The organism is Levilactobacillus parabrevis (assembly GCF_044051715.1).
Taxonomy (GTDB): domain Bacteria; phylum Bacillota; class Bacilli; order Lactobacillales; family Lactobacillaceae; genus Levilactobacillus; species Levilactobacillus parabrevis.
Genome location: NZ_CP168688.1, coordinates 115344 through 173014, shown reverse-complemented (window position 1 = coordinate 173014; position 57671 = coordinate 115344). Strand labels below are relative to the sequence as shown.

General features: G+C 45.9%; 45 protein-coding genes and 1 tRNA gene (2 of these 46 cut by a window edge). 13 read left to right on the top strand and 33 right to left on the bottom strand.

Translation table 11 applies throughout. The features are described 5' to 3' along the window. Both ACEPSU_RS00865 and ACEPSU_RS00860 read right to left on the bottom strand, forming a co-directional pair. On the bottom strand, positions 1 to 549 hold the 5' portion of the coding sequence (locus ACEPSU_RS00865) for an aldo/keto reductase (RefSeq protein ID WP_125700300.1). It extends 294 nt beyond the left edge of the window; 549 of the gene's 843 nt are visible here — the first part of the coding sequence; it begins with the start codon at positions 547 to 549; its stop codon lies off the left edge, out of view. A gap of 344 nt (positions 550 to 893) precedes the next feature. Further along, complete coding sequence (locus ACEPSU_RS00860) at positions 894 to 1496, bottom strand: NADPH-dependent F420 reductase (protein ID WP_395322177.1); 603 nt, start codon at positions 1494 to 1496, stop codon at positions 894 to 896. Between the two features lie 175 nt (positions 1497 to 1671). Between ACEPSU_RS00860 and ACEPSU_RS00855 the strand changes: the two genes are divergently transcribed. After that, complete coding sequence (locus tag ACEPSU_RS00855) at positions 1672 to 2238, top strand: hypothetical protein (RefSeq protein WP_020090168.1); 567 nt, start codon at positions 1672 to 1674, stop codon at positions 2236 to 2238. Between the two features lie 191 nt (positions 2239 to 2429). Beyond that, the gene (locus ACEPSU_RS00850; protein ID WP_395323467.1) at positions 2430 to 4523 is read left to right on the top strand and encodes a DUF262 domain-containing protein; all 2094 of its coding nucleotides are present in this window, start codon (positions 2430 to 2432) and stop codon (positions 4521 to 4523) included. A gap of 121 nt (positions 4524 to 4644) precedes the next feature. On the opposite strand, the gene ACEPSU_RS00845 is transcribed toward ACEPSU_RS00850, so the two are convergent. Beyond that, positions 4645 to 7224 (bottom strand): MucBP domain-containing protein, encoded by a 2580-nt coding sequence (locus ACEPSU_RS00845; protein WP_395322170.1) that lies wholly within the window; start codon positions 7222 to 7224, stop codon positions 4645 to 4647. Positions 7225 to 8044: 820 nt separating this feature from the next. Further along, on the bottom strand, positions 8045 to 8527 hold the full coding sequence (locus tag ACEPSU_RS00840) for a hypothetical protein (RefSeq protein ID WP_020090172.1): 483 nt from the start codon (positions 8525 to 8527) through the stop codon (positions 8045 to 8047). A 238-nt stretch (positions 8528 to 8765) separates the two neighbouring features. On the opposite strand from ACEPSU_RS00840, the gene ACEPSU_RS00835 reads away from it, so the two are divergent. Next, entirely contained in the window at positions 8766 to 9932 is a 1167-nt protein-coding gene (locus ACEPSU_RS00835) for a DUF2075 domain-containing protein (protein WP_395322168.1), read from the top strand. 259 nt (positions 9933 to 10191) lie between these two features. Beyond that, the gene (locus ACEPSU_RS00830) at positions 10192 to 11529 is read left to right on the top strand and encodes a gluconate:H+ symporter (RefSeq protein ID WP_020090174.1); all 1338 of its coding nucleotides are present in this window, start codon (positions 10192 to 10194) and stop codon (positions 11527 to 11529) included. Positions 11530 to 11890: 361 nt separating this feature from the next. Here ACEPSU_RS00830 and ACEPSU_RS00825 read toward each other — a convergent pair whose 3' ends face one another. The 9 genes from ACEPSU_RS00825 to ACEPSU_RS00785 all read right to left on the bottom strand — a co-directional run bounded on the left by ACEPSU_RS00825 (position 11891) and on the right by ACEPSU_RS00785 (position 24640). Further along, a complete protein-coding gene (locus tag ACEPSU_RS00825; RefSeq protein WP_395322166.1) occupies positions 11891 to 13210 on the bottom strand; it encodes a replication-associated recombination protein A in 1320 nt (439 codons plus the stop codon). 226 nt (positions 13211 to 13436) lie between these two features. Continuing rightward, positions 13437 to 15266 (bottom strand): DUF5776 domain-containing protein, encoded by a 1830-nt coding sequence (locus ACEPSU_RS00820; RefSeq protein ID WP_395322164.1) that lies wholly within the window; start codon positions 15264 to 15266, stop codon positions 13437 to 13439. Between the two features lie 227 nt (positions 15267 to 15493). Further along, entirely contained in the window at positions 15494 to 16180 is a 687-nt protein-coding gene (locus ACEPSU_RS00815; protein ID WP_395322162.1) for a class A sortase, read from the bottom strand. Next, complete coding sequence (locus tag ACEPSU_RS00810; RefSeq protein ID WP_395322160.1) at positions 16181 to 16966, bottom strand: class C sortase; 786 nt, start codon at positions 16964 to 16966, stop codon at positions 16181 to 16183. Positions 16967 to 17008: 42 nt separating this feature from the next. Next, complete coding sequence (locus ACEPSU_RS00805) at positions 17009 to 18502, bottom strand: SpaA isopeptide-forming pilin-related protein (protein WP_395322158.1); 1494 nt, start codon at positions 18500 to 18502, stop codon at positions 17009 to 17011. A gap of 3 nt (positions 18503 to 18505) precedes the next feature. After that, positions 18506 to 21403 (bottom strand): collagen binding domain-containing protein, encoded by a 2898-nt coding sequence (locus tag ACEPSU_RS00800; protein ID WP_395322156.1) that lies wholly within the window; start codon positions 21401 to 21403, stop codon positions 18506 to 18508. 270 nt (positions 21404 to 21673) lie between these two features. After that, positions 21674 to 22528 (bottom strand): hypothetical protein, encoded by an 855-nt coding sequence (locus tag ACEPSU_RS00795; RefSeq protein ID WP_395322154.1) that lies wholly within the window; start codon positions 22526 to 22528, stop codon positions 21674 to 21676. Positions 22529 to 22718: 190 nt separating this feature from the next. Continuing rightward, the gene (locus tag ACEPSU_RS00790) at positions 22719 to 23393 is read right to left on the bottom strand and encodes an SDR family NAD(P)-dependent oxidoreductase (RefSeq protein WP_395361576.1); all 675 of its coding nucleotides are present in this window, start codon (positions 23391 to 23393) and stop codon (positions 22719 to 22721) included. 71 nt (positions 23394 to 23464) lie between these two features. After that, positions 23465 to 24640: an IS256-like element IS1310 family transposase gene (locus ACEPSU_RS00785; RefSeq protein ID WP_003561746.1), complete on the bottom strand. Its 1176-nt coding sequence runs from the start codon at positions 24638 to 24640 to the stop codon at positions 23465 to 23467. Positions 24641 to 24862: 222 nt separating this feature from the next. Here ACEPSU_RS00785 and ACEPSU_RS00780 point away from each other — a divergent pair, with 222 nt between their 5' ends. Next, entirely contained in the window at positions 24863 to 25243 is a 381-nt protein-coding gene (locus ACEPSU_RS00780) for a MerR family transcriptional regulator (RefSeq protein WP_395322150.1), read from the top strand. Positions 25244 to 26313: 1070 nt separating this feature from the next. Here the strand turns inward: ACEPSU_RS00780 and ACEPSU_RS00775 are convergent. Together ACEPSU_RS00775 and ACEPSU_RS00770 are read right to left on the bottom strand one after the other, a co-directional pair. After that, complete coding sequence (locus ACEPSU_RS00775; protein WP_395322148.1) at positions 26314 to 27717, bottom strand: Eco57I restriction-modification methylase domain-containing protein; 1404 nt, start codon at positions 27715 to 27717, stop codon at positions 26314 to 26316. Positions 27718 to 27720: 3 nt separating this feature from the next. Then, a complete protein-coding gene (locus ACEPSU_RS00770) occupies positions 27721 to 28554 on the bottom strand; it encodes a XamI family restriction endonuclease (RefSeq protein WP_395322146.1) in 834 nt (277 codons plus the stop codon). 231 nt (positions 28555 to 28785) lie between these two features. On the opposite strand from ACEPSU_RS00770, the gene ACEPSU_RS00765 reads away from it, so the two are divergent. After that, entirely contained in the window at positions 28786 to 29958 is a 1173-nt protein-coding gene (locus ACEPSU_RS00765) for an IS256 family transposase (RefSeq protein ID WP_057879063.1), read from the top strand. Between the two features lie 691 nt (positions 29959 to 30649). Here the strand turns inward: ACEPSU_RS00765 and ACEPSU_RS00760 are convergent. The 9 genes from ACEPSU_RS00760 to yycF all read right to left on the bottom strand — a co-directional run bounded on the left by ACEPSU_RS00760 (position 30650) and on the right by yycF (position 41591). Then, positions 30650 to 32119: a hypothetical protein gene (locus tag ACEPSU_RS00760; protein ID WP_395322144.1), complete on the bottom strand. Its 1470-nt coding sequence runs from the start codon at positions 32117 to 32119 to the stop codon at positions 30650 to 30652. Then, positions 32109 to 33134, bottom strand: coding sequence for a hypothetical protein (locus ACEPSU_RS00755; RefSeq protein WP_395322142.1), 1026 nt, complete (start codon positions 33132 to 33134; stop codon positions 32109 to 32111). Before ACEPSU_RS00755 ends, ACEPSU_RS00760 begins: the two co-directional genes overlap by 11 nt. 108 nt (positions 33135 to 33242) lie before the next feature. Then, positions 33243 to 33722 (bottom strand): 23S rRNA (pseudouridine(1915)-N(3))-methyltransferase RlmH, encoded by a 480-nt coding sequence (gene rlmH / locus ACEPSU_RS00750; protein WP_020090078.1) that lies wholly within the window; start codon positions 33720 to 33722, stop codon positions 33243 to 33245. Between the two features lie 535 nt (positions 33723 to 34257). Then, positions 34258 to 35610, bottom strand: a complete 1353-nt coding sequence (locus tag ACEPSU_RS00745; protein WP_395323116.1) for a S1C family serine protease — start codon at positions 35608 to 35610, stop codon at positions 34258 to 34260. Positions 35611 to 35759: 149 nt separating this feature from the next. Then, positions 35760 to 36587, bottom strand: coding sequence for an MBL fold metallo-hydrolase (locus ACEPSU_RS00740; protein WP_020090076.1), 828 nt, complete (start codon positions 36585 to 36587; stop codon positions 35760 to 35762). Positions 36588 to 36798: 211 nt separating this feature from the next. After that, the gene (locus ACEPSU_RS00735; RefSeq protein ID WP_020090075.1) at positions 36799 to 37656 is read right to left on the bottom strand and encodes a two-component system regulatory protein YycI; all 858 of its coding nucleotides are present in this window, start codon (positions 37654 to 37656) and stop codon (positions 36799 to 36801) included. 26 nt (positions 37657 to 37682) lie between these two features. Further along, a complete protein-coding gene (locus ACEPSU_RS00730) occupies positions 37683 to 38984 on the bottom strand; it encodes a YycH family regulatory protein (protein ID WP_020090074.1) in 1302 nt (433 codons plus the stop codon). After that, positions 38971 to 40827: a cell wall metabolism sensor histidine kinase WalK gene (walK, locus tag ACEPSU_RS00725; protein ID WP_020090073.1), complete on the bottom strand. Its 1857-nt coding sequence runs from the start codon at positions 40825 to 40827 to the stop codon at positions 38971 to 38973. The genes ACEPSU_RS00730 and walK overlap by 14 nt, the downstream gene beginning before the upstream one ends. Before the next feature lie 47 nt (positions 40828 to 40874). Next, a complete protein-coding gene (gene yycF, locus ACEPSU_RS00720; RefSeq protein WP_020090072.1) occupies positions 40875 to 41591 on the bottom strand; it encodes a response regulator YycF in 717 nt (238 codons plus the stop codon). Between the two features lie 620 nt (positions 41592 to 42211). Here yycF and ACEPSU_RS00715 point away from each other — a divergent pair. The 4 genes from ACEPSU_RS00715 (at position 42212) to ACEPSU_RS00700 (ending at position 44808) form a co-directional block, all read left to right on the top strand. Next, positions 42212 to 42284, top strand: a tRNA-Lys gene (locus ACEPSU_RS00715). Between the two features lie 220 nt (positions 42285 to 42504). Then, positions 42505 to 42816 carry a hypothetical protein gene (locus tag ACEPSU_RS00710; protein WP_395322138.1) on the top strand — a complete coding sequence of 104 codons (312 nt, stop codon included), beginning with the start codon at positions 42505 to 42507 and terminating at the stop codon, positions 42814 to 42816. A 225-nt stretch (positions 42817 to 43041) separates the two neighbouring features. After that, complete coding sequence (locus ACEPSU_RS00705; protein WP_395322136.1) at positions 43042 to 44043, top strand: matrixin family metalloprotease; 1002 nt, start codon at positions 43042 to 43044, stop codon at positions 44041 to 44043. A gap of 162 nt (positions 44044 to 44205) precedes the next feature. Then, on the top strand, positions 44206 to 44808 hold the full coding sequence (locus tag ACEPSU_RS00700; protein ID WP_395322134.1) for a hypothetical protein: 603 nt from the start codon (positions 44206 to 44208) through the stop codon (positions 44806 to 44808). Between the two features lie 39 nt (positions 44809 to 44847). On the opposite strand, the gene ACEPSU_RS00695 is transcribed toward ACEPSU_RS00700, so the two are convergent. The 4 genes from ACEPSU_RS00695 to ACEPSU_RS00680 form a co-directional block, all read right to left on the bottom strand. Further along, a complete protein-coding gene (locus ACEPSU_RS00695) occupies positions 44848 to 45084 on the bottom strand; it encodes a hypothetical protein (RefSeq protein ID WP_260338362.1) in 237 nt (78 codons plus the stop codon). A 317-nt stretch (positions 45085 to 45401) separates the two neighbouring features. Continuing rightward, complete coding sequence (locus ACEPSU_RS00690; RefSeq protein WP_395323115.1) at positions 45402 to 47012, bottom strand: peptide ABC transporter substrate-binding protein; 1611 nt, start codon at positions 47010 to 47012, stop codon at positions 45402 to 45404. Between the two features lie 466 nt (positions 47013 to 47478). Continuing rightward, positions 47479 to 47760: a hypothetical protein gene (locus tag ACEPSU_RS00685; RefSeq protein ID WP_027826024.1), complete on the bottom strand. Its 282-nt coding sequence runs from the start codon at positions 47758 to 47760 to the stop codon at positions 47479 to 47481. Between the two features lie 70 nt (positions 47761 to 47830). Next, positions 47831 to 49009 carry an MFS transporter gene (locus ACEPSU_RS00680; protein ID WP_020090064.1) on the bottom strand — a complete coding sequence of 393 codons (1179 nt, stop codon included), beginning with the start codon at positions 49007 to 49009 and terminating at the stop codon, positions 47831 to 47833. Positions 49010 to 49154: 145 nt separating this feature from the next. On the opposite strand from ACEPSU_RS00680, the gene ACEPSU_RS00675 reads away from it, so the two are divergent. After that, entirely contained in the window at positions 49155 to 49691 is a 537-nt protein-coding gene (locus ACEPSU_RS00675; protein ID WP_395322131.1) for a flavodoxin family protein, read from the top strand. Positions 49692 to 50171: 480 nt separating this feature from the next. Here ACEPSU_RS00675 and dnaB read toward each other — a convergent pair whose 3' ends face one another. From dnaB to ACEPSU_RS00655, 4 genes are all read right to left on the bottom strand, one after another. Further along, on the bottom strand, positions 50172 to 51575 hold the full coding sequence (gene dnaB / locus ACEPSU_RS00670; RefSeq protein WP_395322129.1) for a replicative DNA helicase: 1404 nt from the start codon (positions 51573 to 51575) through the stop codon (positions 50172 to 50174). 122 nt (positions 51576 to 51697) lie between these two features. After that, a complete protein-coding gene (locus tag ACEPSU_RS00665; RefSeq protein WP_395322127.1) occupies positions 51698 to 52054 on the bottom strand; it encodes a hypothetical protein in 357 nt (118 codons plus the stop codon). Positions 52055 to 52231: 177 nt separating this feature from the next. Further along, the gene (gene rplI, locus ACEPSU_RS00660) at positions 52232 to 52690 is read right to left on the bottom strand and encodes a 50S ribosomal protein L9 (RefSeq protein ID WP_020090061.1); all 459 of its coding nucleotides are present in this window, start codon (positions 52688 to 52690) and stop codon (positions 52232 to 52234) included. A gap of 74 nt (positions 52691 to 52764) precedes the next feature. Then, positions 52765 to 54780 (bottom strand): DHH family phosphoesterase, encoded by a 2016-nt coding sequence (locus tag ACEPSU_RS00655; RefSeq protein ID WP_020090060.1) that lies wholly within the window; start codon positions 54778 to 54780, stop codon positions 52765 to 52767. 296 nt (positions 54781 to 55076) lie between these two features. Between ACEPSU_RS00655 and ACEPSU_RS00650 the strand changes: the two genes are divergently transcribed. Further along, positions 55077 to 55838 (top strand): MerR family transcriptional regulator, encoded by a 762-nt coding sequence (locus ACEPSU_RS00650; protein WP_395322125.1) that lies wholly within the window; start codon positions 55077 to 55079, stop codon positions 55836 to 55838. A 197-nt stretch (positions 55839 to 56035) separates the two neighbouring features. Further along, positions 56036 to 56257: a hypothetical protein gene (locus tag ACEPSU_RS00645; protein ID WP_395361575.1), complete on the top strand. Its 222-nt coding sequence runs from the start codon at positions 56036 to 56038 to the stop codon at positions 56255 to 56257. Between the two features lie 240 nt (positions 56258 to 56497). On the opposite strand, the gene ACEPSU_RS00640 is transcribed toward ACEPSU_RS00645, so the two are convergent. Continuing rightward, a protein-coding gene (locus ACEPSU_RS00640; protein ID WP_395322121.1) for an RNA-guided endonuclease InsQ/TnpB family protein crosses the window boundary here: on the bottom strand, positions 56498 to 57671 show its 3' portion. Its footprint extends 80 nt past the window's final position; 1174 of the gene's 1254 nt are visible here — the last part of the coding sequence; the start codon falls outside the window, past its right edge; the stop codon is at positions 56498 to 56500.

Below are 57671 nucleotides of genomic sequence, written 5' to 3'. Positions count from 1 at the left end.
CAGAATTCCCCGTTCGCGATTGGCGGTGACCATGCGCTCCTGGTTCCAGTAAGGATGAACCTCGATCTGGTTAACGGAAGGCGTCACCCCGGTCTCTTGAATGATTCGGTCGAGATGTTCCGGTTCGAAATTGGACACACCAATTGACCGAATGAGGCCTCGCTTTTGGGCATCGATCATGGCTTGCCAGGCTTCCACGTATAGGTCCTGTTTTGGCAATGGCCAGTGAATCAAGAAGAGGTCAAAATAATCCAAACCCATCCGATACAGCGATTCCTGAATTGCCGTCGTTGCATCGGCATACCGATGATATTTACCTGGTAATTTCGAAGTCACCACTAGCTCAGCACGCGGTACCCCGGAGCGGCGAATGGCCTCACCGACGGCACCTTCGTTATCGTAACTCGTGGAACTATCGATACTTCGATAACCGTCATTAATGGCGATCTGAAATTGGTTAACGGCTGCCCCACCACGAACACGAGCGGTCCCTAAGGTAATTGCTGGTAACTCCCAGCCATCATTCAATGTGAAACTTGGAATTGTCATAATCTGCCTCCTACATTGTCAGAAAGTTTGCGTTGAATGAATAAACGCGTTGCCGTGAAGCGCTTACATAGTTTACCACTTTTATTGCCTGATTACGCTAAAATTGTCCCTAACATTTGTTTCTCTGTGAAATAATCCAGTCGGGAAATTATCTTTCTTCAATATTGGTGTGACCCAGCGGTATGGGTCACAAGATCCATCTCTCTGGGACAAACTGGTAGTGACAAGGCGATTACTGCTATCCCGCCTCATGCGCTTAGATGGCAATTTTACGCCACTCACTCTATCAAAAAAATACCCGCAAGTGATGTTTCACATGAAACATGGCTTGCGGGTATTCGCGTCTATTCAAATTTTTCATCCAGTTGGACAAAGGCCGTATGCCCCAGTCCACCGCCAACTTGCATAACACTGCCACCATGACGTAGTTTTCCGAGGTTAACCGGGCGGAAATTGAGCGGCTTAACCAGTGCCGCAAAGGTCTTCTTGGCGTCCTTGTCATCCCCAGCATAGAACAGCACGCGCCGGCCAGAGCCATCAACTTTACCCGTCATTAACTCATGCGGTAAGGTGTTAAAGGCCTTGATGACGCGCGCATTGTTGGCAGCAGCCGCAATCACTTCACTACCGGTCAGTGGCCGGGTGTCGATTTTCTTAAAGTCAGCGGTAAATTGATTGGTCACGTCGACGACGATCCGCTGCTGATAATCCGTGACCTGGCGGAGCACATCGGGGGCAATGCCAAATGGTACGGCAACAATCACAAGCGGCTGCTGAAGGGCGTCGGCCACCTCGCCAAAGGCAACGTTAGCCCCAAACTCGTCACGTCGAGGCGTGAGACTAGCCGCACCACGGGAATGGCTAAGAATAATTTCATTATCCCCTCGACTAAACGTCTGCGTCAGAATCGTGCCGACCGTTCCAGATCCCACAACACCAATTTTCATATGATTCACCCTTTCGAAAGACTTATAGCATAAGTGTACGCGACCCGTGGCGGAATGCGAAGTTATTTGCCTATCAGTACGCTTTCGGTTACTCACAAGGTAGAACGCCTGGCAATCCACACTTGAGTCGCCAGTCAGCTTTCGTATACTAAAATTAATAAGGAGGGGAATACCTATGAAACACAGACAAATTAAAATTTTTATCACACTGCTATCTGTTTCCGCTGGCTTATTAGGACTTGCGAACACCTCTGCTAGTGCTAAGACGGTTTGGATATTCGGCAACCATGATAAATCCATCCAGACCGCGCCAAAAGCTTTACGCGGCACCTGGTACGGCTATCAATACCGTTATGACAGTCATCCTAGCAAGCTGGTGATTAACAAGAAATCCTTCACAGTCACTACATCCAACAATAAGAAACATACACTAAAATTCATGCACTCTTGGCGAGAGGACTACCAGAAGAAAAGATTTCCCAGCATTGACTTACGTAAATCTAGCCACGGCTGGACCTACTTTGCAGTCAATCTCAAACCCAACTGGGAACTAAGTAATTCTCAATTTTACTTCGGTCAAGTCTTGCCCGTTAAGTACGGTAAGCAACGTGCCTTAGCTTACGTCCAAGGCGTTAACGAGAGCAAAACAAAAGTCGAATTGTTGACGAAGAAAAAGATCAATCATCCTGTTTTCAAGTCAACGAAACATATGACGGTTATTAATTACCACGGCGGTAAGTAATCACATGAATTGGCATTACACCTATACTTTGCAAAAATGAGGTTCTCTAAAATAAAATTATCCTCCCCAAACCGAAAGTTTCTGTCGTTTGGGGAAGATAATTTTGTTTTTTCACCACATCACAAATGAATCCTCAAACCATTTATCTGTCATAATCTAGAAAAATACCTTAAAATGAGCATTATAAGGAGATGTTCACCTTGCAGGGTAGTCCAGAACTCATTGTTTCTGAAGTTATACAAAACACTCAAAAAATTTATATTCCAATTTATCAACGACGCTATAGCTGGGGAAAAGAACAGCTTCAGCGTTTGGTCGACGATATGCAAACAGCTCGTGATCACGACCTGAAGCAGTACTTCATTGGGAGCCTAATCTTAGACACGTCGCAAACTGGCATTTCAGAAGTCGCCGTTATTGACGGGCAACAACGCCTAACAACCATTTCATTATTTCTAATCGCGTTACGTGATATTATGGTTAATACCAATCCCGAGACGAGCCGCATGATTACAGAGCGATACTTAATTGACAGCTACGATCACTCCTCCCTACACCATAACCGTCTAAAACCCGTCCCTGGCGATGAAGAACAATACATAGATGTCCTCATACACGGAGAATCAGCACAGCCATCCTTATTTGCATCCAATTATCAATTTTTTAGAGATCTCATTAATACGAGCAGTTTGACCGCAAGTACTTGGTTTAACTTGCTACGGACCCAGCTTCAAACGATGGTCATTACTGTTCAACCCGGTGACGATGCGCAATTAATTTTCGAAAGTCTGAACTCCACTGGCTTAAGTTTAACGGAATCCGATAAAATTAGAAATTACCTACTAATGAGCCTATCCAGTGAAGAACAATCGAAAGCTTTTGAGACCTGGCAAGAAATCGAAAGAATCGTCCATCCTGAAAACATTTCTACTTTTTATCGTCACTATTTGACCTCACTGGCCAGATCCTCCAAGCCCGTTAAAAAGGGTAGAATCTACATTGATTATCGTCAATACATTGGCTTAAAACCAGGGTTTGATCGCTATGCAGAATTACAAATAGAAAAAGATGTCGCGCTAATTTACGCACAAATTCAATTTCCTAATGATTACGATTTCAGTGATCCCCGTACCAAGCAACTATTGGATCGATTGTCCGAATTGAAATTGGATGTGATGATGCCTTATCTTCTACAAGTGTTTAACAAGTACCAAGAACAAAAGATTACCCTTAATTCTTTAAATGAAGTCTTGGCCGTATTACTATCCTACCTCGCTCGCCGCCTATTCGTTGGTATGCCTAGTACGGGACTCAACAATTTCTTCTCATCCTTGGATCGACAGGTCACCCGCCTAAGCCAAAATCGAAATATTTCCTATGACACTGCTTTAAAAGTTGTTCTTACCCATACCGTTAAGGAAAATAAGATTTTCCCCAATAATCAGGTTGTTCACCAAGCGCTAGTCACCAAAGATTATTATCATATTCGTACTGAATCCTTTTGGTTCATTATGAATGAATTGAATAATCTTCATGGCGAGCCTCAAGATCTCTTCAAAAAATCCGAAAATGGTAGCTATTCCATCGAACATATCATGCCCCAAACGTTAAGCAATGCCTGGCAGAAAAGTCTAGGAGAAAATTGGCATGATATCCAGATGACTTGGCTCAACCGATTGGCTAATTTAACCTTAACCGGTTTCAATTCACAGATGAGTAATCATCTATTTTTAGAAAAAAGGGACGCCCCTAACGGGTATCGTATGTCCGGCATTAAGCTTAACCAAGATCTAGCCAACGTCTCATCCTGGAACACGGCTGCCCTAGAACAGCGCCAAGAAGACTTGTACAGCCGAATTCTAGAAGTCTGGCCTATTCCTCAAGTTCCAGATTTAGCGATTAAAAATACTGACTGGATTAGCCTGGAAGACACCGACCCCAAAGGGAAAAAACCGCTTGCTTTTAAATTTCACCAGCAATCCAGCCAACCAATCAAAAGCTGGAAAGAGCTCTATTTCGATGTCGCTAATCTTCTCTGGTTAAATAACCCAGCCGCTTTCTTCCAAATGGCTAATAACGATAGCGAGTGGCTAGTCAAATACACTTCAGAAGTTGATTCACCAGATTATCGAGAATTGTCTGGCCCCAATGATGGCCAGCCTATCAGTCTCTTTGCTGGCAACTCATCAGCCACTGAACGTAAAAAATATATGCAACGGCTGCTCAGCGCTAGCGGTGACTCACTGGACAATGTTGAAATTAGATTAAACCAACCACATGCCTAACTTATCAATTGTTTTGTAACACTTCAGAACAAATTTTCTTCCTAAAGAAACATCCGCCCAACGATTACAGTCGTTGAACGGATGTTTTTGATTATCAGAGTTCTCGATATCTTAACCCCAATTATCTTTTTCTCCAATTCTTAATTTGTGCGAACCCAAATAACGTCCCCACCATGGCAAGTAGTGCGCCTCCCCACCAAGCAGAGGTTTGATGCTCACTGGTCTGCGGCAATTGGGGCGTTGATGCTGGCTTCACGCTATTTGACTTATTTACAGTAGTTACTCGCGCCGCTTGAGTACCACTCTTGGACACTTGTTGAGGGGCTTTTTGTCCCGTCCTGCGCGACTTAATCCGTGCATCTTGTGTCCCTTTTTCATTCCCTACAGACGGCTTATTAGGTGCCACAGTTGCCGGTTTCACACCAACGTCCACCTTAGATGTCGTAGCTTGATACGTGTAGTAGACATCCTGACTAGTTGCCGTATAGACACCAACAGCGTTACCTGACGTTGTGACTAACTGATAATTTTTAAAGTCTTTTGCCTGTGTTGCATAGGCCTGTCCAAGTGCTCCAGTGAGGACGTCATCTGCCGCTAATTTTTCACCCGTTTGAGTCTGATAGTGGACCGTTACTGTCCCATTCGAGACAGGCGTTCCTGGATCAACGGGTTTCACAGGTGGTGTAACGGGTGGCGTGACCGGTTTCCCCGTAGACTTGTAGTAAACATAAATATCATTGTTAACATCTTGAATCGTTCCACATAATTTTTGATCTGTGACCGTACCACCATCGACACGGTCATACACATACCCATCAATCACAGGTAAATCAACACTCCAAGGCGTCTTAGTTTTCCCAGATTTCTTAATCAACTTTTTCCCAATGGCAGTACCGTCTTCATCGACTAAGTAGATTTTCTGTAATGGATTAAACAGTAATTTAATGCTCTGCGCATCACCGTTGTAAGTTACTTTCGAATCCTCAGTCGTTTTCGTCAGCTCTTGATTATATTTCACCGGCTTTTCGTATGTAAATCCGCGATCTTCCAGCTCAGCAATCACCTGCTGCACGGACGTATCGTTAAGAACGTCCATACTGGTTCCAGATTGACCACTTAAAATTACAAACGGCGCAATCTTAACCCCACCGTCCAGTTGAAAAGCAACCGTTACGGCACCTATTCCAGCTTGTAAAGTGTATGGCACCGTAATCTTTCCATCAAACTGCACCCCATTTGGCTCAGCCGGTCTTGTAAGATCATTATGCCGGCTAATATCCCAAACTAAGTTCAGACTGCCAGCTGATCCCTTCAGGTCATGCCAAATGGACCAGTTGGCTGCTCCCCAAATCTCACTTACTCCTGTTGATTGTGGATCTCCCTGCATGAATTCATTAAAATCATGCAGATTATCGTAAGCGAAGGACCATGTCGATAACGATGTAGTATTCGGATTCAAGGCTACCTGATTCAACGTCCAAGTCTGGCCCGATGCTGAGATTAGATATCTTATTGGCTCTCCCTCTATGAAGGGTTTCCAATTAAGTCCTAATAGCGGTGTAATATCAAAGATATGGTTGTGCCCAACATTTAGAAAACTCGGTGTCGCTGTGATATTTCGTAGCGGTGATAGATCAGAAATATTGTTATTTCCAAATGAGAATTGGCTTAACTTAACCAGCTTGGCTAACGGCTTTAAACTCGTGATTTTATACTGACTTTCCGCAGCTTGGGTGAGGTTAATATTGGTAAGATTGGTCAAATTGGCCATGAACGACAAATCCGTTATATTGTTGTAGCTTAGATCAAGCATTTTGAGAGCCGTTAACCCCGCGAAGGCTCCCGTATCATTATCTGATATCTGATTACGCCTCAACTTCACAGTAACCAGTTGAGTTAATCCTCGGAGGGCTGACACATCTTTTAGTTGTCCACGTTGCGTCGAATCTTGCCATTTTTTACTAGCATCCAAATTAAGTGTAATCGTCAGTTCTGTTAAATTCGTCGCATATTGTAACCCAGCCAACGATTTTACATTTCTAACGGCATCATAAATGTTTCTATGAGTAATTTGGTCCTTTGAGAGTGCATCTATGCTCTTTAACTCTTTCAACATGTCAACGGTAATCTGTGATGCACTGGTAAGCTCAGAATGTGTTTTTTTAAGATTAAACAAAATTATTGTTTGCAAATCCTTATCGGGAATAAGCTCATCGACGGTCTGGGGCTTAGGTGTAGGGGCCTCTTCTACCTGAACATTTTGAGTCGTTGCTGCCTGGCTGGCCGTCGCAGCGCCTTCAGACGGCTTGGATCCATCAGGGACTACGTTATCCTTTGGTTTAGTCCCCTGACTGACTGGTTTGGTTTCCATTTGATTGTTACTAGTGGGTGTCGACTGAGTTTTTTCAGAAGCGGAAACATCCCGGACCCCTGAATCATCGGTATTCCGGAGTTTATTCTCCTTCTCAGAACTAACAGTCTTTTCCGGCTGGGTTTCCACGGCTGGCACCGTATCTTGATCACCTGGCTCCTTGTCCTGAATCTGACTATCCAAACTTTGATTCGTTAAATCAGCTGCACCAACTGGTTCCGCTGCATGTGCGACCTCAGTTGCCATCCCAAATGTACCTAATGTTAAAGCCACTACGCTCATAAGTAACCAACGATTCCTTTTGCCAGTTCTTACCCGATATATAGTCATTTCAGAACTCTCCCATCATCCTGACAATTTCCTACCGCCATCAACAAATTCCGTGAAAATAGTTCTAATTCTTAATTCAATTTACCACGAGATGCAGGCATGGTCAATACTGTAAAATATTTATTAATTAATACTATTTAATCTATATCTTTCAACCGTTTTACCCCTATTTGTCGCTCAGCAAATTGACCTGTAGACAGTCATCTTAGGTAATCAATCGGTCCCTGTTTTCTTTGATACGTAACGAACTCGGATGTCCTGATACTCTCAGTGTCTCTGTTGAGCCTATACTGAGCGCAATCATACCCAAGAAGGTGGCAACAATGAAATATGCCTATCATATGTCCAACGCTCCCCTAGCCGGTTTAGAATCTACCCAAGCTTTCAAATATCTTTCCCTATATCTAAAGTCACTACCAGCGTTCATCATCCTAATCTTGTTAAATTGCCAGTTTATCGTAGGCAGATTTATCTTTACCTGGAATTTCACCTCATGGTACCTAACCGTCTGCTATCTGATATTCCCTTTGATTCACGTCCCTCTCGCAAGGTTTAAGAATAGTCTGGTTAAACATACTTCTGGAGCCAATTCATCTGTTCCCAAGGCCATGATTTACGCGGCTGGTTGGCCGCTGATGCCTATCCATGACTACACAGGACGCGAGTCACGGATCATTCCGGATTTGCTTGAACTTTTACTGGAGTTTGTATTGGCACCTTTAATTCTGGCTGTTTTACCCTTATTACAGCACCCTTGATCACTTCGACAAATAAAAGCATCAAAAAAGTCTGATTCATTTACGAATCAGGCTTTACTCGGTTATTTCCGATAAAGGTAAGCGATATGCTTTCCGACGATTGGATATGAAGCGATGGCCTTCTTGCCATTGTGACGAACTGGTTTCAGATACAGGATCGACGCGTAGGCGCGCTTACTCATCGCCGCGCCAGTTGGATAGATTTCATACTGCTTCGTCTTGTAGCGGTAGTCAATGTCCTGGACCTCCTTCTTTAGGAAATGAATCGTCTTGGTTTTCCTTTTTCCTTGGAAGTCAATCTTCATGGTATAAGAGTTCTTCTTAAACGTGTAAATTGACCGTACCTTTTTCTTACTGAGACTGCTGTACTCCGTGTAGCCCTTAGTCTGCCACGTTCCCCGCAGTACTTTAGGAATCGCCTTATACGTTTTGTAGTACTTAGAATTATTCGTAGCTGCACTCGCTGGCTGGGCAGTCGCCGTAATGGCACCCGCCAACCCTAAGCTTAACGCAATTGCTAGAATAATATGGTTTATACTTTTCATATTTTCCCCCGCCTAATATGTATTTGATTCTTCCGTTTACTTCATGAGTATAGCACTAGGTTAACAATCAATTAAGAAAATCATGCATTCTCCAGCAAACTCATCAGCCAATTCTAAACCATAATTTCCAAGAATATCCAGCGACCCCCAGCTAAACTGCTATAATAACAATAGCTTTTTCCGCGGGCGTCAACACTAGCGCCCACGCGAAACCAATTAATGCATAAGGAGTTCCAGAATGAATAAAATTCTAAAAGCACAATTCTTCGTCGATGATCTTTCAGACGATCAAAAGACGGTCATCACCAATATTAACGACTATATTAAGCAAGGCCTCACCGGCGACACTTCCTCAGTCGCCATCATCCAAGGCGCTGCCGGAACCGGTAAGTCCGTTGTTCTGATGGAGCTCGTGCGTCAGTACATGACCGACAGCCGCTACAAGACTTCACTGGTGGTCAACCATCCCGAACTGTATAAAGCTTACCAGGACCTCGCAGAATCCATTCCCAACATGAAGGTCAAGTCGATTCGCCGGCCAACCTCACTGATCAACTACGCACAAAAAAATCATAAAAAATACGATATCATTTTCGTTGATGAAGCCCACCTGCTCTACTCCAAGTCAGAACCCTACGCGCACTACCGCGGGCAGAACCAACTCACCGATCTGATGAATTTAGCCAAAGTTGTTGTCGTCGTCTATGACTTCGACCAAGTCTTCCAGTCCAAGATGTACTGGGACAAGGACCTCCTCTTCAAGACGATTGGCTCGCACCCATATAAAATGTTTGATATGAATTTCCAATACCGGATGGTCGCCAGCGACGAACAAGTTGCCTGGATGGACGACTTAACCGCGCAAAAACCACTGAAGGCTTTCCCCAAAAACAGTGACTTCAAGTTTAAAATGTTTGATACCGCTGGCGAACTCTTCGAAAACATCAAGAAGCGCAATAAAGAAGTCGGCATGAGTCGCGTCGTTGCGACCTCTGGTTTTCCACGGATCAACGGCCGCCACAACGTCGAGATGGATACGTTCAATTTACCTTGGGACGAGTGGGACCCACAGCGAACGCACTGGGCCAAGCGTGAGGGTTCCATCACCCAGGTTGGGACGATCTACACCCTTCAAGGCTTTGACCTGAACTACGTCGGCATGATTATCGGCCCATCTTTCGGCTACGACAAGGCCACCGACACGATGACCATCATCCCCGAGAAATATTCTCACAAGGAGATCTTCAAGAAGCGTAAGGATATGAAATTCACTCAAGATGAATACAAAACGTTCATCGCCAACGTTCTAAACGTTCTGATGAAACGTGGGAAATACGGACTGTACCTGACCGCCTACGATGACGCCCTGCGGCAACGATTGATGGAACTCGAAAACGAAAAATAATGGCTTTAAAATATGCTGCTGATAATCACACCGTTGATTACCAGCAGCATATTTTTATAAAAACCGCTAATTATCAACTGAGGACGCCCTCTCATCACGTCTGATATATCAGTTAAAAAGGATATGTCCCCCATATTGCATAATTATTTTGAATATATGCATGTTTTTTCACTTTATTGTAGTTATCTGTTTTAAATGGTAGAATGTATGCGCTTACTAATATATCTGTTTAGTCTTTTTTATTTTAGGAGGGATTTACTTGGCAGCTGACTTACTCGCCCTTTTCTGGGTGCTTATTGGGATTTTACTTTTAGTTTTCCTAATCGTTAAAACGAAAGTACATAATATTATTGCCTTACTCGTTTCAGGGTTATTCATTGCCTTTGCCGAAGGGTTACCTATGGTCAAGATCGCAACGACCATCGAAACCGGTATCGGCAGCGTCATGTCATCCTTACTTTTGATTGTTATTTTTGGGGCAATCATCGGGAAAATGATGACAGAATCCGGCGCCTCACAGCAAATTGCGGATACCATTGTCAATGCAATGGGGCCTAAGTTGTTGCCTTATGCGCTACTCCTCATCGGGACAATCTTTGGGATGTCGATGTTCTACGAAGTGGCCTTCCTTATCACCATGCCACTGGTCATTAACATTGCCAAGGAAGCCAAGGTGCCCTATATGAAGCTGGTCATCCCGACCATTGCTGGGGCCACCATGGGTCATAGTATCTTTCCCCCGCAACCTGGTCCAATGGCCTTGGTTACCGCCTTTCATGCCGATATTGCCCAAGTCTACATGCTAGGGTTTATCGTTATTGTACCAACCATCATTTGCTCCGGTGTTCTCATTCAGCACTTTATTCCGGGGCTGGCAGACATGCCGCTGGGTAACGTGATGAAGCCGGCACCTAAACGGGCTGCTACGGACATTCCTAGTTTTAGAACCAGTATCATCATCCCTCTACTACCTGCCATTATCATCATTTGCGCCTCACTAGCTAAAACCTTATCAGCCACCAACAGCTGGGTATTTAAATTTGCCAGCTTCATTGGGAGTGCTGAAATTAGTATGCTCATCACGGTCATCGTTGCCATGCTCCTGTTTGGCTACCGCCGAGGCATGTCCGGCAAACAAATCTCAGATCATATGACCAGCGCCATTGCTGGCATCTCTAACGTTCTGATGGTCATTGCCGCCGGTGGTGTAATGAAGGAAGTCATCATCGATAGTGGTATTGGGAGTAAAATTGTCGATCTGGTGGGCCACACTAATATTTCCCCGCTGATTCTTGCCTGGATTATCACTGTCCTCATCCGACTCATGACGGGACAAGGGGCCGTTTCCGCGATCACCGCTGCCGGCATCGTGGCACCAATGGTTGTGGCGTTCCACGTTAACCCCGCCCTGATGATGTTAGCCTGTGCCTGCGGGAGTAATACCACGACTTTGATGTATGACGGTGGTTTCTTACTCTACCAGCAATCATTCGGCATCTCCTTAAAGGACACCTTCAAAACCTGGGGACTACTGGAATTTGTAAATTCCTTTGTCGGCCTACTGATGGTTCTCTTGATTAGCGTGTTTGTTCACTAGTCATTATCTGAATTCTTTAACTTTTTAATTCCAAAGTAATCGCAGACACCGCCGAAGTTATAACTGGCATCTGCGGCTGCTTTATTTTTACGCTGATTTAGTAGTCAGAGCGACTCACCAAGCGCTGGCACCCCATCTCCAAGCCAATGTTTCACATGAAACAATCGTCTCAAATTCCCCGTGACTGTAACGTGACGGCACAGCTTACACTGGTGATACCAACGTTTACCAAAAGGTGGTCCATTCAACTTGGCCCGTCATTCGGCCAACGGATATGAATTTTGACCGCAGTAGGCCACTCGTTTAAATCACCTACCGTTTCAAAAAGGCGCCCTCATTGCTGAGAGCACCTTTTGTTTGTCTAGCCATTCTGTTCGTGCCACGCCTTGATCTGCACCAACCGGTCCTTGAACCGTCGCTCGTTGCCCTCACTAGTCGGCAGGTAATACTCATGCCCTGCAACAGATGGCGGCATCGTCTTCATCGTCGTCAACTTATCCTTGGCATAGTGCGCCAGCTCATAGCCTTTGCCATACCCCAAGTCTTTCATTAACTTCGTCGGGGCATTCCGAATCTGGAGTGGCACCGGATCATTCGCCGTCTGCTTCACATCTTTAGCCGCGGCCAGCCGAGCCTTATAAATGGCATTGGATTTCGGCGCCAGTGACAGGTACGTCACTGCCTCAACCAGATGGACGTCACACTCAGGCATCCCAATAAATTGGCAAGCTTGAAAGACATTAATCGCTACGTTAAGGGCATTCGTATCCGCCAGCCCAATATCTTCGCTCGCAAATCTGACGAGCCGTCTGGCAATATACAGGGGATCTTCGCCGCCTTCCAACATCCGTGACAGCCAGTAGATTGCCGCATCCGTATCGCTATTTCGCATGGATTTATGCAGCGCGGAGATGATGTTGTAATGCTCCTCACCGGTCTTGTCGTACAGCACAAATTTCTTCGCAATCAGCTGACTGAGATCCGCCATGTTAACCGTCGTTGCATCGGCCATCTTATCCCCATTTAAAATTGCCATCTCCAGTGTATTCAACGCCGTTCTGGCATCCCCATCGGCAAAGTTGGCGATGGCCTGAATCTCGTCCTGGCCAATCTTGATGGTCTGCTTGCCAAAACCCTCCGGATTACGCAGCGCATTCTTCAGTAAGGTAACAATGTCATCTTGCTTCAGGGCTTTCAGCACAAATACCTTGCATCGTGACAGTAAGGCCGAATTGATCTCAAACGAGGGATTTTCGGTTGTCGCCCCGATTAAAATAATGCTCCCCCGTTCAACGTAGGGGAGAAACGCATCCTGCTGGGCCTTATTGAACCGGTGAATTTCGTCGACAAACACCATCGTTCGCTGACCAATCTCGCGGTCCAACTCTGCCTGTTTCATAATTTTTTTGATTTTACTGATACTACTATCTACCGCGCTAAAACTCAAAAAACTCGACTGTGTTTTCCGCGCAATGATTTCGGCCAAAGTTGTCTTCCCGACACCCGGCGGGCCCCAGAAAATCATCGACGAAACCTGATCATTTTCGATAATTTCACGAAGAATCTTGCCAGTTCCGAGCAAGTGCTGCTGCCCGACAAACTGATCCAAGTCCTTAGGCCGAACCCGACTAGCTAACGGCGTGTTCTGCGGTTGATTTGAGAAAAGTGATTCTTGTTTCACACGGAAGCCTCCCCACCTTAAAACTTAAAGTAACTTACACACTGTCACCCAGCATAAGCTATAACGTTACGTTACAGTCAAGTGAGGACCCTTCAAGTACAAACGGTTCGGTCTCTCAGCAACGTCAAAAATAAACAGGCCCAAATCGCAGTTTACGATTCAAACCTGTCTATTCTAATACCATCATTACTAACTGAGAAGTTTCGGTCCACTAGCACCTCTCAGGTTACTTTTCAATCACTTTTGTTTTGTTACTCGTTACGAAACTACCGTCGCTAAGAACTAACCGCGTTGTTAGATGGTGACGCACGATCTTTTTAACATGCAATACCTTTCCACGCTTCAAATGCTTGATTTGATGCTTAAGCGCCTTATCGCGATAAGCATTCGTGCCCAAAATTACTTTGACTCGCTTAGGATTGTGCTGATAGTACGTGTGCACCGTAAAGGCCCGCTTAGCCGTAATATAACCGGTCTTGCCATAACGCTTAGAACCAGCCGTCACGTCGCGAACCAAGTAGCGCTTAACGCCATTCTTGGACTGCGCAACACCAGTAATCACAAACTGTGGCCGCAATGTCCGTTTTTGCTTGGCATAATAATACTGTCGCGTCTTCTTGCTGAAGTCTGGCGTACTATACAGGCCGAGCTTCTTAACAGCTGTAATTGCGCGATCTTTTTGTGCAACAACTACGGTATGGCCCTGATCACCCGTTGAAGAACTATCACTTGAGCTTGACGATTCACTCGAAGAACTTGAGTCAGTACCACCTGGAGTGACTGGTGGCGTCACTGGCGCTACCTTATACGATAACGTCACCGACTGCGGGTCGGACGTATACGTCCCCGTCAGTGAGCCTTCAGTAGCACTGACGTACTGATAGCCATTGATGGTAGCTGGTTTAATCGTGTAGGTAGCTCCCCAAGCACCGGGAAGCTGCGCGTCAGCTTGAATCATTTTTCCATCCTGATTAATGTAATGTATCGTTACGGGATTTCCTGGCGTTTTCGTCGGTTCCCATTGATACGTTTGATTTCCAGCTGGCGCCGTACTCCCATTATATTCAGAAATCAAACCGGCCGTAGTATAAGTAGTCTTATTGGAATCATCGGGCCTCAAATATTGATCATTACTGTTTTCCCATTTTCCAGTATAGGTAGTATCCTTATCTGGCCCTATTAATTCAGAACCGGTCAAGTTATCTTTCGAACTTAAAGTTAGTTTACTTATTGAGGCTTGAAAAGACCCATCAAACATTTCAGTTAGAGGTATGCTGGGCTCCCAATTACCAATATCAAGACTTTTAACATTAGCAACCCCAAACATACTAGAAAATCCTCCTGCCGTGGAATTACCAAAATGGCCAATTCCTTTATCCGAATTTACCTTGCGAACATCAAAGTCTGACAAATCCAGAGATGAAGGATTATTCTCATCACCATAGCCCTCAAACATTTCGCCCATATCAGTGACATTACTTGTATCCAGCTTCTCATACCCGGTAACAAGATTAGTCTGGCTAAACATGCCATGCATATTCGTTGCCTTACTCGTATCAAAACCCGATACATCAATTGTATCCAGTCCACTGTTATAAAACATAAAAGAAAAGTTTGTGGATTGGCTAGTATCTAGGTTCTGCCAATTTTTAACCTGTGGGACACTGATCAAGAACTGAGAAAACATAAACGATGCATTTTTAGGTGTTGCAACCTTACCATCGAATGAAATGGTATTAAACTCAAACTTGTTGTGATCTCCGCCCTCCCTTACTTGAATATCAAAGAAAGGCGTCACTGGATCACCAAGGGGGCCACTAGGCTGTGGCACCGGCTTAGCTTCCGGTAACTCACCACTTCCAACATGCATAACACCATCTGCAGTTAGTGTCCACGGACAGGTCCCCAATGTTCCCGAATCAACAACCTTCGCATCAGATGCATGCGCAACGACCTCTGTTCCAATCGTAGGTAGCGCGGGCACTGTTCCCAATACCTGAACACCACAAAAAGCCACTCCCGCTGCGACTGCAATCCCAATTGTACTTCGTTTCATGAACGACATCCTCCCTAGTATTGGCTGAGTTCATCTACGTTTTTTCAATGATCAGATCAAAATAATGACTCAACCTAATATCATATGAAACCGTTTCCCTTAATAACCACAGTGTAACATATTCTATACCCGATAATGAGTGAATCTTCCTTCAAAAAGATTACAAAAAATGGCGACGCCTTCACGAGGCACCGCCGTAAGCTTATTCACTTTATTAGTATCAGCTCCTACACCCGCGCCCGCTCCACCGAGTGCAACTCCCCACGAATCACCAGCCGCTTCGGCTCGCCCCGCTTCGCGGAGTTACACGTCACCAGCGTCACCAGCTTCTTGCCAGGAACGTCATCGATGACCTCAACCTTGTGACGGTCGACCACCTGGACACGCGTGACCTTATACCGATACACCTGTTGCTTATCCGTCAGGTACACGCTGTCTCCCTTGTGGACACCCTTTAGTGGCGAGAACAGAAGGCGTTTAGAAACCATGTAATGCCCCGCCAGCGCGTAATTACCCTGCCCCATCTGCTGGTCTGCCTTGAGCGTCCCCGCCCCGCGGACCAGCACGGCATTACTGACACCAACACCGATCGGCAAGTCCACTCCGACTGCCGGGACTCGGAGCTGACCAACCGCACCGTAGTTACTGGTACCGGTCAGTTCACGGAGTCCATAACTCCCGACCGTGAGCGGATTCAGCTGAGACGTCTTCGCGTAGTTGAAGGGAGCCGTTTCCCCCTGTGCCTCGCGCTTAGTCCGTTTTACACTCTCGACCGTTATCTCACTCAGCGCCGTCTTGCCTAACTGGGTCACCGAAAAGCTTTGCGTTAGTCCAAGGAGGATCAACCCAGCTCCGACGAGAAACATCAGCAGCAACCAGAGGGAACTTTTCTTGTGTCGTTTACGTTTCGCCATTTAGCTCGCCTCCTTTGCGCGTCTGTATCGCCGGTAGCCCAGCCATACGCCCGCTGTCAGTGCCAGAATCGTCAGTATCAGGACCACCGTCTTGTATCGGTCCCAAACGAATTTTCCTGGAGGAATCGCCTCCGTTTCGTTTGGGATTCGCTTGCCAGTGACCAGGAGTCGGTGGGTGTTGATCATATACGGCGTGCAGGTCATCAGCGTTACCTGATTTCGCGCTGCCGACCGGTTGATCGGTTGCCGCGTATCCGCCTTCACCGTCCGAATCGCCGTAACTTCATAGGTCATCAAGCCATAAGCGTTCTTCAGGTAGAAACGATCACCACGATCCACCCGCCAGAGGTCAGTGAACAGCTGGGCCCCGGGTAACCCGCCGTGTGCCGTGATTAGACTGTGCTGGTTGTCCTTCCCTTGCGGAATATCCGTTCCGTTGACCAGCCCCGCATATTTCTGAAGGACCTGCTCGCTGGTCCCGACAAAGACGGGAAGTTCAACGTTAATCTTGGGAATTGCTACAAGCGCTAGGGGTTCCGTTTCAACGAACTGCTTCTCATTCTTTTTAAATGGATCCTTGACCGTCGCCGTCTGCTTAACGGCTGCTTGTTTCTGAAGTGAACGTTGCAGCGCCTTGAGTTGTCTCTCACTCGCCGTTTGGAGCTGGTTCTTATACGAAACGAGGACCCCCTGCTGCCGCCAGCGGGCCACTACGTTACTTGCAGCTGGGTAGCCGATTAGGCCCAAGCCCAAGCAGAATAGTAGGATTGCTAGCCATTTGCGCATGTGGGGGTCCCCCTTCTCTAGCTGTCTAAGTGTCGATTACGCTTACGCTGCCTTGTGTTGCCGGTAGTACAGGTAACCCGCGCCACCCATCAGGAGACTCCCAATGAGGAGGAACAGCCAGATACCCATTCCCCCGGTGATTGGGAGGGCGTAGCGTTCATTTTCGATGGTCTTAGCCTTGATTTCTGTAGCGTCCTTATCATTGGTGATGTCAAACGCAATCACATCTTCCAGAAGGGCATAGCCGGCTGGTGCTTGTGTTTCGACCAGGTTGTATTGCGTTACCCCTCTGACCTTCTCGTCGTACACGTATGGGAGGCCGGTGAAACCGAAAGTACCATCGGCTGCGGAGGTTAGCTCCGTGGCTTTTGCTTTACTCTTGACCCACTTTACAAACTGGTTATTCTTGAAGACTGCCCAGGAAGTGCCATCCTTGCTGAGGCTTTGAACTTTAAACTTCGCTCCGGCTAGGCCTTTTCCTGAGTTTGCGTCAACCTTCTCAAACTTGGCACCACCGAGGATCAGGTGATTCACGATGCCAATCCAAGAACCTTTAACCTTGAAAAACTTCTTATCTGGTTGGGCACTGATCACTTCAACATTACCGACCTTATCGACGGTAAACGTCAGGGAAATCTTGATGTCCCTGCCCTCTGGCTGTTCGTACCAGGGGTAGTTTTTAATCGAGTGTTCCGTTAACACGTATTTAGTCCCAACAGTCAGGCCACCAAATTCGATGTTACCGTCTTTATCAGTCTTCAGATCGGCGATAACATCATCACTACCTTCCTCCCGCAACTGGAAAATCACGCCTTCTAACGCGACATGCCTCTTGCTAAGCGGTGCCAGGGGGTTGATCCCGACCTTATGAATCTCCGGGTCAACGTCGCGGGCAACAATATTCTTAGGGTACAGGTGAATCGTGTCCTTATCGCTCAGGGGTAACCCGATGATCATCGGTGCCGAGATGCCTGTTAAATGGTGAGCAGGAACTTCGGTTTCCATAATCAGGTAGAATCCGCTGTTCGGAAGCTTATCAAAAGTTAGGATGCCATCGGTCCCCTCCAACTCTTGCGTATCAATGGGGCTCAGATTGTGCTCCGTCGCAAATTGTTTTTGAGCGGCAATTAATTCTTCCGGATCAGTCTTGCCAGCGGTAATTTTTTCAATCAGCGCATCACGTTTAGTCTTGAATTGTTCGCTTGTCATTTGAACCTTATTGCCATCCTTATCTGCGAAAAGTTCGGAGATGTCATAGACGCTAAAAGTGACTTTTCCATACTGATCGGCGTTATAGGGACTCATGCTTTTGGGAATCTCAACTTCATCCCCAGTGTTTTTAATATCCTCGCGATCCTTATTCTGCGGGGTATCCCCTACACCAATGTTATCCAGCTTATGCAGTTTCATCGTAACTGTTTCAGGCGTTGAGTCTGTTGTTGTATCGCTGGCAATCGCCGTCATGTGGCTGCCTAGCGTGAGGCCACAGAAGGCGAAGGTCGCCAGGGCCAGGTGTCGCAGTTTTCTGAATTTCATGGGTTATCCTCCTCTAGGGTGAGTGCGCCAAATGGCGAGTGCCGATAGGGTGAGTATGAGCCCTAAACTGATGAACCAGATGATTCCTCGGCCCCCAGTAACGGGTAGGCTGTAAGGGTCGTTCTTAATCAACTCTGTTTTACCTTGCATTTTTTTCGAAACGGTAAACTTATGCGTAGTACCGACGACGTAGCCATCTGGAGCTTTGGCTTCAATTAACTTGTACTTGCCATATGGCAGGCCCGTCACCTTGATTGGAGCGTTTGTGGTACTCGTCAGCCGAGTCGCTTCTTGATGCGTATCCACGACACCAGTCATCTTGCCGTCACTGTTAAATGTCAGGTACTTGCCAGCTTTGTTACGGATGATAAACTCGGCCCCGGCAAGCGCCTTGTCTGTGCTACCATCGATCTTTTGGAACTGGTAGTCGCCCCGTTTAACCTTGTTTGTTACGGTGATGACTTGGTCATTCTGACCGCCGGAGATGACGACTTGATCTGAGTTACCAGAGATTTCCCAACGTTTGCTGTCCTGACTGTAAGTTAAAGTGAATTCTTGCGGTGAGACATAGCCTTTAGGAACTTCTTCGGTAATCGTGTAGGTCTTCTTCGCGTCCAGCTTGCGTAGGACGAGTTCCCCGTTGCTACCAGTTTTAAATTTAGTAGATTCCCCATCGCTGGACGTAACGTTGAAAACAACTCCATCGAGTTCTTTCATTTTCGCAGGGTCCCATGGGAGGTCACCCAGCTTCTTTAGGGTTAGGCCTTTGTGGAAGTGCGTCACAACTTCGTTTGTTTCGTTTTCAAAATCGTATTTTCCGCCAGAATTAAATGCAACTTTGGCCCGATTCCTAAAGGTCCCCACAAAGTCGTCATCAAACGTTACACGCATTTGAAAGGCAAATGGGTCTCCGTTGAAATCCAACATTTCAATTTCCTTATCAGATAACGTGTACGTTATATTCTGACCATCAATACCGAGCGCTCCCCGATCTTTAGCATCAACTTTAATCGGTTCTCCGTCCGTATTATATAGGGTAATAGCTTCGGGATTGAGTGTCGCTCCATCTGGCAATCTATCCGTCATGATAATATTATTAGGTTTCGCAATAGCCTCATCCGGAATACCATACGTTGGCTGATAAACCGTGTAGTAAAAACTGCTTAGGTCATTCTCGTCACGGTTGATTGTTGCACCATCTAAATCATTAAACTCGAGGCCAAAATCATCGGTAGGGTGGACAGTCTTGCTAGGCTCCTCTGGTCTCAGTGGAACAATGGTACCCGTAGAGAACGACTGCCAAGTGAAGCCAGATTCACTTCTCAATTTGAATTCTTGTGTTGTACCAATCATCGGGAAGGAAACAGCACCTTTTTCGTAGTTAGTCGAGCCTAGGAAATCTCCCCACTCATTGTCTGCGGTGTAGGACACTCCGACTTCCCAGATACCTTTACCAACACCTTCATACCAACCGTTATCACGTTCTTTAACTAACGATTTTTCAGATAATTTTCCTTTCAGACCAGGTAGCCGCGTACCAGCCCATTCGTGTTCTTTATCCTCATTACCGTTTAGCGAACCAAACGTGAAGTAAGCGTTAAACTCCTTATCATCAATTTTCCCAGGGAAGATAAGCGCTTGAGTTCCATCTTCGTTCGTAAACGTTACATCGATATCGAGTTCTTCGATTCCATTGTAGACGATACCTGAGTAGAAATTACTGGAGAAATCGATGAAAGGTTCCTGCAGTCTTTTCGGCTCTTTATTCTTATCGCGGTACTTCATATTTGAAATTTTGACGATAGCGCCCATTTTTTTATCTGGCTTCTCTGCCTGATTAGAATCGGTATATGCCCCTACCTCTGGGTAGTACACGACGATTGCTTTGTTATTAAGGTCTGGATTTCCTGGAAGAGCTACCGCATGCGACAGTGCATTATTTTTTTGCTGGTAGGAAACGTAGTAGTATTTTCTAAAATTATCCCCTACATAGAATTTCCCAACATTCGTTCCATCTTCACCTGATGTCTTGTCAACAACCTCAACGCCCTCTTGACCTATAAGGCTACCGCCAATGTCCATCTTTTCTGACCAACTTCCGATTTGAACCCGGCCCTGATGAACCTTAATATCATCGCCAGTTAGTCGTTTCTCTGGATCTTCCGTTGGTGTCGAAAGAGTCGTCTTCGATAGAGAAGATTTCTTGGCGTCATTCGTATTTGTAACTTCCTCGGTTGCCTTTGTATCTTCCTGAGTCGTCGTTTTTTCAGCGACTTTCTTAGTCGCGTTGTTATCATTGTTAGGCGTTACAGTTTTCTGCGATTTCTTTTGTTTCGTCTTTTGCGAGTCTTTCTTTTTCGTAGAAGTATCTTTATCCTGGTTTTCCACTACCGTTTCTTCAGTAGCTTCGTTATCCGCGTCGCTGTCCTCAGCCTTAACTTCAATTTCATGAATACCTTCAACATCTACCGGCGTGTCGCCAAGCTTTATCTTAAGCAGCAATGTTGGGATCAGCAGCGGATCAGCCAACTTGATAGGCACGATTAGTTTCACCTTCTGCGCCGATTCTTGTTCATTGTTGAGCAAAAGCTGGTGGTCTTCATCAACTTCAGCTGTAATATCCTTGTCTGGGTCTAAGTCAGTAATTTTCCCCGGCTTAAACTTGGCATTGTCTTCATTATCCAATGTCACTACCGTCTCGCCCTCAGGAATCTCCATGGCTAGTTCCAATTGCAGGTCCTGAGGTTGGTGACTGGTAATTTCCGTAACAACTCCGCCCGTCTTGTCCTGGAGAGTTGCCGTTGAAATACTGGCTTCCCGTTCCTGCGCTTGCGTGCGTAGAAACGATGTCAAACCAACGAAACACGTTATTAGTAAAATTATTCTTAGCCATTTTTTCATGAGGCAATCCTCCATCTTTCAAGCGGGTGGCGAGCTGTCTTCTTTTCGAGTAATTTCAGAATAACAGTGAAATGTGAAAAACTTATGAACACCATATGTATTTTGTAATAACATTAACCATATTGTTGTGTTATATATTAAAAGGATTGCGACGACGGCTAAATAATTGGATGGTCATTGCTACTATTCCTTCTACAAAGATTGCTGCTACGCATAAAAGGAGACTTAGTCGAAAAAACTAAGTCTCCTTTTATATGTTCTGAAATGACCTTATTTCCCAGGGATTAAAGCCACATAAATAGTCGGATAACCAATTTCTAAGTTTCGGGTATCATTCTGCGTTACCGTTGCAACGCCAATGCGCCAACCCTTGAACTGGGCGTAGGTCACCGGAGCTGGCTGTGAATAGTCGTCCTTGGAAGGAATTGGTGCCCCTTTGCTCATGGCGATTCTTGAGAAGTAATCCTTGAGGGTTAGCTTACCTGCCTTATAGGCATTGGTCAGGGTGTTGCCATCAACAGAACCATCCATCGAACTAATCAGGTGGATTTGTTGCGCTTCCTTAGGTGAGAAGCCATTATTTTCGACGCAGGACTCCCAGTTTTCTTGGTAGGTTTCTCCGTCGTCATTGGCGACTACAAAGTCCTGAACCAATCTCGTCAACCGCTTGTCGGTCTTAACACCCGGGAAAAATTTAGTGATCTTCTGGGACTGAGCAGCTTCCGTTTTGACATAAGCTAGTGTGACCTTAGGCGCGACCGGTTTGGGAACTGGCTTGAGGTATCCGCGCCAAATCCAGCCCTGCATCTTACCGTTACCATTACGCACATGGTAGTAGATGGCGTAGTTATGGCGATTTTTCTGGTAAAACTTCTCGTGAGCATCGGTAAACCAAGTCGTGGCACTGACCGAGGCATTTCGTTCATAACGAACCGTTAAGTGTCTAGAGTAGCGGTACCCTTGATTGGCAGTAAACTGGTGCTGCCCCATCGGTTTCCGCCAAATCACACGAACCGAGTTACCGCGTTTGGCCGAGTATTGACTCGCTGACGCGGTCGTGGTCGCAGCCAGCCATAAGCCTACCCCCAGACTTAAAGCCAACATCCCCTGAATGAATCTTTTCATATGTAGTTTCCTCCTAACTATGAGGTAAGCTTAGCACTTTGTCGGTGGGCTTACCAGTTAGCAGCTGGTAACTAATAGATGAAAATGGTCGCATTCGCTATCGAAAATAGATGGCACTTTATATTGAAAAAGCCACCCCCTTCTAGAGTTGACTTTATCTACTTAATTTGTCGTACTTAATTTGAACAGGTTACCAAGGGACGATACCATCAATATCTGAAAACGTGCCAGAATCAGTTAACGTATTAGAGGTGGCTAATTCCACAGTCCGCGCCACCCCCACTTGCACGGTCCGATTACCGCCGCCACCGCCGAAACTGGTGTCTACCCAACCGGGATTGACGGCGTTTACTGTGACCGGCGTTCCCTCAAGTTCGGCAGCGAGTTTGATGGTGAACATATTAACCGCTGACTTGGAAGCCTGATAGCCAGATGCTTGTAGCCTGTGAATGCTGGTACTGGCATCGCTGGCCAGCGTCAATGACCCCACTGCACTGGAAATATTGATAATTCGGCCAGCCGGCGCTGCCTTCAGGAGTGGTAAGAAGACCTGTGTGACGTCGATCAAGCCGAAATAATTCACGTTAAAATCTTGCCGAATTGCATCTAGTGACAGTTCCGACGGCTTAGTCTCATGATCAACGGCAATCCCAGCATTATTGATGAGAATATCTAAACCAGCTGTGATACTTGCTTTCGCGGCAACAATCGACTCATGATCGGTCACGTCTAACTGTATCGCCTGCGCTTGAACACCGGCAGCCTCGAGCCGGGCAACAGCGGCCTGACCACGAGCTAAATTCCTAGAACCAATATAGATATACTGGCCTTTCAAACCAAGTTCTAGGGCTAATTCATAACCCATCCCGCGATCAGCGGTAGCGTCAAGAATCTTGTGTAAATGAAATGCCTTCGTACATATAATATGTATCTAACTTAAATAAATGATGCTTCCAAGGTGTCCTGGAGTCCTTTGAACCCTCGGTGGATCCGCTTCAGAGACTTCTCGTTATAAACATTAAACTGAGAAACCAGGAAGCGATCCAGTGAATCTTCCGTTGGAAATTGTTCTTTGTGGTGGGTGGTGCGCTTGAGATGCTTATTAAAGTTCTCAATCAGGTTAGTGGAGTATAGTGATTGCCGGATAGCTGGTGGAAAGTCCATGAAAGTGAGTAAATTCGGCATTTTAAGCAGATCTTTGATTAATTTGGGATAGGTCTGATGCCAGTTGTTGGCGAACTCATTCAGTTTCAGTTCGGCTGCTTCACGGTTGGCGGCCCGATGAACTTGTTTAAAGTCACTGATCACGGCCTTGCGGTCTTTTACGCGAACTTTGTTCATCAGATTCCGCCCAACATGAACCAGGCAACGTTGTCGTTTGGCTTTAGGGAAATGCCGATTCAAGCCTTCATCCAAACCAACTAACCCATCGGCCACAAACAACAGCACATCTTTAACGCCCTGCTTGATCAAGGTTCCCAGCAGTTCAGTCCAGATTCCAGTCGATTCCGTTGGCGCCACTTGGTAGTTCAGCACTTCTTTCGTACCATCTGGACGAATGCCAATCGCAATATGAACGGCTTCTTTTTGAACGGTATCCCGCTTTAACGGCAAGTAAGTGGCATCTAAGAAGATGGCCGCATATTGTGAAGCCAGTCGACGTTGCTGGAAAGCTTGAACCTGTTCATTGACGGCTTTAGTCATGTTGGAAACCGTGGCTTTGGAGTAGTGAGCACCGTACATTTTCTCAATGAGTTCGGCAATTTCAGCAGTGGTAATTCCCTTGGTATACAACTGAATGACCGTTGTTTCTAAATTATCACTGTGCCGACCGTAGGCTGGCAAGGTATGATTTTCAAACCGGCCATTGCGATCTCGAGGAATGGTTAAGTTAAGTTGGCCGTACTTCGTATCAAACGAGCGCTCATAACTGCCGTTGCGGTTATTACCAGTGTTAATCCCAGCGTATGAGTAGCGTTCGTAACCCAAAAACTCTGCCAATTCGGTTTGAAGCAGCTGGTTAATCGCAATTTCGAGGTGGTGACGAAAAACTTCGTCCAAATCTTGCTTTTGGGCTAGTGCAGCGATAATTTCTGTGGTAAGTTCATTCATGGGGAATGCCTCCTGTGATGTTTTCTGTGGTTACTAAATATCATAAGGGAAGGCATTCCCTATTTCTATACAATTCAGAAATCTTTTATGCATTTACACAAGATATTTTACGCTCTCCGATCAGCGCCCGTAATTAATGTCTTGATAGTCATATCCATAGCTTCCTTTTCTGTTATGATGGACCTACTATATCAACCTAACGTAACGGGAGGTCAAGCCAAAATGGACAATAATAAATTAATGCGGATCGGTGAGTTTGCGAAAGCCGCTAATGTCACGATTCGAACAGTCAGATATTACTTAGAGTGTGGCTTATTACCACCAGAAAAGCGCAATGAAAATAATCAACGGGTCTTTAATGATGAAGACCTACACTGGATAACTAACTTACATTATTTGCGAGAAGCTGGCATGTCGATTGTTGAATTGCAACACTACACCACCTTAGTACGTGAGGGCAACAGCAGCTTACCGCAACGAATTGAATTAATGCGCGAACAACGTAAGCGCGTCATCGCTGCGATTGCTGATAAGCAGGAACAGCTGAAGGTGATTGATCATAAGCTTGAGCGGTATTTGGCTGGAGACAGTGCAGTGATGTAAGCAACACAAACAAACAGGCCTCGACGATTTCGAGACCTGTTTGTTTGTGCGTATTGTGTTACTTATGGTGTGGGCTCCCGTAACTGCCCACTTAGCGATTAATTCCAAAACCGCGTCACTTATGATACGGTGATCCGTAACAGGTTAGACTGCGATTACTCCAATCAATTGATTTAAGTATGATATAATTCTCAGAAGTAAACTATACATACAGCCTTAGAGCTCGTGAGTTCGATTTCCACTCCTGCTATCTGAAATTACCGGTTATAAGCACTGCATTCCAATCTCTATTCTCAAGTTGTCTCTACGATTCCTTGAAAGAGGTAATGTATATGCATACTTTACTCACCATCTTAGCTGTGTCTCTGGTTTACTTACCAGCGAGATACTTAATCCGGTGCAGGGCAATTTGTAAATCACTCACAGCTGATAGATTTGGGCTAGTTTAACCACTAGCTCATTTTTTATATAATGAACTCAATCACCGGAGTATCAGGCAGTTTGGGGCTGACTTACCCCTAGAGTAAACACTCAGTCCAAACCCATACAAGAATAATCTCAAAATACGTAAATCCCCAATTGCAACGATCTACGAAATGAACGGGTCGCGTTCATTTCGCAAGGAGTAGAAGCGTCTGCACTCTGATGCGATAGCTAAGACGGCCCTAACAAATATACGAGGATAATCGAACTAAGGTATTCCCGCCTAATCATCTAAGATGAACTTTGGCTAACATACCTGATACGTCAAGCTCCCCACAGACCAAAATGATATAGATTGTATCTTATGAGATAATTACTGAAAGCTTTCCTCTACGATTTTAACTTTCTGGCGTAAAAAATAGGCTTAGTTATCACTGATTTAGACCTTCATAACACAAAAATGACACCAGCCGACAGCGCAAGCTAATCGCCCTTACCTCATCGCTTATAAAGAAAACACCATATATCGAAGACATCAAAAAGTGAATCCTTACGAGATGAATTATCAAACCGCGTGTAGCACTAAACAAGAAGAGTTAACTTTAATCTCCGCCTTCGCATTATTAATGCATAGTCGTATCTATTTACTAAATACGTAGCTCTAATAACTCCTTTGGCTCAACCTTAACCATTCCACCACCATAAACTCTGCCAATTTCTAAAAACTGACTATGTGGTACTTTTGTTAGCTTGTCAAAAAGAATATCCTTCATGTTCTTAAACTCCGGTTTTAAATATATCAAAAGAAAACTATTAGTCGCTATTATTCTATCCGTGTCTACCTTCACAAATCTGGCTCTCTCTAATCTCTTAGCATTGAATATGTTACCAAATATATAGTCCGGAGATTTTCTAATCTCCTGTTGATACCATACCTTTCGATGAGAGGTGATATACTTTTTATCTATATCATTATCTTCACCCCATTTTAAGTACTCCTCCAAGTTAGGATACTTATGACCTATCACCTCTCGATCTAATCGTGTATAAAGTACATGTTTAAATACGTTTACATTAGCATCTGTGATAGTATCCTTATTCAAAAAGAGTTTTGGATCATAAACTGGAATAGATAACATATTGTCCTCAGCAATATTACGTGGTAACTCCTTTATGAAAAAAGCATTATTCCCAGTAGCAATACCTCGCTTAACATCGACAAAATCACCTAGTCTCTGACCAACAATATTTACTTCTGACTTGACGTTAAACAACTTCAACCACTTATCCGTTTCCAAATCATTTTTCTGAATATCTATTTTTTCATCTGGAACAGCCATTCTACTTCCTTTGGTAATTAAAACATCACCAGTCGGTTGCTCCTTTTTAAAAACTACGACCAAAGAGCTCACCGTTGCATTTTCAAAATAAGATTCGGTAAATGTATACATATGCATACGTAATAAATCAACTTTGTTTGTTAAATACTCTCGTAAAACGCGACCGTAATTATTACCTAAAAAATCTCCAGGTAATAACCAAACACTCATTCCATTCTGTTTTAAAAAGCAATGAGCATGTAACATAAAATACACATACAAACTAGCATATCCACTTACCTCAATTCCCATTTCATCAACGGAAAGTTCCTGTAAACGTAGCTTTTGCAATCTACTTATTTTCTGCGATCTTACATATGGAGGATTAGTTATTATTAAATCACTTTTCTTCTTTGCATGTACATTGAGAAAATCATTTCTTGAGATCGACACATTTCTATCATTTCGATATTTATCATCCAGTCTGCTCTTTAGTTTAGGATCAATTTCGACTCCTGAAATGAGTACATTTTTATCATACAATTCTTCTCGTAGTGCATCTATGAACACGCCTTCACCAGCTGCAGGCTCCAAAATATCAACAGATTCCTTATCTAAATATGATTTTATAGATTTCACTATATCTCGTGCCATCCATTCAGGAGTAAAATACTGCCCCAATTCTTGATAATCATCCTTTTTCTCATCACCAAAAAGACTTAACTGTTTCATTAACTACCCTTCCCTCTCTTCAATATATTCTTTTAGTGTCTCTGGTAAATGTTCCCAAAAAATTTTAATTCCTGATTGTCGTTCAAAGTCTAGATATTTTTGATTGAAGTAACCACCAATAAATAAGCAAAAATCAATCTTATCATCAGGATAACTCTCCTGTAAATCCAATACCTTTTCAGCTTCTTCCTTTCGCCGTTTGTTCACATTAGCAAAGTCACCAGCCGATTTACATTCAATGAAGACATAGTTAGATATTTGAAAATCTTCGAGACCCTTTAAATGAATTACTACGTCCACAGGTTGATTTGCTTTTCTCGCCGCCACGTTCATTCGCAAAGAGTATTGGCCTGCATAGAGGGCTTTTATGTTAGTATCCTCATTTGGAATATTCTTATATCCTAGACTGCCCAGTACGTATTTAATTACTTTCATCTGACGTGGCTCTTGAGCATTTCTAATTTTTGAACTAACCTGTGCATTAGTTAATCTATCTGTAATAATTGCAGACTTCAACTTAATTTTCTCTTCCTTACTCATTTCAGAAGGCAAATCATTCTGAAATCCTTTTATCACCAATAGAATTCGCATCAGATCATCGGAGAAGTCATTTTCATCGTATGCCTTACTAACCCTAGGCAACTTTCCTTCTTCCAAACTCTTGACTAGTGTCCCTCGCTTAAGATCTGCCAAGCCTGCCAAACGATCTGGGGACAATATTGGATCGCAGCTAAACCTTAGCAATTGAATTATCCTAGGATTTCTTTTGATTATCTCAATCTTCAAACCACCCATCACAATTCCTTTTGAAACTTCAGTAATTGTGGAATCGTTCATAAAGGGTTTCTTTGTCACTTCATAAATGGCCGGAGTTTCATTTACGTACCATTTATTGTATTCTTCTACAGATTTTTTTATATCATACGTATCACTAGTAGCTTGCCGTCCAGTATGGAGTGTTTAAATAATTATGTGTAAATAGAAAAATAAGCAATTGAAAAGGGAAAGCCTCTCCCTTATGATAGTTAGCAACCACACTCACTTCATAGGACATAGGAGGCTTTCCCCATGACTCAGTTTAACAAAGAAATTATGGCAGCACTAGCACAAAAGCAAGATTTGGACGAAGTTTTTCGGCAACATTTGGAAACGGCCATCAATGATTTAATGCACGAGGAACTTTCATCGTTCCTCGGTTATGAACCCTACGACCGCCAAGGCTTTAACAGCGGCAATTCACGCAATGGGCATTATCTGCGAACCTTTAAAACTAAGTATGGGGAACTAAACTTGGAGGTTCCACGCGACCGAAATGGCGCCTTTAATACGCAAACTATTCCAAGCTATCAACGCCAAACGGATGGTTTAGAAGCCACGGTTGTCCAGCTCTACGAAAAAGGGATTACCACTAGTGAGATCGCGGATTTGATTGAGAAAATGTATGGTGCTCATTACACACCACAAACGGTTTCAAACCTCACGAAGGTCGTTGACCAACAGGTCAACGCCTTCAAGACGCGCCCTCTAGCGAGTCGTTACGCAGTCATTTATGTGGACGCAACATACTTACCTCTGCGCCGGGACTCAGTGGCTAAAGAAGCCGTGCATATCGCCATTGGCATTCGACCAAATGGTATGAAAGAGGTCCTAGCATACCAAGTCGCTCCAACTGAATCCAGTACCGTTTGGGAAGAGCTTCTCGTGGACATTCAGCAGCGTGGTGTAAAAGAAGTCCTCTTATTCGTGGCCGATGGCTTAGTCGGCCTTACCAACACAATTGGTGACCACTTCCCTAAGGCTAAGCTCCAGCAGTGCCTGATCCACGTCAGTCGGAACATTGAAGCTCACGTTCGAACTAAGGACCGACAAGAGGTCCTTAACGACTTCAAACTGATCCATCAAGCAGCTACCATGGACGACGCAAAACAGGCCTTAGCTGACTTCATAGACAAGTGGCAAAAGGCGTATCCAAAAGTAACGGGCAAGCTAGAAAATAATCCTCATCTCTTGACCTGTTTCACTTTTCCAGCTGCGATACGCAGTAGCATCTACAGCACAAATCTCATTGAATCATTCAACAAGAAGCTAAAACGGCAGACAAAGAAGAAAGAACAATTTCCAAATGAACCAGCACTAGAACGCGTTCTGGTCACAGTTATTCGTGACTACAACGGCCAAAATTTTGAGCGAACGCATCGAGGTTTCAAGCAAATTCAAGATACGTTAGAATCCATGTATTAGAAGCTAGCTAATGGGAGAGGACTTCCATTTACACAAAAAATTTGACACTCCCCCAGTATGAGCCTTATCCAGGTTTTCTTCACTTTTTTTCACTAATAACACCTTCTTAGGAGACTCTCTAAGTATATATTATTTGAGACAGCATTAATAGAGATAGGCTACTAGAGCTTTTACTAACTACTTTTTACTCCCATCAGTCTTGACACCTATACAAGTACTACCACTTGCGATTCCATCAAAAAGTTTATATTACGATTAATCCCAAGAAAAACAGCGTCACTTATGATACTGGAAACCATAACAAACCAGTCAGCGGTTACTTATATCAATTCATCCATTCGAAAATCCGCACTCTCTTGAAGATAACAATAGCTTAAAAAAAGAATCATTTCAGATCCCATCGACACTTATACAAATCATATTTTCTTGTACGTAAACCATCATCTACCATCAAATTCAGCCGGATTGATCAACTTATTATCTCCCTTAAAATATACTTGAACTCCGTATTTTTTTACATACTTATCTACGATTTTTAATTGTTATTTTCCTACATTTTACGACTGCCACATACATCCTAAATCAAAAAGCCGACCAACAGTAAAGTTGATCAGCTTTGAGCCACTCTATTTAGCTATCCTGCCACGTTAACTTCATCTTCAGTTATCACAGATGAACCCGTTTCTCATACTTAATCAGAATTCTTTGTTGTATTATTTTCTTCACTCGATACTTTTTTTGAAGTAGAACCGCTATTCATTAATCCTTCGTCTAAAATTATCTTAGCATCCCAAGTTCTATTATATTCGTAAATACTTGCAAATATCTTTTGATTGTCTGGAAATTCTTGATCTAAAAGTTCAAACATCTTCTTAACGTTTTCCGCGTCTACTTCCCCTGCCATCGGCGAATCAATGATAATAGGGAACGTTTTATCGTCCTGATTCTGTACAACCTTTAAAACAGCCATTCTATATGCAAAAACTAATAGGTGCAATTTTGCCCCACTATATCTTTTTAAATCTCTAGTAAAAATAAAATCTTCGTCCTCATCAAGCGTATCTTGCACTCCTAATATTTTTGCGAACTTAACAATAGTATTATATATCTTTCTTACTTGATTTATTGATCCTAAGCTATTCTTTTGTAAGGATTTTAAACGATTAATCTCTCTTGAGTTTTCTTTAAGTGTGCTCTCCATAGAATCCTGGGTGATATCAATTTTTCCTATAGCGTCATTAAATCTCCGAATCTGATCCTGATCTGAAAAAAGGCTCAATTGCTTATTTAAGTCTTTAGACATTTTATTTCTTTGAACTATACAATCTGAAAGCCCCCTCTTCTCTCTGGCTATTTGAGCTGTAAGCACTGCCTGATTAAAGTTAAAATCCATAATATTTTCTTTAGATACCGGTATAGCTCTATTATCTACCTTAATTACTAAGTGCATATCATCTATTAATTTATAAAATCTATCATTACTTTTAATTATTTCATCCAGTCTACTAATTTTAAACTTCTTTTTATTTATATCCATATCAATCGAACGTATCTGATCCTGTATCTCATCGATACCCGACCAATTTATATCATCTTCATTCTTTCTGCTTTCCATATTTAGAGTAAGTAGAGTCCTTATTTGCAATAAAACTTTTCGTTCTTCTTTTTTACTATCCATTTCAATTTGAATTTTTTCTGCATCTGTATTCGATATACCATCCAAAAGCGTTTCAATTTTAAACCGGATTTTCCCAATAACTATTCCTCTATTTAGCAGAGTCCATCCTTTATCTTGATCAAAGTATATTAGTCCCAGTAAATTATCGGCCAACTTCGGGTCCTCAATTTCGAAAATATTTGCCAGAACTTCAGTAAAATCCTCTGGTAATTTATACGTTCTTATATTCTTATTTACTTCAACGTTAATAATTGTGTCATGACGTCTTAATATCATTTTTTGATTTCTTTGTATAATTCCAATCTCCAAATTTAACTTAGAAAAATTAATTCCTTTGGTTGAAGGAATTGGATATCCCAATGCGTAAAGAACTAACCGAATTAAGGAGGTTTTTCCGCGACTATTTTTTTGGCTATATATCAAAGTTGTTCCCAAATCAAACTGGAATTTTTTGTTATCAATTAACAAATAATCAATCTTCATAGTTCAATGCCTCCTTAATATTACTAAAATCTGAATTGTTAGTAACAATTAGCCAAAGGATAAACTTTGCCACATCTTTATTTCTGACGTCATTTTCAATGTCTATCCCTAAAGGTGCGCATATCTTCTCATAATTTTTATTAACAAAGTCTCTCGCCTTATCGTCCCTGCTAAGACCATGATTCTGTTTTCCATAATCAAATAACAGCATATTTACTTTGGAAGTTACCGAAAAATCAAAAGCTTTCGGACTCAAAAATTCTGAATATTGACTTCTTATATAGTCTTCATTTTCAAAATCAATATTAAAAAGTGTTAAAAACCGTTCAATCTGCGATGTACCAATCAGTAAAGTAGCTGCTGTATAACTCGCAAAATCCTTTTTAGATATAGATTTTTTACTATCTTCTGCACTACGGTACACCAAAAATAGCATAGATTTAAGTAAAGAATCATATTTACTTAAATTAATATGCGCAGTATCCATAAACTTGCGAACCTTTTTCTCAAGTTCAGATAGTTTCGTTTCATCATCATCACCTGAGTATTCAATCTTCATTACCTTTAGTTTAGCAAAGTCGATTTCGCTATGATCTAAAGTTCTATTAAACTCCTCCAGCTTTTTTAGCATTCTAGGCGGCAAGGAACTGCTACTATATTTCCTATGTGGTGCATTAGCGAATTCTTGCCCTGCACGTTTCCCAAATAGATAGTTTGAATTAGTCAATAGAACTTCACTTTTAATATTTTCCAATCCATAATCAACAACATCTTGCGACAGGACTCTCAAAGCATCTATAACATATTTTTTATTGAACGTGTCGTATGGATTTTGTGTTTCTTTTGCTTGAATAAATGAATTTGTTCCATCGTTCCAAGTCAAAACAACATCTTCCTTACCTTCTACTTCAAATGATTGAACTTCATCAACGTTATCCAAAAAAAGATAGAGGGCCGCCATATCCTGAAAATTAAATCCGGCAACACCACCTGAGTTATTCGTTTTTTTTGCCAATCTATAGCGCCCCTTATCCTTCAAATTCCCTAACATTTATAGTTTTATCATATCACTACAAATGCTAGGAGACTTACCTACTACTCCACTATTTTACCAATAACCGCATCACTTATGATATGGGCTCCCCTCATTAATCATAAACGCCCGATAAACCTGCTCCGTCAGCACCAACCGCATCAACTGGTGCGGCAGCGTGAAACGGCCAAACGAGATCTGCGTGTTCGCTCGCTTCAGGACGGCTGGCGTCAGTCCCAGCGAGCCACCGATGACGAAGGTGATGTCTGAGTGGCCGTAGGTGGTCAGGTCCTTGATCTCCTTGGCAAACTCCTCCGATGAGCGTTCCTTGCCCAGGATAGCCAATGCGTAGACGTATTCGCGGTCCTTAATCTTACTCAGGATTCGCTCGCCCTCCGCCGCCATTACCTGGTCCATTTCCGCCTGCGACATGCTTTCTGGAGCCTTTTCATCCGGCACCTCGACGATGCTGAATTTGCAGAAACGGGAGAGCCGCTTGGCATACTCCGCGATTCCCTGTTTGAAGTACTTTTCCTTTAGTTTACCCACGACGACGAATTTGATGTTCATAATTATCCTCCTATACACAGGTTGTCCACAAAGTTATCCACAGGTGCACAACCTACCTTCCTAGATGTTGGGGGTAAATTGCGTCCCACCTACGACATCTATTTTTACTAAAATGTCAATCCTTATTTAGTTATCCACCGGTTTTACGCAAAACAGACGTTCGGCGTTCCCGCTTACAATCCCTGACACGTCAACGTTTAGCGACCGTTTTGAACGGATAAAGTTTTTCTTTCCACAGTTATCCCCAGCACCTGTGGATAACTTTTACACCGCTATCAATACCGTTCTAGTCCTGTTTATAACTTTTCTACCGGTTGGGGGTCCGGGTTGTCCCCTAAGTTATCCACAGATATAATTACCGTTATTTTTGCGGCTGAATTACGTTGGGGGGGTCACGTTAGTTCGTTCGGCCAGCCAACCGGCGGGTACGTTTTCATCCCGCCTTAACCGACCCTAAACTTCGGCTTTTCATTGAATAGTTTATCATACGCAAAAAGCGGCCGCTGGAAAAATCCAACGACCGCTTTCATTTTGACTAACTTTCTGAGTTTTCCGTCGTACTGGTAGTGTTCTTTAACTGCGAACTGCTCTCGGTCAACTTGACCTTCGTCGTCTGCTTCTTACCATTATGGTAGTAAGTCATCGAGACGGTATCGTTCAGCTTATACGTGTAGAGGATGTCTCGCAGCGTCGACTGGTCGGAAATCTTGTGACCACCCAACTCCGTGATGACGTCATACTTGGACAGGCCAGCCTTCTTCGCTGGTGACCCAGACGAAGCGCTCATGACCACGACCCCAGCGTCCACACTTGATGGCAGTTTCAGGACCGACTTCTGTTGCGAGCTGGAAACGTTGGCTAAGTCGACGTAGGTAATCCCTAACGCTGGCCGCACAACCTTGCCCTTCTTCACCAGCTGATTGATGATGTTGACCACTTCGTTTGACGGAATGGCAAAGCCCATCCCCTCAACACTCGTACCTTCAGCGTCACTGGCAATCTTCGATGAGGTAATCCCCACGACTTGCCCACCAACGTTGATCAACGCTCCACCAGAGTTCCCGGGGTTAATCGCGGCATCCGTTTGGATAACCGTGGCGTTCCCGGTCTGAGTTCCGGCAGAGTTCGTGGTCTCAATCGTCCGCTTCTTAGCGGAAATGATTCCTTCCGTCAGCGAGGTCGCATACTGGCTACCCAGTGGCGATCCGATTGCCAAGGCGGTCTCGCCGACCTTGATCTTATCGGAGTTTCCGAACGAAGCGACCGTCTTCAAGTCGGCACCATTAACCTTCAGCACGGCCAAGTCAGTCACGGAATCTTTCCCAACTAACTTCGCCTGCAACTGCTTACCCGAACTGGTCACGACCCGTAACGCTGATGAGCCGGAGACCACGTGGTTGTTGGTCACGATGTAAGCCGTACTGCCATCCTTCTTATAAACGACCCCGGAACCTTCCGAAGCCTCTTCCAATTCGGATTTCGACTTGCTGGAGCCAGAGGATGAACTGTCCCCAAACAACTGTCCCAGCGTGTTGCTACTACTATTCTGCTTCTGCAGGTTGACCACGGAGACCATGGCCCCCTTGACCTGGTTAAAGGCCTTGGTCGATTGGCTCGAGACGTTGACCGTCACGTTCGAAGTCTTCGTGTTACCAGTGGAATTACTTCCACTAGGAACAGCCGTATCATTAATACCACTATTATTAATATAAGAAATACCACCGTAAGCCACACCACCGCCAAGTAGTCCGGCGACAGCCGCCGTTACGGCTACCTTGGTTAAAGTGATGCCGCCCCGCCGCTTCCGTGGTTGGGGTTCCGGCGTGGGTGTTGGTGTTGCCTGGTTATTATCATTAGTCTGATTGTTTTGATTATTATTGTTATCCATAGCATTGCGCAAAACGCGCGCTAACCCTCCTCTTTCGTCGGCCGGGACGTTTAGGCTCCCAACCGCATTTTTGATAACTCTTATAATAGCTGGATTGTGTGAATTTTTTTTGATAAATCGTTGCCGAAGTCCTAAAGTTTACGTTTTCTTTATAAAGCAACCAGTGGCGTGGCTTCCTCTGGGTTGGTATCGATCAACTGGAAGTCGTGACCCACACCAAAGTCTCTGTTCTCCATCATGGAGGCCACGGTCAGGTGACACAACGACTGCATGTTATTATGCAGGCTCCGGTGCCCCAGGTAGATCTTCTTAGTCCGGTTACCCAGCACGTCCATCAGGGCATCGGCGCCCTCTTCATTGGACAAGTGCCCCTTGTCACCAAGGATGCGTTGCTTCAGTGGCCACGAGTACTCACCCATCCGCAGCATCTCCACATCGTGGTTACACTCCAGCAAGTAGGCGTCGGCATCGGCGATCACGCCTTCCACATGCTCCGACACATAGCCGGTATCTGTCAAGATCACGAAGGTCTTGCCGTGGTAGTGAATCGCGTAGAATTGGGGCTCCGCAGCATCATGAGACACCGAGAAACTCTCCACGTCAATATCGCCAAACGTTTGGACGGTGTCCGGGGCAAACAAGTTCTTCTGGGCCAGATCGACCTTACCGATCTTCGAGCTCATGGCGTCCCAGGTCCCTTGGTTAGCGTACACATCGAGTTGCTTGTAGCGCCGGGCCAAGATGCCCACGGCCTGCCGGTGATCCGAGTGTTCGTGAGTGACCAGGAGGGCGTTCACGTCCTTCATGTCCCGGTCGATATTACCCATTAACTTTTCAATCTTCTTGCCACTCAACCCGGCATCAATCATAATGCGTTCGTTGGGGCTCTCCACGTAGCACACGTTTCCCGTACTGCCGCTGGATAACACGCTGATGCGTAGGTCATCCGCTGTTGCTGTTTCCGTCCGCAAATCCATTCGACCTCTCCTTAAAATTCAATACCGTAATAATACCGCATTTCGACGGCCTTGTAACTATTATTCACTTTCTTTTACCGTCAGCCAGTCGTCATTGCTGGGTCCCAATTGGACAGTCACTCCTGCACCAACCGGCCGCTAACTGCTGAACCCGTCCGCATTTAGTCCGAAACCCCGCAAGCAATTAAAAAAGCGGCCGTGGCCGCCCTTTCTATTCGCTGGTTGTCGCGGTTCCGCTGACGGTCTTGACGTTACTGTCCGACGTCAGGATTGCCCCCGTAAAGGCATTGACGTGTTTCAGCTGCAAGACGCCCGCGTTACTCCCGCTATTGGTCTTGACCGCGATGACCCAAGTTGGAATGTAGACGCTACTGTTCTTCAAATTAAAGTAGCGGGTATAGGCCAGCTTGGTCCACACGATCTTGGTGTTATTGGCAATTTGGTTGTATTGGTACAGCCAAATCAGAGCCTTCCGTTCAGAAATCGTATCCGTCTTTTCACGCAGCGTCTTCACATCCGTCAAGTACCCCTGCGTATAGCCGGTCACGGTGCCATCGTTGGTCAGGCTAAACCGAATCTCACCGTATTTCGAATAAATCTGTCCGTCCGTTACGCGTTGCGTGTAAACGACCGTGTTGCGGCTGGACAATTGCTTGTTATATTTATACTCGCCGCCGTTCAGAATCAACGTGGCGTTGTTGACGACCGTATCCAAGGCCTTATCCGGATGATCGACATCCACTCCGGAAATCGCGGTCTTGAACGTCGAGGTGAAGGTGCCATCCGTTTGGTAACGCACCGTCTGATCCGACAGCTCCGTTAACTCACTCTTCACGCTATCATTATTACTCGTGGAGACGTAGTAACCCTCACCACTCTGCTTGGACGGCGAACTGAATTTGATGTCGTCCGTTCGCATTTCCTTGATGATCGTCGTATCACTATCCGCCGAACGACTGGAGGTGGCATCCGTCTGGCCAGTCGTATCGTGTTGAAACGCTGCGAACAGGAATATATCAATTGCAATGAACGCGACTAAAAATAGCCACTCGATGCGCCGAAAATCCATGCCAGATTGCCCTCCCTTTCAGCAGATTACTGTTGTTGCTTCAACAGTTGCGTGTAGGTCTTCCAGCTACCGTCATAGTGAACGTACCACGTTGGCGTCAGGTTAACGACCTTATCGGATGATGAGGACGTCAGCCATTGATAACCAATCTGAATGCTACTGATCTTAGATTTATGATAACCAGCAGCGGTCAACTGGTCAATGACAGCCTGGGTGCCCGGCAACGTGACAGACTTTTTATCCGTCGGCACTGGGACCTGCAAGCTATACAGTGAGAAGTTGTAGCGGCGAACGCCCTGCGAGAGCATCTGAATCCGCGCTGCCCCATAGTTACTCTGATTAAAGATCGGGAAGCCTTCAACGAAGCTCCGGTAGGTCACCGTTGAATTGCCTGAACTGTAGCCGTAATACCGCAGATTTTCCATCGGAATCCCAATAGTCTTGACCGCGCTATAACTAGCCTTGAGCGCTTGGCTGAAGCTCAGTGACGCCTGCAAGGCACTGTAATCCTCGAACAACGCGGTTCCCTGCTTATTGTAGACCGTCAGTTGCCGCGAAGCCCCATCACTATAGATGGTATTATCCTTATTCTTCTTGGCCGAAACGTTGGTCGACTCCCCTTTGTTCAGGAGCCGAGTCGTAAAGTAATCGGTCGACTGCTGGTTGACCAAGTAGCTATACGACGGCACGGCCACACGCGACTTGACGTAGGCGGTAGCCGAATCGCTCAGCCACTGCATCTTCACGTTGATCCGAAAGAGGTTTTCCTTCATGATCTTGCGAATTGCCGTAGCGTTCGCCGACTTCACCGCAACCTGATAGACATCTTGGTCCTTATCGTCCAGCAAGTAAATATGGTGATTGTCATTCAACGGCACGACGATCCGAGAAAAGCGCGTCGCATGGCTATTCAGCGTACTACTGAAGACGGTATTAAACATTTTAACGTTAATTGGACTCGCGTAGGATAGCATCAAACTACTCTTCCGCGTCAAGTACGTCATGTACTCACGCTTCGAACCAATATTGACCTTGCTGACGCGGCGAAATTCCCATTTAGACAGCGCCTCTCGCAACTCGGTGGTCAGATTAACTTTTCGGTTATTCAGGAGTTCCTGATTCCCGTTGGCATCACTGAAAACCACCTGAGTTGGCAGGTAGACGTCCTTTTGCGGCCGGGTACTCAACTCAGTCGTTGGTGTATTCGAGCTGCGTTGCCGATTCCGCTCGTACTGCGCCGGATTGGTCCAAATCATCGCGGATAGGACCACGCTGACGGTGACCGCAGCGGCCAGTCCTAGTGGTAAGAAGGCTTTAGTTATCTTCATCCCAAAGATCCTCCTCCTCGTACGGCTTGTAAGGCAGGGAAATATAGAACGTTGATCCCCGGCCTTCGCGACTGTCGACCCAGATTCGGCCACCCAGGAGCTGGACGACTTCTCTGGAAATTGCTAATCCCAGACCAGTCCCACCTTGGGCCCGTGAACGGGCCTTGTCGACCCGGTAGAAGCGATCGAAAATCCGGGGAATATCTGCCCGCGGAATCCCGAGACCTTGGTCAGAGACGCTGAGAATAACGTTGTTGTGCGTCTCTAACAGCCGACAGGTCACAGTTCCCCCATCTGGAGAGTACTTGATCGCGTTGTTCATTAAGTTATCGAGCACCTGCGTGAACCGGTCGGTATCGATTTCAACCCAGAGGTCGCGCTTGGTAAAGTCCCGCTTGATGGTGTAGGTCTTTTCAGGCCGATCATCCTGCTTCAACATCATGTCGAAACGGTCGAGGACGTAGTTAAAGAGCTCATTTAAATTGACCATTTCCAGATCAACCTTTTGTGTCCCAGAATCCATCCGCGACAAGGTTAAGAGGTCGTTAATCATCCGAATCATCCGGTCAGTTTCCTCTTGCGTGACCTTCAGGAATTTCGGCGCGATCTCAGGGTCCTTCCAGGCCCCTTCCGACAGGGATTCAATGTAGGCCCGGACACTCGTCAATGGCGTTCGCAGTTCATGCGAAACGTTGGAAACGAATTGCTTCCGGTCCTGATCGATCTTCTGTTGTTCGGTGACGTCATGGAGCACACAGACCAACCCGGAAATAAAGCCAGATTCCCGTTGAATCAACGAGAAGTAAGCTTGCAGAATCAGGTCGTGTTCTTTAGTAGAAAAGTCCAAGACTAAATCGTCCGGGTCTTCCAACAGTTCGCGCAACGTATAGTCGTCACGAATGTCTAAGAGATCCAGAATTGATTTACCCACGGCACTGTCGGTCTCCGTATCCAGGAAACTGGCAGCCGTTTCGTTAATAATTGTGACATTTCCACGCCGATCGGTGGCAATAACCCCATCCGTCATGTGTGACATCACGGAATCCAGCCGGCGGCGTTCGGACTCTGTGGATTCTTGAGCCTCTTCCACCCGCACAGACAGGTTATTGACGGCACTGGCCAATTGGCCCAGTTCATCGGTCCCATAGACCCGCACGTGCCCGGAGTAATCCCCACGGGCGATCCGGAGCGTTTGTTTCTTCATTTCATCGATTGGCCGGGTAATTGCCCGGGAAATAATGATGGCCATAACCAGGCCCAGTATGATCGCCACAAACGTTGCGGAGACGTAGATCAGCGTGATTTGGTTAATATTTTGATAGACCGAATCGAGACTCGACCGCATGTAAATAACCCCGACCAATTCGCTGTTGTTGCCTTGCGCGCGAATCAATCGCGTAATCGTCGTGTAGTAACGACTATTATTTTGCGAGTTATAGGTCGTACGGATCACATCACGGTTGTTGTAGATCGAATTCTTAATGTTATTATCGGTGGTTTTTTGGCCAACGATCCCTTGATTATCGACTTCGTTGGTTCCCCGAATGGTCCCCTTGTTGTCAATAACCCGAATTTGGGCGTTGTTGGTGTTGTTAATCTCCGATAAGGTCGATTTAATCTGTTTATCCGCTTTGGTGGTATTCGTCGTCGACAGCTCATCTGACAAGCGGTTCGTGATGTACGTCTGCACCACCTGTTGGGATTTGAACGTGTTTAAGTTTTGACGTTCCAGCTGCCGCACAAAGACGGCACCAACGATCTCCAGCGTTAATAATAGGAGTAGCGCGAAGACCAGCGCGATTTTAAAGTGAATCGACTGGAAAAATTTAATTTTGCTATTCACGAAGTCACATACTCCTCCAATGCGAGATTTAGCGGCAGCCCGCTAGCTTAGGCCTGATCAGAATCAGGGTTACGCAAGTAGTAACCGACACCCCGCCGCGTTACCAACCAGGTTGGGTGACTTGGGCTGTCTTCGATCTTTTCACGTAGACGACGTACCGTGACATCCACGGTACGCACGTCTCCAAAGTAATCGTAGCCCCACACCGTTTGTAGCAAATGTTCCCGGGTCATAACCTGACCAATGTGTTGCGCCAAGTAATGAAGCAACTCGAATTCACGGTGGGTCAATTCGATGTTGGAGCCCCGCTTAGAAACGGAGTAGGCTTCGGGATGAATCGTTAAATCACCAATCTCAATGTCTTGATTTTCAGGCTCTTCAGGTTGCGCGTGCGCCGCAGTATTCTGCCGCCGCAAGTTTGCCTTAACCCGTGCGACCAGTTCTCGGTTGGAGAATGGCTTGGTCACATAATCATCGGCTCCTAGTTCTAGACCAAGAACCTTATCCAGTTCAGAGTCCTTCGCCGTGACCATGATGATTGGCATATCATGCTTTTTACGGATCTCCCGGGCAACTTCCAGCCCATCGACCTTAGGCAACATTAAATCAAGGATCACCAGATCAGGATCGCCGTCCTCAACCTGTTGGATCGCGGCTTCGCCATCGTAGGCGACATCCACTTCATAACCTTCTTTTTCCAAATTAAACTTCATAATATCAGTAATAGGCTTTTCATCATCGACAACTAGAATTTTTTTAGGCATAATTAAAAATTTCCTCCTTAAAGGGAAATACAGTCCGATCCGGTAATTGCAGGATTACCGGCAGGCCAGCCATTGGATGTCAAGGTACCATCGTCAACGGGGCCACTACGATTATTGTACGGTTTACGTGTTGCTCGTTTAAAGTCAAGGAATAGTGGATCAGCCATTGTCACTGATCCGGTATTTTTTAGGTGCGCTGACCGGCCTGATAAGGTTCCAGAGTCGGGAAAACAACGCTACCTGAATTATAACACATCGTGAAGTTTCTTTCAGTTCAGAGCCCAGGCGGCGTTAAGGTGGCGTTAAAGAACTATTTCCCGGGAAATGTTAAAAAGTATTAGACACATAGATGTATTTTGTCCGATTTTAATTTTTTCGTGATTCCTTTGACGGCGTACCCGTCCCGTTTTGGTTTAAAACCAGCTAAATTCCAAAAAAAATTTTATTTTTTTCCAATCGCGTTAGATTCCCGGTAAATTAAGGGATTAGCGCCATAGAATAACCAATTTTTTGAATAAAAATCAACTTTTTTTCAAAAAGGGGTTGCGCCCCCCTAATCCTCATGATATGATAGTTCTCGTTGATATGGAAGACATACAACAGCAACAAATCAATCACATGGGCAGTTAGCTCAGCTGGCAGAGCAACGGACTCTTAATCCGTGGGTCCAGGGTTCGATCCCCTGACTGCCCATAACTACTAATCAGCTTTCACGAAAACATCTTCGTGGTTGCTGATTTTTTTGTGTCTTCAATTTATAAATATCCGTTTTTGTTATGTTTATTCAGTTTGCATTGTTGGCCCAGAACCCAGCTTGCTAGTGGCGGTTCTGCTAGCCATCCATTTTAGCCTTCCCCACATCAATTTGGTACACTTGAAGCATGCCATAACTAAATAGTAGGAGGAGCTTAACATGAACGACCAACCCTTTTCAACGAATATGCTGACCTTGGAGGTTCTCGATGCCATCTGTGACCGATTGGGGATTCGGCCCAGCGCTTTGATTTTTCTCGACCACGATTTTTCTAGCGACGAGATTACCACACTGGAAACCTATTTGACGCAGCGCTCACTCGGCCACGTTAAGACAACGATGAACGATCTCACTGCCCAACTTCTCACAATCAAAACTTTTACCCCAGAAACCGCGCAGACGATCGCTCGTGAGCTTTGCACCGCCTGGCTCCAGGAAGATCGCTACACCCAGACGTTAACGCTGGCCTGAGTCCACGCGACATCTACTTTTGTGGTGACGATTATTTTCTCTTTTTACTATGAGAAGATGACCGTCGCCCTTTTTATTTAGCCTTTTATATCCAAGCTATCTGGACTTCTGACAATGAAGGTACTAAAGTAGTTTTGTATCTACATAATCTAATCGACCGGCGTAACCGACCAGTAATTGGCTGCTAACGTCCCGCCATTTTACATAGAGAGGCCTGGTTTTACGATGAAGTACCATTTATTAGGAATATTAAGCTGTCTCGTCCTGCTGGGGAGCGTTCCGGCCGCTGCTGCGACGAAGAACCCCACCCCCACGACCAAGTACCGCTACGCCACTAAGAAGGCGTCCACTTACACCAAATCCACGAGTAAATACTACCGTTCCATCTGGAGCAAAGCACGGACGGCTTGGAACAAGAAGAAAGTCTTCAAGTGGTCGACCACGAAGAATAAGCAATCACGGTCGTACGTGACCACCGTCAGCAAGAAGACCGGAATCTGGACTAACGCGACCGGGATGGCCTACAACGGCAAGTCCTTTGATAAGCAGGGCAATCAGACCGGAGCCGGCATGTACCTCAACCGGACTGTGCTGAAGAAATACAAGTACAACAAAGCCCAGCGGATCAACGTGGCGATTCATGAGCTCGGCCACGGCATGGGGCTCGGCCACAATACCGCCAAATCCGTCAGCGTTATGGGTCCGACTAACCGGAAATACACGATTCGAAACTGCGATGTTCGTGGCGTTAAGAAGGCCTATTCGACCCCAGCCAAGACGCGTGCCACACTGGCTTCATCCGCCAAACCGGAGCTAGAAGTCGACCACATTAAGGATTATTCCAACGGTATTACTGGCATCCAGAATATCAAGCGGACAGCAAGTGTCATCGTCGAGGGTGAGATCATCAAGAGTGTCAGCCATCACAAGGCACCCAAGAACTACTACACGACCCAGACAATGCGGATTGACCATCATTTTAAAGGCAAGACGGGCAAAACCGTCACCTTCACTCAAGGAGGCACTAAGAACATGGCCGTGGCCGAGAGTGAGATTCTGCCTAAGAATGAAGAGATCGTGGTTATGCTGGCCAAAAACGTTAACGGTAACTACTACGTCATCAACGACGGACAAGGGATGTTCGTGGACACTCACAAGAATAATGGGCACGAACTATTTGAACACGTCTCAGATCACAACATTTATACAGAAGATATGCTCCATTAATCAAAATCGGCGACCATGGGAAATTTCCCTAAGCCGCCGATTTTATTGGCTTTAGCACTCTTTTTATAAGCGGCTTTGTATACACTTTGGCGTATAAAGCGGTTAAACGTTGACTTAGCCGCTAAACTTCCGTAGTGTGAAGGCTAAACTAGGAGGCTAACGATGAACAAACTAACCCTAGGTATCTTCGCCGCCGTGATTCTCGTGGGCACTGGCGCTGGCCTAACATTTAAGGCCAGTACAGCCCGTGCCCCCTTCACCGTCACCAAAGTCCAATACAACGGCCACACCCACAAGCTCCTCCTCAAGACAAAGTCGGCGCGCGCTCAGAACCTCAAGGTCACGTACAAGGGAAAAACGATCACACAATCGGCCCGCGCTGCCAAACACCACCATTTCAGGGTCAAATTTCACGGCTACGGCACCTTCAAGGTCACCAATGGCCATCTGACCAAGAAAGTCTCCGCCAAGCGTTACGCGACCACTAAGCCAGTTCTCCAGTCTGCTAAGACACCCGCTGGCCAACAAACTTGGCAACCCACGGTCAAAGTTCCCGTACACAGCAAGGTTGTGCTCAAATTCCGGGGGAAAGTCTACCACGCTGACGCACAGGCGAAGCAACAGGTGACCCTTAAAATTCCCGTCAGAACCCGTCTGTCCGATCAGGCCTTCCGCCAGGAACAGGTAACGGTGACCGCCAAGCAACCCCACAAGAAGACCAGCAAGCTCCTTCAACGCAAGATTGGTCTCGACTTTCCTGCCTAAACTAAAAACAGCTATCCCTAAAGATAACTGCACCTCACTTCAACGTGAGTGGTAACGCCGAACCGCCTCAAACAGGTCGATTACGGCAAACAGGCTGATGAAGCCACCCACACTCTTTAAAATTAAAAGACCATAACTTAACCAGAATAATTGCCCTTGCGACAAATAATCGATAGTCCCTTTGGCTAAAACCACAGGAACCAGTAAACATAAGAATATTTCCAATAGGTCAACCGTTTGCACAACTTGATCTCGCAAGATTTTTTGAAAACTCACTGCGCAGCCTCCTCCAGGTCGGACCCACCCCATTTGGTCATCAATTTGCCGCCAACTCTCGTCAACGTTCCCCCAAATCAACGACCAAAACGGTTCCCCGAGGTCCTCCTTGATTTCATAGTAACACAAACTAATCGCTAGCTGATTAGTTTTCTGATACAACTATTTTTAGGGTTATAAACAAAAAAAGCTGCCCGCATTTTTTGCGGTACAGCTTTCTCAGATAGGGGTTGGATTTCACTTGGTGAGTGGGGTCTCTCAGGGCGAACACTCACGGCTACGATTGCTTTGTGATCGTTCATTCACGCGCTAACAAATTACTTCCAGTAGGCATACTTGTACTGTGCATCCGTCATCATCGTGTACTTCAAGCCACCCACTTGGTTTGAAACCAGATGTGCTTTCGCTTGTTGATAGAGCGGAACGAGTCCAGCTTGTTGGGTCACGTACTTGTCGGCTTCCTTCATCAGGTCCCACCGTTGTTGCGTGGTATAGGCGGAGGTGTCGTCAACCTTCTTTAATAAGTTGGTGTAGTGTGCATTGTCCCACTTCGTAAAGTTAACTGGACTGGTTCCGTCAGCCATTTGCAAGAAGTCGGATGGATCCCGCCAACCCGTGTTCCAACCGTCCAGGTCGATATCGAAGTTCCCAGCGGAACCCTTCGCAATCTGTTGCGCCAGAGGCATAGACTTAATGGTCAACTTCAGGCCCGGCATGTACTTTTGCGCCTGTTGTTGCAGGTATTGGGCCGCATGCTTTTGTTCATCAGTATCAGCCGTCAGTAGTTCCAAGTTGGCACCCTTGATACCGAGTTCCTTCTTCGCTTGATTCCACAATTGCGTTGCCTTCTTAGGATTGTAGCTCAACAGGTTACCGACATCTTCAGAGAAGTCCTTGCCGGTAGTTGGATCATCACCATCACCGTAGGGAATTAAGCTTTTGGCTGCGGCCGACCCGTCTTGCAAAACATTCTTGGTCAACGCGTTCCGGTCAATCACGTAGGAGAAGGCTTGCCGTACCTTAGTATTATGCGTAACTGTCTTCTTATCGTTAAATTCCAGGAACCGCATAGAGCTGTTTAGCGTGGTTTTCAGTTCCTTGTTGTTAGCATTTTGTTTGATATATTGACCGGATAACGTTGTCTCTTGAACTTTCCCGGATTTAAATAAACTAGCAGAAGTACTTGGGTCCTTGACCACCTGTACGGCAACTTTATTGATCTTAACGTTCTTAGCATTCCAATAGTGCGTGTTCTTAACGTAGGACCAGCTGTCAGTCGTGCCACTCCAGCCAACTAACTTATAAGCCCCTTCGGACATGGTCTTGGTAGAAGATGTTCCATACTTGCTCCCATACTTTTTAAAGAGATCCGTCTTCATCGGATATTCAGACGTTGCTAAGATATCGGGTAACCAAGGCTGGGCCTTCGACAGCGTCAACTGCAACGTTGACTTATCCAGTGCCTTGACGCCCAGTGCAGAGACGGCCTTCTTGCCGGCTTGAACGGCATCGTAGTTCTTCAAGAACTTCAATTTGTTTGCAACTTGTGACTTTGACTTAGGGTTGATCTGCCATTGAAAGGAAGTGACGAAATCCTGAGCCGTTACGGGATCACCATTAGCCCACTTGGCTGCCTTCTTGATTTTGAACGTATAAACGGTTCCGTTCTTCGTAGGCTTGACGACCTTTTCAGCCACGCCAGCGACGACCTTCCCCTGTTCATTTAAGGTATACAAACCTTCTTGCGTCTGCGCGATGATGCTAGAACTGTTGGAATCCCCAGAAATTGCTGGGTTAGCCGTGGCCGGATTTCCCACCATGGTAACGTTCAATGCCTTATCATCACTACTCTTGGCCTGCGTGGTCCCACAACCTGCTAACGCTGCAATTGCCAATAACCCGAAGCTTAATCCTACTAATTTTTTCATCATCCAATCCCTCATTTCATTCAATTAAAAAGAGCCACTCATCCTCGTTGGTTTCCTCAAACCAACAAGGGCGAATGACTCGCGGTACCACCTTGTTTTATCTCTCATGGAGCTGATCACAGCCAGCTCTCCGTGCGGTAATGGGCACGACCCAGGGGTAACTACTACTTTCATTACCGCGACGCTCCGATGCGCTTCACCCCAACCGTTTGATTCGGCTCCCATCGGCCCGAACTCGCTTGGCAAATTGATTAAGGCTACTCTTCATTGCTTGGTCTCATATATTGATATTAAATTTATCATCATTCATTATAGCTGTCAATGCTTTTATAAACATTCATTTTTATGTATATTTTCTGAATATTCGGGTAAAAAAAGAGCTAACCCTTATCCCTGTAGGTTAGCTCTCCTGTATATTTACGTTTAAACACCCAAGAATACATCCAAAATCGTTTAGATATTCATTTTAGTGTTGTGGCTGATTCTGTTGTTGCTGCTGCCGTGTTGGCGACGTAGTCGTTGTTTGGCGACTAACCGTCTTACCTTCTTGGCTTGTTGTGGTCTGCGTCTTAATTTCGACGTGACCGCTCCCCGTTGTGTTCGTCACTTGTACCGCCGTCTGCCCCGATGTGGGCTTTACGACGGAATCCGTAATCGTTGATTGGTTCCGTGGCGGCTGTGCAAACAGCAACAGACCGAACACGAGACCAACGAACAGACCACAAACTCCCCTTATCCGTTTTTTCATGTGTCTTCCCCTATTTCCCTAATAATCCAGATAGTCTCCTATCGTCATTATACACCATTCGTATCAGAACTCATTTAAAAGTTTCCACACGGTGTTGGTTTCCGGTAATGATGACCCCGTTTAGCGCCAAAATCGCCAGGTTCGCGACCGCCGCAATAATAAAAAGCAGCGTGTAAGAGGAATGATCAATGACGATCCCCCCAAATAACGGTCCAACTGCTTTGCCGACCGAAGCCCAGGCGTTGGCCATGCCTTGATACTTCCCCTTAACCGCGACCGGCGTCAAGTTATTGACAATGGCCGGAATGGCTGGAAAGGCCGTCGCTTCCCCCATCGTCAGAACGACCATTGCAATCACGAAGTGCAAGTAATCCTTGGCAAAGATCAAAGTCACAAAGGATACCGCGACGAAGAAGATTCCGGCGTACACCTGCATGTAGAGGTTACTAATGTAGTGGGAAAACCAATTGATCAACGCTTGAAAAACTACAATCAGGCCGGCGTTAAGCGTCCACAACAGGCTGTAATCCTTCATTGGAATCCCCATTCCCGTCATATAAACGGATAAGTTGGACACCCACTGTTCGTACATGATCCAGATGATCACTAGCGAAATAAAGAAGCCCGCCATAATCCGCCGATTGGGCAGGGCGATGTGCACGTGTTGATTTTCCTGCTTAATAACTTGCCGCTGCATCACAGCTGGCGCATGGTAACACAGAATCGCAACGGCCAGAAACAGAACAAACAGGCTCGCCGCAATCCCAAAGAGTAGCGTCACACTGGTATTATAAATGTAACCCACCATTGCCGTTCCCAAGACGACCCCTAGGTTCTGCGCAAAATATAACATATTAAATATGTATCGCCCATCGCGACTATGAATCGTGGTTCCAAGTGAGTTAACCATCGTCAGCGTCCAGCCCGACGCCAACCCCAGGAAGATTAGCGAAATGGGGAACGCCGGCCAATCGTGATTAAAGATCAAACTCCCCAGCGTCAATAGGGAAACGGTAACCCCACCAATCGTCAGGTAGTACGGATTTAGCCGGTCGAATAACCGGCCACCCAACACACTTCCGACCACGTTTGCCAAGGAGTAAAATAGCAAGACGATGCCGACCTCGGTCAGCGAAGTCCCCAACCGATTGTGCATGTAGATGGTGGTCAACGGCCAAATGAAGCTCATACCGATACTGCTGAACAACGCTCCTAGTAACAGCCAGCGGAGCCGAATTTCTTGTTTCATAGTGCTCCTCCTTTCGCAATTTGCATGTTAAGCTACATTCTAGCACTAGCCTCCGGGAAATAACTAGCCGTCAATTTACGGAAACCGCTGTCATTTTGATGACCACAAGCTTTATAAAATTTCTTACATAAAAGGAGTTCTCCACATGTCTATCTTATTCATCAACGGTAGTCCACGCCGTCAGGGCAATACCGCCACTCTCGGTGACCGTCTGCTTACCGATATCCCACACACAACACGCCAGCTAGCTGATTACCGACTCAACTTTGAACAGGACCAACGTGAAACTACGCAACTGCAACGCGACCTGACCGATGACTATGAGTCGCTCATGAGCACTTACTTTGCTCCGGCTAGCGACATTTTTCTGGGGACACCCGTTTACTGGTACGGGATGACCGGTCAGCTTAAAGTCTTCATGGATCGGTGGTTTGACAGCTTTAGTCACGACTTTCCCTTTGCCGGCAAGCGCATCTACCTCTTGGTTGTTGGTGCTGACCAGCCCGAAATCAAGGCCACCGGCATTACCCAAGCCATCCACCACTCTTGCGACTGGCTAAAAATGGACTTCTGCGGAACTGGTGTCGTCACCGCCGATGGACCCCAAGACGTGGCTAACCTCGCAATCCTTCCCCCTAGCTGCCAGACACTACGTCAGCGAATTCAAGCCGACATCAATTAATGTTTCATGTGAAACATTCGCCATCTGAAATAGCCCCGCACCAGCCAATAACTGGTACGGGGCTTAATTTTAGACAAGAAAAAACCACCGCTCGGGGAAAGCGATGGTCATCGGAGTAGGGGTAACGTCATTATACTAATGACGTTAACTATTTTTTCATTATTCCAGGGGAGGAGGAGTACATGAAAAAAGATTGTTAATCTTTGGTAGAAGCAACCGATTGGTTAACTTCTATAATTCACATAGTAATCTGAAAATATGACGAAAATGTGAACTTTCTAGCACAACCCTATGAATTTTACGGATAAACACTATTTATCCACTTATTTTCATGAATAATGCAACAATTATGGGTCACAACTTGACCGATATCAATTTGTTCGAACCTATTTCGACCATGATTCGTCCTTCTCCCCAGCCACTCATCGCACTAAAAAGTGCCTTGAACAACCATAGCCGTCCAAGACACCCTCATTAAACTTATTGTTGCCCATCCGGCACGTAGGCCACGGATGAGAATTTATTGAATGATTTTACGAATAACAACTTGACGGTTCCTCGAGGACCCGACCGGTTCTTTTCAATAATGACTTCAACTTCACCGACATCTTGATCCCCATCATCACGTGGATCACTGTCGTTACCGCCGCCACCGCCGTCTTCATCGCCATCCCGTTCGTAATAGTCATCACGATACAGGAAGGAAACGATATCGGCATCTTGTTCGATTGACCCAGATTCACGAATATCGGACAACACAGGCCGCTTGTCTTGCCGTTGTTCCACACCCCGCGAAAGCTGCGACAGCGCGATAACGGGTACGTGAAGTTCCTTCGCCAGCTTCTTGAGTTGCCGGGAAATATCGGAAACTTCTTGTTGCCGACTTTCGTGGTTGGTTCCTTCAATCAGCTGGAGGTAATCAATCACGATCAACCCTAAGTTACCCTTTTCCTTGGCCAGGCGACGACACTTGGCCCGAATTTCAGTAATCTTGTTCCCGGCCGTATCGTCGATGTAGATGCTGGCCTTGGCCAAGCTTCCCATCGCCACGATCAGGTTCTGCCACTCGTCTTCTGAGAGCTGCCCAGTTCGCAGATGGTTGGCATCGATGGAGCCTTCCGCACAGAGCATCCGGTTGACCAGCGATTCCGCACTCATTTCCAGACTAAAGATTGCCACGGTCTTATCCGTCTTGGTCCCTACGTTTTGCGCAATATTCAGCGCAAACGCCGTCTTCCCCACGGCAGGACGTGCGGCGAGAATCATCAACTCATCGTCGTGCAGACCAGTCGTCATCTTATCCAGCTCGGCATACCCCGTCGACAGCCCCGTGATGATGTCTCCCTGCTCAGATAACTTGTTAATCTCTTCAAAGGAGTTGTTCAGCACGTCGCGAATCGGCTTGAAACCAGATTGGTTGCGGGTCTCCGCCACACTCATGATGTCGCGTTCGGCATTGTCTAACAGGTCTGAGACGTCCTCATCCTGCTGATAGCCTTGTGTAGCAATGTTCGTCGCCGTTTGGATCAGACGCCGTAAAATGGCCTTTTCTTGGACAATTTTGGCATAGTAAGTGGCATTGGCAGCCGTTGGTACGGCGCCCGCCAGTTCGGCGATATAGGTGATGCCACCCACATCGTCCAGTTCATTCTTTGCCGTCAAACGGTCCGTGATGGTCACCACATCAATGGCTTCATCGCGGTCGTTGAGGTCGATCATGGCTTGAAATATAATTTGATGTTCCCGGCGGTAGAAATCCTCCGGCGCCAGGTATTCCAACGCATCCACCAATGCGTCGGTACTCAAAAAGATCGCCCCGAGGACGGCCTTTTCGGCATCGAGGTTCTGTGGTGGTGTGTGGTCTGTTAGTACGTTATTATCCATGCTTAGTTATTTACCTCTTTAGGAAAGTCCCCGACATAAACTAGAATTCCATTTTACCATGGAATGGCAAAATTCAGTTGATTTTAGCGTGGCTTTTTGGGCCGAAATCTTCGGACACAAACTTAATCCCCAGGAACCTGCGGTAACGCCACGTTAAAAATTAAAACCCGATAGACTTGAAACTCTACAATAGACGTCTCAGTGGCTTCGTGGAAAAATCCCGTGTACCGCTGCGGATAAATGGTGTAGGTGGGAAAGAACCATTTACCAATGACCGTTCCCGGCAAAATGGTTGCGTCCTCCGGATCATACTTGGGATGGCAAGACACCGCCAAAGCTGGTTCCGCATCGGTCAAAATGGCAAACCGAACCGCCAAGCTAGGACTGGTCGAGAGCAATAGCATGACCGCCATCACGACTTCAATTATTTTTCGGAATAGCCCAATTTTGTGCCAATGCGTTCTTAATTTCGTGAGCATGTGACCATCACCCCTTCATAGCCACGTAACGGCCGCAACTAGATCAACGATTTCAATTTTTCTGAGCATCATAACGACATCCCTTTTCCGAATAAGCTGGCAACACACCGATTCCATTCCTGAAAAAAAGGCCACCCAATCAGGTGACCTTTCATAGACTTTCAATTAGGTAATCGCTTATTTTTGCTTCGCTGCCACGTGCACGCGAATCTTGGCGGTCACGTCCGTGTGAAGCTTGACCGGCACGTTGGTGTAGCCCAACGAACGGATTGGTTCTGGCAATTCAACTTTGCGCTTATCAATCTTCAAATCGAACTGCTTTTGCAAAGCTTGGACGATTTGTTTGCTTGGAATGGACCCAAACAACCGACCATCTTCGCCGGCCTTGGCTACGATTTCGACAACCGTCTTGTCGTTTTCCAAGTGCTTTTGCAATTCCTGGGCTTCGGCTAAGTTTTCAGCCTCACGCCGTTCCTCTGCCTTGCGTTCACCCTTTAACTGGCTCATCGCAGCTTGGTTGGCTTCCTTAGCCAACCCGCGCTTGATCAGGAAGTTTTGAGCGTAGCCATCGGGAACATTCTTGATTTCACCGCGCTTACCTTTACCGCGGACATCTTTCATAAAAATGACTTTCACGTCGGTCACTCCTCACTCATCATTCAATATTGATACTTCTAATCCTACGCCGAAACGTCGCTAGAAGCAATTAACTACGTGGTTGCCGGCTCCGGTTCATCAGAGTGGGTCAAAATATCCAGCAACTGCTGCTTAACCTCAGCCACGGACTTGTCGCTGATCTGGGTTGCGGCGTTGGATAAATGACCCCCGCCACCCATGTCTTCCATGACCAGTTGGACGTTGATCTCACCCAACGACCGTGCGGAAATTCCCACGCGACCATCCGCCCGGCGCGTAATAACAAACGACGCATCCACGCCAGACATGTTCAACAGGTCATCGGACGCCTGGGCTGCTGTGACGGGATCGTAGGTTTGATCCTCCTCACCAGCAATTAAGGCCATGTCTTCATTGACGAACTCAACCATTTCAATTAAGTGGTTTCGTTGGAGATAACTGTCAACATTTTCCTTCATATACTGTTGCATCTCGATTGAATCGGCTCCGGCAGACCGCAAGTAACTCGCGGCATCAAACGTCCGGGTCCCGGTCCGCAACGAGAAGTGCTTGGTATCCACGAAGATCCCGGTCAACATCGCCGTTGCTTCCAGCTTATTGATGGGTTCCCCTTCTTGGGACTGGTACTCAAACATTTCGGTAATTAACTCACACGTCGAGCTAGCATAGGGTTCAATGTAGACCAACAGTGGGTTTTCGGGGAACTCTTCACCCCGCCGGTGATGGTCAATGATCATCACTCGGTTCTCCAACCGATGATAGAGATCTGCTGAAATGGAAATTGATGGCTTCGAGTGGTCGACCATCAGCAACATGCTCTGCGCCGTGGTCTTTTCCAAGGCCTCTTGCGGCGAAATGATCGCGGCATCGATGTCGGGATACTTCTTCAGATTATCCAACAACCGTTGGACATCCGAATGGACAGTTTCCTTGTCCAACACAATCCAACAAGTCTTGTGATTCATCTTGGCAATTCGGCGAATCCCCAGGCAAGCGCCCAGCGAATCCATATCCGGTTGCGTATGACCCTGAACGAAGATCTGATCGGATTCATTCATTAGCTCTTGTAGCGCTTGCGAAATCATCCGGGCTCTGACCCGCGTCCGTTTCTCCATCGGATTGGTCTTACCGCCATAGTAACGCGCTTCTTGATCAGCGGCCTTGACCACAACTTGGTCCCCACCCCGGCCAAGGGCTAAGTCCAGATTACTCTGCGCTTGGTCCGCCAGCTTATTCAGGTTAGGGTCACCATAGGCAATCCCGATACTCAGGGTCAATGGGAAGTTCTGCTTCGACGTTGTCTCCCGGATGGTATCCAGGATTTTAAACTTATCGGCTTCGATGGCCGCCAACGACTTAGCGTAGGCCAAAACGAAGTAATGGTCATCGTCCAGTTGCTTTAAGTACATATCAAACTGTTGCACCCACGAAGATAACTCATTAGTTACGTAGTTTCGCAGGTTGGAAATATCCTGATCGGTCATCGACTGGGTCACTTCATCATAATTATCCAAGAAGACTTGGCCAATGGCGATCTTCTCATTATCGTACTGTTCTTGAATCAACTGGTAATGCGTGATGTCGTAGAGGTAAACGGCATGAAAATCCGGCTCCACAAACAACGTAAAACGGTTATCGCGCCATTTCACAGTCGTCATCGTCTTGGGTTCGGCATCGTTGATCAATTTGGCAAGCTCTGCATCCACATCATTGATCGACCGACTCAACACGTCGGTATCGCCAAAATAGTTCTGCAGATACGGATTGACCCATTCTACCTGATCGCTGTCGCCCAGAATCATAACACCGGGTGGCATCCGCAACAGAGCCTCTTGCTCGCCCTGCTGAATCCGAAACGATAGGTCGGAAATGTACTGCGTCGTGTCGTCACCGATCTCCGCCATGGTGTTGAACACCATCAACGTGGCGATTCCCACCAGGATTAAGATGATCACGCCAAAGATCCAGTTCAACAGAAACGACAGGACAATTCCAAGAATGGCCAGAGCAGCCGTCATGATAGCGATACCGCGTAGACGCCGGTTCTGTAAGAACTCGGGTATGTTGGATCGCGAAAATAATTTTTTCATTTTGCTCCTCATCTGATTCATCTGGAAAAATTCGTTTTGGTCACCACTTCACGGGCTTCCCGCGGGGGGACCAAAAAGTTACAAATAATACCTATATTTTATCACACTCCGGGGTAATCACAAAACTTACCTGTGGTACAGAATCCCGGCATGGCGGGCCTGCTTACTATTTTCAAGCTGATAAGGCTTGAATTTCGGCAATTTCGATAAAGCGCTAACAATTTTCTTAAATGCCTTGACCTTGACGCCACGGCAACCTCTATAGTAAGTTCTAAGCAAGAACGGAGGTGGTCACGATGACCTACAGCATTCAACAACTAGCGCAACTCGCCGGCGTTAGTCCGCGCACACTGCGCTACTACGACCAAATCGACCTGTTACCCGCGCAACGAAATCCAGTGAATGGATACCGTGAGTATCCCGCTAAAACGGTCGATCAGCTTCAGTTGATTCGTTACTTTCAGGAGTTTGGCTTCAGTCTAGCGCAGATTCAAACCTTACTCGCTCAGTCCCCTGCCGAACAAACGGCGGCACTCACCGCGCAACGGCGTCAACTGATTGCCAGCCGTGACCACCTCACGACCCTGCTGAATACTTTGGACCGCACACTAGCGGCCCGCAACGGAGGTCCCCAAATGACAGATACGGAAAAATTCGCTGCCTTTAAGCAGCAACAACTCACCCAAAACGAACAAGAATTCGGTGAAGAATCGCGTAAACGCTACGGCCAAACGGAATTCACCGCTAGTCAGAAAAAGTTTGCTGGTCTTACTGAAACCGACTATCAAGCGATGCAAACGACAGAAGAAAGGCTGGTTACCAAGCTTAAAGCCGTCGCGACTACGGGTGATCTGACCAGCAACACCGCCCACGAAGTCTATGATTTGCATCGGCAGTGGCTGTGTTTCACGTGGAACAATTACTCAGCTGAGGCCCACCGGGGTCTGGCCCAAATGTACCTTGACGATGACCGTTTTGCCCGGTATTACAACGACCGAGTAGGACTGGCTAACGCGACCGAAACGCTAGTGGCCATTATTCAGCGTTATGCGCACTAATCTACTAAAATTTACCTTAATTTCAGCAAAGATAGCGAATGTGTTACGATAATTATGCGCAACAAAGAGGCAACACAAGTCAAAAACAGCTAACACACTGGAGGTGAACCAAATTGAAATCAGGCTTTGGTCAACGATGGACCCGTGAGCTCAAACGACAATATAATCCCAAGTCAGTCCGCCGTTTGTTAGTCCTTATGCTAGTACTTCTAGTGGTCGCATTACTCTTCGGCGTCTTAGGATACGCAACGTTTGCTTTCGGTTGTCTAACCTTCGATTTCTTTCTATTTGCTGACTACCTGACCAACGTATTGGCTAGGCATAACATTCACATCATCTTCAGCCTTCTATTGGGAACACTGGGTGCTGCTGTTGCTTACGGTATCGCCGGTCTGTTCCTCATGTTTTTAAGCAAGTAGTACCAAGGTCTCACAAAAAGGGTAGAACCATCCTTAACGGGTGTTTCTACCCTTTCGTTTTAATTCCAAGCAGCCCTATTATTGTCAACCACGCCCGTTTAAAAACGGACGCTTGTGAGAACCACACCCCATGGCATGGCGACCACAATTTACTTAGATACAGCGCTAGCCTATGAATAGGACTTATCCGCTAATTACCAAAGCCTTTTAGGTCCGCAGGTTGCCAGACGGACTCATTTCTTATAGGGTTGCTAAACCCTTAGCTAATATATTTTTTGCCGCGTTATGATCACGGACATGGAATACCCCACAACTAGGACACGTCCACTTGCGATCAGCCAACGTCAACTTGTTTTTACCGGTCATGATGTACCCACAATGGCTACAAGTTTGCGTGGTATTTCGGGGATTGACAGTCAAAAATTTCCGACCATACAGATCAGCTTTATAAGCCAACATACCCAGTAATGTTCGCCAGCCAACATCCGCGATACTCATTGCCAGAGCGTGATTCCGTAACATATTTTTACTCCGCAGTTCTTCAGCTACGACTAAATCGTGGTTTTTGATCAAGGTCGTAGAGATGTGGTGCAGGAAGTTCTTGCGTTGATTAGCAACTTTAAGCTGTAATTTAACCACTAGTAACCGTTGCTTTTGATAATTCTTTGATTCTGATAGCCGTCGTTGACTCTTTTTAGCTCGTCTGGCTCGCCGTGCCAATTTGCGTTGGGCTTTAGCCAGCGTTCCCTTAATCATCCGGTAATAGCGTGGATTAGCAATCACCTGTCCATTGGAGTCCGTCAAAAAGTTATCAAGATTTAGATCAATCCCAGCCTTAGATTTCGCAACTTTTTGTTTGCCAACGAAAGGTTGTGCCGATCCAAGCTGCAGGGACACAAAGTAGTGACCCACAGCATCCATTGAGACCGTTGTCGTGCCAACTCTGACGTCATCGGCACGTGATAAAAGTTTTGATGGAAAACCCTTGAAACGGAGCCGTCCCAGCTTTGGTAGCCATAAGTGGTGGAAATCAGTTAACCTAACACTCCCATTGTTCATCGCTGGTGTCATCACCTTAACACCATAGAGACAAGATGTCTGGTAGGTCTGAGTATAACCACGTTTATGAAATTTAGGCGTCCCCGCCTGATGAACCTGGCGGAATAGCTTCCAGGCAGTTTTGTAATTTTTGATAGCATTAGCTTTCATCAGACTGTCAAAATCCGGATGATTGAGCCAACCATGAATATTGGAGATAGCAGTTGATGGCTTCTTTAGACGTTCAGTCAAATCAACGATTCGATCCAAGACAATTGCAATTGGAATCTTCACTTGTTTTAACCAGAATAGGTCATTGTTCATGCCATTCATCTGATTATAAATAAATCGACTAGCGTCACTGTTACGCTTAATC

Excerpts from the sequence above, each read along its gene's own strand:
- ACEPSU_RS00860 (WP_395322177.1), bottom strand. The coding sequence starts at position 1,496 with ATGAAAATTGGTGTTGTGGGATCTGGAACGGTCGGCACGATTCTGACG.
- ACEPSU_RS00855 (WP_020090168.1), top strand. The coding sequence starts at position 1,672 with ATGAAACACAGACAAATTAAAATTTTTATCACACTGCTATCTGTTTCC.
- ACEPSU_RS00850 (WP_395323467.1), top strand. The coding sequence starts at position 2,430 with ATGTTCACCTTGCAGGGTAGTCCAGAACTCATTGTTTCTGAAGTTATA.
- ACEPSU_RS00845 (WP_395322170.1), bottom strand. The coding sequence starts at position 7,224 with ATGACTATATATCGGGTAAGAACTGGCAAAAGGAATCGTTGGTTACTT.
- ACEPSU_RS00840 (WP_020090172.1), bottom strand. The coding sequence starts at position 8,527 with ATGAAAAGTATAAACCATATTATTCTAGCAATTGCGTTAAGCTTAGGG.
- ACEPSU_RS00835 (WP_395322168.1), top strand. The coding sequence starts at position 8,766 with ATGAATAAAATTCTAAAAGCACAATTCTTCGTCGATGATCTTTCAGAC.
- ACEPSU_RS00820 (WP_395322164.1), bottom strand. The coding sequence starts at position 15,266 with ATGAAACGAAGTACAATTGGGATTGCAGTCGCAGCGGGAGTGGCTTTT.
- ACEPSU_RS00815 (WP_395322162.1), bottom strand. The coding sequence starts at position 16,180 with ATGGCGAAACGTAAACGACACAAGAAAAGTTCCCTCTGGTTGCTGCTG.
- ACEPSU_RS00810 (WP_395322160.1), bottom strand. The coding sequence starts at position 16,966 with ATGCGCAAATGGCTAGCAATCCTACTATTCTGCTTGGGCTTGGGCCTA.
- ACEPSU_RS00805 (WP_395322158.1), bottom strand. The coding sequence starts at position 18,502 with ATGAAATTCAGAAAACTGCGACACCTGGCCCTGGCGACCTTCGCCTTC.
- ACEPSU_RS00800 (WP_395322156.1), bottom strand. The coding sequence starts at position 21,403 with ATGAAAAAATGGCTAAGAATAATTTTACTAATAACGTGTTTCGTTGGT.
- ACEPSU_RS00795 (WP_395322154.1), bottom strand. The coding sequence starts at position 22,528 with ATGAAAAGATTCATTCAGGGGATGTTGGCTTTAAGTCTGGGGGTAGGC.
- ACEPSU_RS00790 (WP_395361576.1), bottom strand. The coding sequence starts at position 23,393 with ATGGGTTATGAATTAGCCCTAGAACTTGGTTTGAAAGGCCAGTATATC.
- ACEPSU_RS00785 (WP_003561746.1), bottom strand. The coding sequence starts at position 24,640 with ATGAATGAACTTACCACAGAAATTATCGCTGCACTAGCCCAAAAGCAA.
- ACEPSU_RS00780 (WP_395322150.1), top strand. The coding sequence starts at position 24,863 with ATGGACAATAATAAATTAATGCGGATCGGTGAGTTTGCGAAAGCCGCT.
- ACEPSU_RS00775 (WP_395322148.1), bottom strand. The coding sequence starts at position 27,717 with ATGAAACAGTTAAGTCTTTTTGGTGATGAGAAAAAGGATGATTATCAA.
- ACEPSU_RS00770 (WP_395322146.1), bottom strand. The coding sequence starts at position 28,554 with ATGAACGATTCCACAATTACTGAAGTTTCAAAAGGAATTGTGATGGGT.
- ACEPSU_RS00765 (WP_057879063.1), top strand. The coding sequence starts at position 28,786 with ATGACTCAGTTTAACAAAGAAATTATGGCAGCACTAGCACAAAAGCAA.
- ACEPSU_RS00760 (WP_395322144.1), bottom strand. The coding sequence starts at position 32,119 with ATGAAGATTGATTATTTGTTAATTGATAACAAAAAATTCCAGTTTGAT.
- rlmH (WP_020090078.1), bottom strand. The coding sequence starts at position 33,722 with ATGAACATCAAATTCGTCGTCGTGGGTAAACTAAAGGAAAAGTACTTC.
- ACEPSU_RS00745 (WP_395323116.1), bottom strand. The coding sequence starts at position 35,610 with ATGGATAACAATAATAATCAAAACAATCAGACTAATGATAATAACCAG.
- ACEPSU_RS00740 (WP_020090076.1), bottom strand. The coding sequence starts at position 36,587 with ATGGATTTGCGGACGGAAACAGCAACAGCGGATGACCTACGCATCAGC.
- ACEPSU_RS00735 (WP_020090075.1), bottom strand. The coding sequence starts at position 37,656 with ATGGATTTTCGGCGCATCGAGTGGCTATTTTTAGTCGCGTTCATTGCA.
- ACEPSU_RS00730 (WP_020090074.1), bottom strand. The coding sequence starts at position 38,984 with ATGAAGATAACTAAAGCCTTCTTACCACTAGGACTGGCCGCTGCGGTC.
- yycF (WP_020090072.1), bottom strand. The coding sequence starts at position 41,591 with ATGCCTAAAAAAATTCTAGTTGTCGATGATGAAAAGCCTATTACTGAT.
- ACEPSU_RS00710 (WP_395322138.1), top strand. The coding sequence starts at position 42,505 with ATGAACGACCAACCCTTTTCAACGAATATGCTGACCTTGGAGGTTCTC.
- ACEPSU_RS00705 (WP_395322136.1), top strand. The coding sequence starts at position 43,042 with ATGAAGTACCATTTATTAGGAATATTAAGCTGTCTCGTCCTGCTGGGG.
- ACEPSU_RS00700 (WP_395322134.1), top strand. The coding sequence starts at position 44,206 with ATGAACAAACTAACCCTAGGTATCTTCGCCGCCGTGATTCTCGTGGGC.
- ACEPSU_RS00690 (WP_395323115.1), bottom strand. The coding sequence starts at position 47,012 with ATGAAAAAATTAGTAGGATTAAGCTTCGGGTTATTGGCAATTGCAGCG.
- ACEPSU_RS00685 (WP_027826024.1), bottom strand. The coding sequence starts at position 47,760 with ATGAAAAAACGGATAAGGGGAGTTTGTGGTCTGTTCGTTGGTCTCGTG.
- ACEPSU_RS00680 (WP_020090064.1), bottom strand. The coding sequence starts at position 49,009 with ATGAAACAAGAAATTCGGCTCCGCTGGCTGTTACTAGGAGCGTTGTTC.
- ACEPSU_RS00675 (WP_395322131.1), top strand. The coding sequence starts at position 49,155 with ATGTCTATCTTATTCATCAACGGTAGTCCACGCCGTCAGGGCAATACC.
- dnaB (WP_395322129.1), bottom strand. The coding sequence starts at position 51,575 with ATGGATAATAACGTACTAACAGACCACACACCACCACAGAACCTCGAT.
- ACEPSU_RS00665 (WP_395322127.1), bottom strand. The coding sequence starts at position 52,054 with ATGCTCACGAAATTAAGAACGCATTGGCACAAAATTGGGCTATTCCGA.
- ACEPSU_RS00655 (WP_020090060.1), bottom strand. The coding sequence starts at position 54,780 with ATGAAAAAATTATTTTCGCGATCCAACATACCCGAGTTCTTACAGAAC.
- ACEPSU_RS00650 (WP_395322125.1), top strand. The coding sequence starts at position 55,077 with ATGACCTACAGCATTCAACAACTAGCGCAACTCGCCGGCGTTAGTCCG.
- ACEPSU_RS00645 (WP_395361575.1), top strand. The coding sequence starts at position 56,036 with ATGCTAGTACTTCTAGTGGTCGCATTACTCTTCGGCGTCTTAGGATAC.